We start from the raw sequence: 54,939 nt of genomic DNA on the forward strand, positions 1-54,939 counted from the left end.
TTTCAGCGACAACGTTATTTTAACAGCTTTTTTTCCTGTTGCATTGAACAATGTATGAAAGATGTAACCAATCCATCCCTGATTTCAACAAAAAATGTATTTTTTGGAAATTCCATACTTCTTCATCTTGTTCAAAACGGTGGTATGGCTCACCCCCAGATGGCGGGCGGTTTTCCGTATGCTTTTGAACCGCCGGATCCCGGCCTGCACCAGTTCCTTTTCATACTGTGCGAGATGTTCTTTCAAACTGCGCCGGGGAAAAGCGAAATCCGTATCCAACACATCGCTCAGATAAACTTCTTTTAATTCGGTTTCTTCTTCCGGGCAAAGATAAACGCTCCGCTCCATCACATTTTGCAGTTCCCGGACATTCCCGGGCCAGGAGTGTGCCTGCAGGCGAAGGAGAGACTGGGAGGAAAGGGAAAGAAGCGGACGGCGGGACCGGGCGCAAAATTTCCGGAGAAAATGAGTTGCCAGAAGCGGGATGTCTTCTCTGCGTTCCCTTAACGGGGGAATGGTGACCGGAATCACATGGAGGCGGTAATACAAGTCTTTGCGGAACCGGCCCCGGCGCACCAGATCCGCCAAATCCCGGTTGGTGGCGGCAATGATCCGCACGCGAAGAGGAATCCACCGGTTTCCGCCGACCCGCCTCAATTCCCTCTCTTCCAAAACCCTCAATAATTTGGCTTGCAGATTGAGCGGAAGCTCACCGATTTCATCCAAAAACAGCGTCCCGTCCTGCGCCAATTCCATCAATCCTTTTTTTCCGCCTTTCCCCGCTCCGGTGAACGCTCCCTCCTCATAGCCGAACCATTCGCTTTCCATTAACGACTCCGGAACGGCGGCACAATTGATGGAAATAAAAGGGCCGTTTGCCCGCCGGCTTTCAAAATGAATGGCCCGCGCAAACAATTCTTTTCCCGTTCCGCTTTCCCCCTGTAACAAAACGGTCGCTTCCATTTGCGCCACCTTTTTGGCCGTTTCCACGCATCTTTTCATCGTTTCGCTTTGATGGATAATGTCCTGAAACTGAACCATTCCCTTCCGGTTGACAGACCGCAGCAATTGGCGGACCTGATTCATGTCGCGAATGACGATCACCAAGCCGGACTGCCGTTTTCCGCCGGAACGGACCGGAATAAAACTGGCCAGTACTTGAATCATGTCCGGACCTCGGCAGATGGTCACCGGGACATTCATCTGCTCTTTCCCCGACTGCAAATATGTCCGTAAACATTCCGGGTCCGTTCCCCAAAGTCCGGGAAGATCCTCTTCTTCCCAATCTCCCGGAAAAAGGCGCAGAATTTCGGCCGTCGCCCGGTTCATCGCCTGAATTTTCAACCGGGCGTCCACTAGGATCATTCCTTCAGAAACCGTTTCCAAAATGGTGTTCATTTGTCCTTCACGCATCTCGGACGGAAGAATTTGAACCGGTTCCAATTCCTTCACCCCGGGGATTTGCCTGATCCGTTCCGTCAACTTTTTAAACACCCCGGAAGGAACCGACCGGATTTTCAGATGAATGCTTCCCGATTCCACCTCCATCCGCTCAATGTCGACATGATCGGCCAACAGACAGGAAATCACCTCATGCGTCATGCCCACCCGGTCAATGGTTTTAATGCAGAGGGCGATCGTTTTCATTCGTTTCCTCCTTCCCGTCCCTCTTACTTTTATCTTAGCGGAAGGAAAGAGGAAGATCGATCACACAAATGAAAGAGCTTCCTCGAGATCAGCCAAAATGTCCTCTGCGTTTTCAATCCCCGCGGACAGGCGGATCATGCCGTCGGAAATGCCCATTTTCAGCCGCTCCTCCCGCGGAACCACCGCATGGGTCATCGAAGCCGGATGCTGGATCAGTGTATCCGTTTCCCCCAGACTGACGGCTAATTGACAGAGCGAAACATGATTCAGCAACCGGACGGCGGCTTTATATCCGCCCTTCATCTCAAAGCTGATGACTCCGCCGGGCTTTCGCATTTGTTTTTTTGCCAATTCAACCTGAGGGAAAGAAGAAAGTCCCGGGTAAAATACCTGTTTCACTTTGGGGTGTTCCGCCAAAAAATGTGCGATCTTCCCCGCGTTTTCACAATGGCGGTCCATGCGCACCTCCAATGTTTTCAATCCCCAGATCAAAAGGTAGGCGTCCATCGGCGACAAAATCGCCCCCAAATCTTTCAAGGTGGTTTTTTTCACGTTTTCCAGCAGATGGCGGGGGCCCGCCGCAATCCCGGCAATCACATCCCCGTGACCGCCGATATATTTGGTGGCGCTGTGCAGCACAATGTCACAGCCCCATTCCAACGGACGCTGCAAATACGGAGACATCAGGGTATTGTCCACAATGGTCACAATTCCGTGCCTGCGGGCCACGGTTGAAACCAACTCCAGATTCACCAGCTCAAGGGTGGGATTCATGGGGGTTTCAATATAAAAACAACGGGTTTCGGGACGAATCGCCTTTTCCAATACGGCTTCTTCCATCATGGAACACATGGAAAAACGGATTTGAAACCGCTCCTGCAACCAATGAAACAGACTGTACGTGCATCCGTACAAGCCTTTGGAACAAACCACATGATCCCCGGCCTTCAAAATCCCCAACAAAACCGAGGCAACCGCTCCCATCCCGGATGAAAAAGCCAACGCCGTTTCCGCTTTTTCCAACACAGCCACTTTCTCTTCCAACAGGCGGACCGTCGGGTTGCCCAGCCGGGTATAAATAAATCCGTCCTCCCGTCCGGCAAAACGGTTCCCGCCGGTTTCCGCCGAGGGAAACACAAACGTCGAAGTTTGAAAAATGGGCGGTGCCAACGATCCTTCCATTTCCCCGTGACGTATCCCGGCATGAATCGCTTGGGTGGAAAAACCCCATTTGTTCTTTTCCATCCTGGTTCCTCCCTTATCCGTCATTCATTGCAAAACAATTGCAAAATCCGTGCCAAACGGTGCGATGGAGTTTTTCCGCCCGGTTCCATAAGAAAATGGCAACCTGTCTTTCAACAATGGAAAGATGGGTTGCCACTTACCGGCACTCCAAATTAAAAGATTGCATCCAATTGCTTGATGTCTTCCTCTGTCAAGGTCACGTCCAGGGTTTTCAAATTCGAAAGCATCTGTTCCGGGTTTCTTGCCCCCGGGATGATCGCATCCACTTCTTTCCGGTGCAAACACCAGGCTAACGCCAAATTGGCTGTATTGACCCCTTTGGATTTGGCCATCGCTTTTAATTTCTCCACTTTTTCCAGACTCTCGCGGTAGGCTTCTCCTTGAAAATAGGGCAGATTGGCCCGGTATCCCTGAATGGCTGACGTTTCATCATATTTTCCGGTCAAAAGTCCGGAAGCCAGCGGAAAATACGGAACAAAGGAAATCTGATGCTCACGGAGATAAGGGAACAGGGTACGTTCTGCTTGCCGGTTCAACAGATTGTATTCTCCCTGATACACATCCACATATCTGTCCTGATTGGCCTCTTTCAGCTGTTCAAGAGAAAAATTGGATACGCCGATGGCGCGGATCTTCCCTTCTTCCTTCAGTTCCTGCAACGCCCCGACCGCCTCTTCTTTGGGCGTATCCTGATCCGGCATATGAATATAGAGAATGTCGATGTAATCGGTTTTTAAACGCTTCAAGCTTTTTTCGGCTTCCTGTTTCAAAAAAGACGGGGTGTTGTCTGCCACCACCTGATTGTTCACAAATTTGGGGCCGATTTTGGTGGCAATCACCACATTTGTCCGTTTGCCGCTTTCTTTCACCACTTCCCCGATCAGCTCTTCCGACCTTTCGGGGCCGTACAGATAAGCGGTGTCCAAAAAATTGATCCCGTTTTCAATGGCTGCTTGGACCACTTCTTTTCCCGCCTGGCTGCCGACCTTATTGGTCCCCAAACCAATGGGATGGACGGTGAGACCGGTTTTCCCGATGGTCACTTTTCTTTCCATCTTATATCCCCTTTCTGTCCACAAGATTGAAACAGTTGGTTGGCATCTCCATCCTCTGCCCTCTGCGAAACCCGAATGAGGAAAATCACCAGTCCACCGGGCGATAATCTTTGAAAAACTGTCCATTGGGCGGTTTTTTAGCATCCATCCCCAGATAAACCGGGTCACAAATCCGGGCCGCGGCATCTTCGCAGTCCAACGGAGGTGGAATGGGTTCCCGGATTTTGGCCGGGAGTTGATTGGACACCCATCCCGGATCAACACTGTTGACAAAAATGCGATCCCGCTTGTAATCTTTGGCCATCGTCAATGTCATCATATTCAGCGAAGCCTTGGCCATATTGGTATGGACATGGTAGCGCCCTTTGCGTTTGGTCCGAAAGATCCCTTCCTTGGAAGAAACATTGATGATAAAGCGGTTCAGATGGGGACTTCTCAGCATGGCCGGTTTCAACCGGGTGCTGATCAAAAAGGGCGCCGTGACATTCACCAGTTGAACTTCCAGCATTTCCGTCAATGAGATCTGATCCGGTTTGGCAATCCAGGCATTGCTGACAAATGGAGAAAGATTCGCCGGATGCCGGGACGGGCTGGCCACGGGCAGGAGAAGATTTTTCTCATCATCCGGTTCCGTCCCTTGCGCAAATGCATAAACCGGCAACTCCCTTCCCCGCTCTTCGCCGGAACCCAACCATTTCGTTTTCCATTCCCTTTCTTTTTGCAACAGGGCCTGGTACGCTTCATCCGGAAGCCGGACCGTCTGGGCTGCGTTATTGACAATGATGTCAATATAGGGAAATTGCTTGTTCAAAGAAAAAGCAAATGCCTCCACGAGGTCAATCCGCCGAAAATCCAACCCGTATACGTGAATCCGGTCTTTCCAGTCTTCCCAATCCGGCTCCTGAAAGTATCGCCGGATGGCATCATAAGGAAACCGTGTGGTGACAATCACCCGGGCGCCTTCGCGCAACAGGCGCAATGCCGTATGATACCCGATTTTCACCCTGCCGCCTGTCACCAACGCGACATAAGAAGTCAAATCATGGCGGGCAAGGCGTTTCTGTTCGTTCAAATTTCCGCATTCCACACACAATTTGGGATAACGGGGATGGGAGGAATCCATCCGTTGTTTGCATATGTAACACTTTGGTTTCTTTTCTCTCTGAGCCGGTTGATGCGGATTCGTCATTCAACTCTCACCATTTAAATATTTTATATTTACAAAAAATCATATCACATGATAAAATTTTTTCACACAGTCGCTTAATGAAAGCGCCTGCCCCACGCAGGAGATGAAGGTAACCAATCCTTCCTGTGCCCTGCGATAGTTTAAATGAAAACGCCAGCCTTTCCCGCTGGAATTGCAGGTTCCATCCTGCTCGCAGGGATCCCCCCTTCGGGGGATTTTCTTTTCATACCGGTCTGAAGGTGCCGGCCAGGGATTACCGTTTAAAAACATGAATCTGCAACAATCAAAACATTGTCATCGTTGCATGAATGGCACACGATCATTTTTAATCATCCGGTCATCAGATGACCTTATGAGGTGAAAAATGGAAAAGAAAATGAAGATGAGATCTGCTTTGAAAGTGCGTAAATCCTATGAAGAAGTGGCAGACTTGTTAAAAGAACACATTTTAAACGGCACCTACCAACCGGGCGAGCGCTTGCCTTCCTTCCGGGAATTGAGCGAACAAATCGGAGTGGGCCAATCGACCATCCGGGAAGCGGTCAGCTCGCTCAAAACCATGGGACTGGTGACGATTCGCCATGGAGAAGGGACTTTCGTCACCCGGCTGGACCCCAAAAAAGTTTTGTCTGAATTTAAACCCTTTCAACCGGTGACCCGCCAAGATCTCCTTTCCCTTCTGGAAGCACGCAAAGTCGTTGAAACCGGCATGGCCCGGTACGCTGCCGAAAGGAGATCCGGGGAGGATTTAAAAGCCATGGAAAAGTCGCTTTCCGACATGAAAAACGCGGCGGCTGAAGGCGAACTCGGGGATGAGGCGGACCTGGCTTTTCATTATGCCATTGCCCGTGCCAGCCACAATCCGGTGTTGGAATGGATGATGGAATCCATTTACGGCATCTTGTCCAGATCATTGAAAGAAAGCCGCCAACAATTGTTTTTGATTCCCGGTTACCCGGATCAATTGCTTCAGGAACATCAGAAGATTTATGAAGCCATTGCCGCCCAACATGCCGGGGAAGCGGAAAAATCCATGTTCACGCATTTGGCGAATGTGGAGCAAAAATTGTTTGCCAACCGCAAAAAACAAAAAAACATGCGATGAACCGGGCAGGTGATGATGGTGAAAGTATCATTGTTTGTTACTTGTTTGGTGGATATGTTTTATCCGAATGTCGGAAAGGCCACTGTTGAATTGCTGAACCACCTGGGTTGTGATGTGGAATTTCCGGAAAAACAAGTATGCTGCGGACAGCCGGCTTATAACAGCGGTTATGTCCGGGAAGCGAAAAGTGCAGCCAAAAACATGATTCAAGCCTTTGAACATGCGGAATACATCGTGACTCCTTCCGGCTCCTGCGCCACCATGTTCAAAGAATATCCGCGTCTTTTTCAAGACGATCCCAAGTGGAAAGAGGGCGCTGAACAGTTGGCCTCCAAAACGTACGAGCTGACCCGCTTTCTTGTGGATGTTCTCGGGATCACGGACACGGGAGCCCGGCTGGACGGAAGAGCCACATATCATTCGTCTTGCCACATGACCCGTCTGCTGGGTGTGAAAGACGCACCTTTCACGCTTCTTTCCAATGTCAGGGGATTGCAGCTTGAACCGCTCCCCCAAGCGCGAAATTGCTGCGGCTTCGGAGGCACGTTTTCCGTGAAAATGAGCCCCGTCTCCACGGAAATGGTCGATGAGAAAGTCAACAACATCCTGCAAACCAAAGCCGACTACCTGATCGGGGCGGATTGCGGATGCCTGATGAATATCAAGGGGCGGCTCGAACGCCTGGGGCATCCCGTTCAAGTGATGCATATCGCGGAAGTTTTAAACAGCCGTTAAGGAGAGATCACAATGGCAATTAAAATCAGTGAAGATCCATTTGACCACCGGGTACAACAAGGATTGGAAAATGCCACGATGCGGCAGGCGGTTGCCTCGGCCCAAGAACGATTGCAAGACCGGCGCCTTTCTGCCGCCAATGAATTGGGAAACTGGGAAGAATGGCGGCTTTTGGGCGAGCAAATCCGCAAGCACACGCTGGAAAACCTCGATCATTATCTGATGCAACTCAGCGAAAACGTCGCCAAGCTGGGCGGCCATGTCTTTTTCGCCCAAACCGCGGAAGAAGCCGTGCAATACATCCAAAACGTGGCCAGGCAAAAAAAGGCCAAAACAATCGTCAAATCCAAATCCATGGTGACCGAGGAAATCCATTTGAACCCGGCGCTTGAACAAGCGGGTTGTGAAGTGGTGGAAAGCGATCTCGGGGAATACATTTTGCAAATCAACGACGATGTTCCTTCTCATATCGTCGCTCCCGCGCTTCACAAAAACAAAACACAAATTCGCGAAACCTTTCAAAACAAACTCGGCTATGACCAATCGGACGACCCGTATGAAATGACCAAATTTGTCCGGCAGATTTTGCGCGAAAAATTTATGGAAGCGGACATCGGCATCACCGGGTGCAATTTTGCGGTGGCCAACACCGGCTCCATCTGTCTTGTCACCAATGAGGGAAATGCCGACCTGGCCATTTCCATCCCGGACACCCACATCGCCGTAATGGGAATGGAACGGATTGTCCCGACCATGGAAGAGCTGGATATTCTGGTCAGCCTGCTTTGCCGGAGCAGTGTGGGGCAAAAGTTAACCAGCTATATCACCGTGGCCGGCCCCAAACCGCCAGGGGAAAGCGAAGGGCCGGAAGAATTTCACCTGGTGATCGTCGACAACGGCCGGTCAAAGATTTTAGGCTCCGAGTTCCGCTCCATCCTCCAATGTATCCGCTGCGGGGCGTGCATCAATGTTTGCCCGGTCTATCGCCACATCGGCGGCCTTTCATACGGATCGGTCTATCCCGGGCCGGTCGGGGCGGTTTTAACCCCTCTGTTGGCCGGGTACGAAGACTTTCAGGAATTGCCTTACGCTTCCAGTTTGTGCGGGGCATGCACCGAAGCATGTCCGGTAAAAATCCCCCTGCATGAACTGTTGATCAAACACCGGCAAGTGATTGTGGAACAAGAAGGGCGTGCCCCGCTGGCCGAGAAATTGGCCATGAAAATGTTTGAAATGGGCGCTTCTTCCGGCACTTTGTATCAGTGGGGATCCAAAATGGCCTCTGCGGCAACCCGTCCACTTACAGCCGGTGCAAAATTCAAAAAAGGCGTCGGCCCGTTGAAGCAGTGGATGGCATCCCGCGAATTTCCGGCCCCCGCCAAAGAGCGCTTTCGTGATTGGTATCAACAGGAACAGAAAAGAGGGAAAGCGGATGCAAGGAACGATTCATAACCGGGACCCTTTTTTAAAAAACATTGCCCGAAAGCTGGGACGGAAACAAAGGACGGATCCGGTCCCCCGTCCGGAATGGAAAACAGAAGTTCACCGGGAAACTTTAAAAGGCGCAAGCAGAGAGCAACTGCTGGAAATATTTAAAAAACAATGCCGGAACATCCACACAACCGTCATGGAAACCACAAGGGAACAACTGCCGGTAACGCTGAAAAAGCTGGTATCGGAAAACGGCGGCGGCCCGGTGGTCATCTCCGGGGATCCGCGCTTTCAAGAATACGGGCTCCATGAGCTGCTTCATGAAACCTGGCCCGGTCAGGGGATTTCCGTTTACCGATGGCAAGAAGGGAAAAAGGAAGAAAACATCCGGCAGGCCGCGTCAGCCAAATTCGGCGTGGTCTTCTGCGACCATGCCTTGGCAGAATCCGGGACCGTGGTTCTTCAAACCCGGGATGATCAAGGCCGGGCTTTAAATTATCTGCCGGAGAATTACATCGCCATCATTCCGAAAGACACCATCGTCCCGCGGATGACCCAAGCCGTCCACGCCATCAACCAAGCCATTGAAAACGGCCAAACCCCGCCCTCCAGCATCCATTTCATATCCGGTCCCAGCAACTCGGCAGATATTGAGATGAACCTGGTCGTCGGGGTCCACGGCCCCTTAAAAGCGTTTTATATCATCGTTTAAGGGCATCCATCGATGCCCTTTTGTAATTTCCTGATCCGGAAGGTTTTCAAGCCGGATTGGAGAACGTTTCATGTGACCCTCAAAAGGAAAGGAGAGAATCCCGGTGACCATTTTGCATTCAGAAATCACCCGGTCCATTGCTGCTTATGCCAACCGGTTTTCCGTCTCCGGCATGCAATCCCTCCACCCGCTCATGGATTTGCTTCATCATTCCCGGGACATCACTTCCCGCGCCACTTTTCCCGGTCACGTCACAACAAGTGCCGTCATCATGGATGAACAAAAAAGAGTTCTGCATATCAGGCATAAAACCTTGAACGCCTGGCTTCTTCCGGGTGGACATTGTGAAAAGAAAGATCGTTCACTGATTGAAGCCAGCTTGCGGGAAGCCTGTGAAGAAACCGGCATCTCTCCGGAACAACTTCAACCCGTCCTGCCCCCAAATGTTCCCGTTGACATTGATTTGCACGAGATCCCCGAAAATCCCGAAAAAGGCGAACCTCCGCACTGGCACGCCGATTTCCGGTTTGCCTTCCGTTTGCAACCTTCCGCAAAGGTCATCATTCAGGAAGAAGAAGTCACCGGTCACGCTTGGCTGACGTTAAAACAAATGCCCATGCGCCGGCTGGCGGACCGTCTGCATGAACTGGTTGAAACCTTGGATTAAAAATAAATAATTTTTTATTTTGTACAATCATTTCGTCTTTATTGTGGCTTTTGTATAATCTATTCTGATTTATCCCCGATTCATCAGGATTTCATTTTTTATATGCTTATAGCGTAAGAAGAGAGGTGACCAACTACGGAGAACATAACTTGAGTAGATGGTTTTCCGTAATGATTAGCATGAGCAGGAAAAAGTATTATATTGTCATTCTTTTACTGCTGTTATCCATCATGATCTTTGGTTACCATGAAGCTTTTGCAGATCCGAATGGCGGCACGTTTGATGTTCCGCACATCGAAGACGAATTTACAAAATTCATCGTTTATGACCGGGACAAAGCCATCCAATATGCCAAAAAATGGAGTGACCCGGATAACCAAGGGAAATTCAATCCGGATTTCGAAAGAATGGATAGTCACGGAAGTAACCGTGGAGGAGATTGCGCCAACTTTGTCTCCCAACTTCTGCATGCAGGCGGACTCCCTATGAACGACGAATGGTATTATAAAAAAGGCAGTTTTATCCGCAAAATACCCATTTTAAATCGCGTTGTTGATTACTTCTCACCCAAATGGGCCGTTGCCGATGATCAATACCGTTACTTTTCCAATAAAAAGAACGGTTTTTCTGAGGAAACAATTGAAATCTCCACAATGGAAGATTTGATCCAGGCTGAAAAAAGCGGTGGTATCAAACCAGGAGACTTACTTTACTGGGATTTTGAAGGTGATGGTAAAATTGACCACGCAACTATGATTACAGGCGTGAATCAACAAGGACATTTGCTCTATTCAGGGCACACATATGATCAATTCAATGCTGAGGTTGGCGCTAACATAGCCCCCAATTATAAGTTACATATTGTAAAAATGAAAGATCAGATTGAAGTCAAATAATTTCTCGAAAAAACAGGAGGTTTTTTATGCATTTTTTCAGGAGAAGACCTATGGTGATTACCATCCTTTCAATCATATTCTTCATCGTCGCTTTTATTGTCTTTTATCAGTATGCCGTAAGCCATGTGATGGAAGTGGAATTAAAACAAGTAGAAGTGGATCCTTTAAAAAAATCCGTGCGAAGCAAAGATTCTCTTAACATGTATGGATTAAATCAAACAGAGAAAGAAAAAATCATCAACCATATCGATGATTACAAAAAAGTCACCTATACTTTTGAGATCAAAAACACTTCCCCGCTCGCTGACAGTGTCTACCACAGAGTTCAACCACTTTTCTCCGAAGATACAAAGAAACTGCTTGTGGTCAGTGAAAAGCAATTATGGTTTCCTCGGAACATCCCATCAGGAGAATCGTACACCACTTATCTGACGGCTATTATCAAAACAGCCCCTTCCCTTTCGGATCAGGAAATCTTAAATATGGTAAGCAAGGATCGATTTACCATCACCGGCGGTCGGGAAGTATGGTCCATCCCGTTTGGGGATGAATCGGTTACGGTCGGTCCATTAAAGAAAAATTAAAAAGAACAAAAAAACGGATGGCCTGAAACCATCCGTTTTTTGCTTTTGGGATTTCAACGCAACATTTCGGGCTTGATTTCCGGAACAATTCCTTCTTTGGCAGCCCGGCTGAGCAATGCATAAATCGCGCTATACCCTTCTTCGCCGAGGTCGGCGGTAAAGTCGTTGACATAAAGGTCAATATGTTTCTTGGCCACTTCCGGATCCATTTCCTGGGCATGCTGCATCACATATTCCCGGGATGCTTCCGGATGGTTCCATGCATATTCGACCGAAGCGCGTGTCCATTCGGCAATGGACTTCACATCAAGGGTGCGGCGGGCAATGATGGAACCGAGCGGAATCGGCAAGCCGGTGTCCTCTTCCCACCATTCCCCGAGATCCGCCAACAAATGAAGTCCATAAGACGGATAGGTGAAACGGGCTTCATGGATCACCAATCCGGCATCAAAGGTACCTTCCCGGACAGCCGGCATGATTTTGTCAAAAGGAACCACCTGGATATCCAAGTCTCCTGATACATGCCGGGCGGTCCAGAGACGGAACAACAGATAAGCGGTGGAGCGTTCACTGGGCACGGCAACGCGTTTGCCGCTCAAGTCCGTTTCTTTGGAAGCATCCTTGGTCAGGATGAGCGGCCCGCATCCCCTTCCCATCGCTCCGCCACAGGGAAGAAGCGCATAGTCGGACAAAACCCACGGCAAAGCGGCGGATGAGATTTTTAAAACATCCGGCCCATCCGGCCGTGTCGCCAGATGGTTGGTGATATCAATATCGGCATAAGTCACATCCAGCTTGGGCGCTCCGGGCACCAATCCATGCACCCAGGCATGGAACACAAATGTATCATTGGGACAAGGGGAAAAAGCGATTTTCATCGTACCACCTCCGTCAAAACACTGCTTGCTTTTTCCAAAGTTTGCAAGGCTTCATTAATCCGCCAGGCTGCCCGGTTTCGCGGGCCGACAAAATTGGACACGGCCCGCATTTCAAGCACCGGCACGCCTTGCAACCGGGCCGCGGTGGCCACGCCGAAACCTTCCATCCCTTCCGCCGCCGCTTCCGGAACACGCCGGATCAGCTCCTCTGCCGTTTCTTGTGTCCCGGTGACGGTGGACACTGTCAAGATACGTCCGGTCGTAACGGATATCCCTTGATGTTGCAAAGCTTGTTCCATCCAACGGACAAATTCCGCATCTGCCGCAATCCGGGAGATACCCAGTTCCAACTGATCCAAAGGGCAAAAACCTTCCGCGGTTTCCGCCCCCAAGTCGGCGGCAATGATTTCACTGGAAAGCACCAGCGAACCAATGTCCGTCTTTCCCGGAAACCCTCCGGCAATGCCGGCATTGATCACCAAATCATAAGAAGCGGAGGACAAGACCATGGCTGTGGAGGCAGCTGCTTGGGCCAGTCCCACTCCGACCACCAAGACATCGATCCCTCCGGTCTGCTTGAGCCCCCGTAAAACAGCTTCCCGTTCGGCTTGTACCGAGGTCACCACCAGCACCCGGCGCTTGGAACCGTCCTCCTTGTATGTTCTCGGCTTTGGCTTCATTTTCAATCTCCTTCTTCAACACTTGTCTGTTTTTCCATCATACCATATCCTTGATAGACGGACGTTCTTTAAAGATTTTATAAATGATTCACAAATAAATGATTATGGATTCATTTAAATTATTGATATGATGAATAGTATTGGTGACTTGAGATTATGCAACCCACAGCTAGGAGAGAGTGATATGGGCTTTTTCAACCGATTTTCCGCGAATAACACAGGCGAAGCTTTGCAAGAGATTTACGAAGAACTCGGAAACATGTATCACCAAATTGAAAGAATCAAGCGGGAAATATCCTCGTTTCGCCAGATCGACCAGAAGCTGAAACAAGCCACGACGATCAACCAATCGGCTGTCATGATCTCACAAAAACTGAATGAAACGTACCGGGATGTACAGCTGATCCAAAAATCCATCCAGAAGGATGATCAGGAAACCTGCGCTTATATCCGCCAACAGCGGAAAAACATAGAAGATTTAATCGGACAGCTGCACCAAAAAACCGGGGAAATCCAAGAGGAAATCGAAAAACAGATGGCCGCGGCACTGGATCAGCATAAAGAAAAATTCACCGATTGGGCAAATGAAAAACAAGAAGAAAAGCAGAAACAGTTGGATGAACATGCCAAAAAAATATTGGAATCCCTGGACCAACGGCAAAAAGAATACGAAGAGAAAAAAGAAGACCTGGATCACAAATTGAAGAACTTAAAAGAAACCATTGAGGCTGAACAAAAGAAATGGTCCGAAAACCTGGCCCAATTGAACAAAGTCATCTTGGAAAAAGAAGAAATGTGGCAACAAAAATCGAAGCAGCAAACAATTCTTTTTTCCATTCTGTTTTTGCTGTCTCTGGCACTTTCCGCAGGGGCCTTGTGGTTTTAAGTCCGTCAGGCTGTTGACAACAGCGTCAACAGCCCCGGGTTCATTGTGACTTCAGAGCCTTCCGGCATCAACATTCAACATATGGGAACATTTCATTGATCACTTCCTGAAGCAGAATCTTTCAGATCCCATCCATCCTTGGCTCCTGGCCGGGACTTACTGAAACGAAACCATCATCCACCGGCCGATCGGGACAAATCCCAAACGTTCATATATTCTCCCGGCATCCGGGTTATCATAAAACAAACAAAGTTCCTTTCCCTCTTGAAGCAGATCTTGGCACAGCCGGACCAGACAGGCGGAAGCCATCCCCTTCTTTTGATGCTCTTTTACAGTGCAAACCCCGACCACCATGGCAGAAAGCGTATTTTCCGCCGTACTGGAAGCTGAAGAAACCATCTGTCCGTCCACTTCGATGTAATAAGTCCGGGCTACACCTTTTTCCATGTTTCTTTTGATGGATTCCGGATTGTTACTGAATGAAAAGTGCCGGTATAACTCCATGATTCTCCCGACATCCTCAACGCCTGCTTTTTTCACCGGCCAATTTACTTGAGACTCCTTTAACGCGCGGCACTTGGCGTAATAAAGTTTCCGGATTTGAGACGGCTTGGAAGCGATCCACGGAATAAGAAAAGAAACCACATCCTCCAAGCCATTGAGGTTTTGAAATTCCGGATCTGAAACCATCACCTTGGCCAACCCTTCGTGGTCAAAATCATCACCGGGCGCATAAGGGATGTAATTTTGGTAATATTTCAAAAGAACCGCACGCAAGTTTCCATGATCATCAAAATCGCCCCACACCTTTTGGAACGCCTGATCATAACCGTATGCCTCAATATCGCCGAGAATAAACAAGTTTTCCGCCGCTTTCGGCATCAAAAGCTTCATGCATGCTTCATGATCCTTTTCCGTCAACCTGCGAATCATGTTCCTCCCGCCTTTTTCACCCCGTCGGGGTATTTTTTCTCTTGTTGTTTTTCAGATATGGCAGAGTATATCATAAAATGAACAGAATTTTCACAAACAATCCCACGAAAAAAATTTAATTTTCTTCTTGCAAAAATGCTATCCGGTGATTATAATACAATATGTAACTGAAAAACACGGGGCATTAGCTCAGCTGGGAGAGCGCTACACTGGCAGTGTAGAGGTCAGCGGTTCGAGCCCGCTATGCTCCACCAAAGGAAAACCCTCGGATGTTCCGGGGGTTTTTTATATATTTATCTACGCCATCAAAAAATATCTCCCTTTGCCCGGAAATAGAACAATCGAAGGATTCTTTTGATTGGAACCAAACAAATTTCAGGTCTTTCAGGGTTTGCATTCGGATGCGATTCCGGCCATATTTATTCATTCATTAATTTCCTTGAAGGACAAACAGAAAAAATCAGGACCAAAAATCTTTTTTCTGATTCAACGCTGAGAGTTTGATTCCTGTTCTTTCAAGAGATAAAGAGGGAATGACTTGCTTTTCCCCTTTCTTTTTTCATACTTTCGGAAAGTGAGACATTGATTGCAAGAGGAGCTGACCGATGGATCAAAAAACTTTCCTGGCTTATACCGGTTGGGGAAGATATCTGGTGGATGGATATTGGAACACGGCAATCAAAATATGTGAAAAACTATTAAAGCATTGGGAAGGAATCAAAGCCATCACCAATTACAAGGTGGGGGATATTGCAAGAGATATTAAATATTCATCTGAATTCATCCATCTCGCCGGGACCCGGTTAAAGAACTTTGACGCTTTTAACGTCGTTTTTTTTAATCCAATGGTACAGGAGGAGCCATATGTTCACCGCATGTTTATCAGTGATTCGGTCCTGTCAATTTCCGAGTATGATGGCGGGAAATATTTCAAGGAGAATCCAGCGTTAACCGGTCATTTTATCCAGGTGATGAAAGACATTTCCCGGATCAGGGAGATTCAAGAACTGTGGTTAGGCGACTTGCGGGCTGGTTTTATGGGAAATATCTATTTTCTTTACCGTCCGGAAAAAATCTATGACTATCGGGCCTCTTTGGAACCTCATCCAGAGTGGCAAGAGTTATTGGATCTTTTGGAAACTCACTTACCCAGGGAAGTCATTGTGGAAACGATTGTCCGGGAAATCGGAGAAAATCACGTGGAGGATTTGAATGACGGTAAGATTTTTGTGCGTTTTTACGGGGAGAACTTGTTTGATATAAAGGTGGATAAGACTGATTTATTGCATCAGATCCGGTATAAAGTGGAGAGTTATTTGGACGACAAGAACATAAAATTTAAACACCTCGTTTATTAGAAAACAAAAACAGCCTGCTGAAACGTTTCATTCCATGATCCAGTCCCCCAAATGTTTCAATTTTTTTCGGGGGACTTTATCTTTTTATATTTTAACCATCAAAGATTCGGCATAATTTTATTATGATGAAATATTTCATCAAAAGAGGAAAGTGGGGTGCGATCCGTTGTTTGAAATTAAAATCACCTCTCTCACGCTGATCGGACTGGGAATCGGGATTTTGGCAATCTCCTTGTTAACCCTTGCCATCAGGGTTTTGCTGATCTGTGTCAACAAAAATAAATCCTGAACGGCCCCCCCTGAAAGCTGGTTAAACCGTCGATTTCCTCTCTCAGTTCCATAACCGGAAGATAAATGAAAATCAGAGATTACATTGTGGACAACCCTGATTATCCTTCAGAAGTTTGCTTTGGATACACATGGGATAACCTAGAGGATAAATTGCGAAATTCCCGAAAGAAGAAGGAGCATCCGTATGGATACAAGTCGTCCGTTATCCCGTGAATCCATGGATTCGGTTTTTTGGAAGCGCAATTTCTGGTCCGGGTTGTTGTTTGGCATCGGATTGATTGCTTTTCTCGATGAGGCAGTCTTTCACCAACTTTTGCACTGGCATCATTTTTATGACCGGGCCACCCGCAGCATCGGGCTTGTCTCCGACGGGCTGTTTCATGCCTTCAGCTGGTTTGCGACGGTCTGGTCATTGTTCTTGCTGGCCGATCTTCGCCGGCGCCATGCCTGGCGGAAAAAGAGATGGTGGGGAAGCGTTGTGCTGGGAGCCGGTCTGTTTCAATTGTACGACGGAATCATTCAGCACAAGTGGATGCGGATTCATCAGATTCGTTATGTGGAAAATGTGTTGATCTATGATCTGGTTTGGAATTTGCTTGCCGTGATCATGATCATCGCCGGCTTTCTGGTCATCCGCTCACAAAAGAAACGGAAGGAGCGGGAAGCATGAATCCTGTTTATACCCTGCTGTTCATCCTTCCGTTCGGGACGGGATTATTTGTCTATCTGTATGGTGCCTTCGTCCATTCCCGCCGCCGGGGGAAGGCATGCCCCCGATCCCGTTCCTTTTTTGGAATTCTGGGGGTTGTTTTGGCTGTCGTTTCGGTGACCGGACCCTTGGCCCATCTGGCGCATGCCGATTTTCGGTTTCATATGGGAACCCATTTAATCCTGGGCATGCTGTCCCCGCTTTTGATTCACTTGTCCCGCCCGCTCACCCTCATTCTTTGCACCCTGAGTGTCCAAAACGCCCGGAGGCTTGTCCGTTTCTTAAAAACCCGGTATGTCCGGACCATCCACCATCCGGTCACTGCTTCCCTCCTCAATGTCGGCGGGATGTGGGTGTTATACACCACCCGCCTCTGGGAAATGATGCATCAACATGCGTTTTTGCATCTTTTGATCCACCTTCACATTTTTTTGGCCGGCTATGTATACACCGCCTCCCTCTTGCAGTTGGAGCCTTCCCCTGACCGGTACCGTTTTTCGTTCCGGGCTGCTGTCCTGGTTCTCTCCCTTGCCGCGCATCAAATTCTGGCCAAATTCATCTATGCCCGTCCGCCTGGCGAAATTCCGACGGGTCAAGCAGAAGCCGGAGGCATGATGATGTACTACGGGGGCGATGTGATTGACTTGGTGATCATCATCGTCCTCTGCCGGAAGGGGTATCAAACCCTGCAACCACGAAAACCGCTTCCCGCCCGTCAGGCTTTGAAACCATAAATAAAACCCTAATCCACCCTTAAACAAAGCAAAGCCTGCTTTTTTTGAAGCAGGCTTCTTCCGTTTATTCGGAACCGATTCCGGTGTTGGACCGGACATAGAGCTCCGTAAATTTCTGTTCCGCTTCCGGTTCACGGGAAAACACCGTTCCCAACCAAGCACCGATAAAACCCAGCGGAACGGATACAATGGCAGGGTTCCCCAGCGGAAAAAGCGCATCTTCCGGGTTCATCAGGTTCGGGCTGATCAACACGAGAATGATGGAGCTGAACAGTCCGGTTAAAATCCCGGTGACCGCACCTGTTGTATTAAAGCGTTTCCAAAACAAACTGAAGAGGATCACCGGCAAGTTGGCGCTGGCAGCCACGGCAAAGGCGAGGGAAACCAAAAAAGCGACATTTTGGTTCTTGGCAAGAATGGCCAGGATAATGGACACCATCCCGACTCCCACCGAAGCCCATTTGGCCACCCGCATTTGCTCTTTTTCCGTGGCTTTTCCCCCACGCAAAACATTGGAATAAAAATCATGGGCAAAGGCACCGGCTGCCGAAATCACGAGCCCGGCCACCACCGCCAGAATGGTTGCAAAGGCCACGGCAGAAATAAAGGCGAGAAAGAAATTTCCTCCCAATGCTTCGGCAAGCAGGGGCGCCGCCATGTTTCCGGCTTTATCCGCGGCGATGATTTTTTCCTGGCCGACCAGAATGGCCGAACCAAAACCGAGGAACGTGGTCATGATATAAAACGCCCCGATGATAAACATGGCCCAGACGACGGAAGTTCGTGCTTCTTTGGCGGTCGGCACCGTATAAAAACGGATCAAAATGTGGGGAAGGCCTGCCGTCCCGGCCAAAAGGGCCAGTCCCAATGAAATGTTGTCCAACGGATTGGTGTACAACAGTCCCGGCTCAAGAAACCTTTGCCCGAGCTTGTCCGAAACTTGATTAAACATCTCCACCATGCTGAAATCAAACCGGGCAAGCACCCAGAAGCTGAGCAAAACCGTTCCCGCCATCAACAAGACCGCTTTGATGATCTGCACCCAAGTGGTGGCCAGCATCCCGCCAAATGCCACGTACAAAATCATCAAAACCCCGATAATGATAATCGACACCTCAAAATCGATCCCGAGCAATAACTTGATGATCCCGCCTGCCCCGACCAGTTGGGCAATCATATAAAAGGTGGAGATCGCCAAAGTGCTCAGCGCTGCTGCGGAACGGACCGGCTTTGCCCTCATGCGGTAGGCCAGCATGTCCGCCAAGGTGTACCGGCCGGAGTTCCGGAGGGGTTCGGCAACGATGATCAACACAACCAGATAGGCGACCAACCAGCCGACCGAATAAAGAAACCCGTCAAAACCTCCCAAAGCAATCAACCCGGCAATTCCGAGGAAAGAGGCAGCACTCATGTAATCCCCGGCAATGGCAATCCCGTTTTGCCATCCCTTGATCGACCGGCCCGCCGCATAAAAATCCGTGGTGGTCTGTGTCCTTTTGGCGGCCCAATAGGTGACCAAAAGCGTCAACAACACAATCACCAAAAACAGCGAAAATGCGGTTGTGTTCACGAAACTTCCCTCCTCTTCTTCTCGATCAGGCGCTGTATCAATTGATCAGTTTGGTTGGAATGACGAACATATAATATAGCCAGGATCCAAGCCATAAAGAATTGGGAGATGGCAAACAGATAGGCTCCATTGATGGAACCGATCAACGGAGTGTTGAGAAACTCAAAATAACCGGTGAAAAAAGGCAGGGCAAAATAATAGAGAGCAAAAAAGAGCGTGGCTGAAATGATAAACCGCCGTTTCTTTTGCATCAGCTCGCGAAACTCCGGTGAGCGGGAAATTTCCTCCCAATCCGGATGCGTTGAGGCCATTCTGTCAACCTTCTTGTTTTCTGACAATGAATAAACCTCCTTCAAAATTATTTGTCTGATTATTGAATAAATAATATATATTCAAAAATATAACATATTTATTTATGTAAAAGTTAACTTTTTTGAAAATTATTTATTTAAAAATTCCATCATCCATTTGGCATAAAAAAGCCCCTCTGTTCCTTACCGGATCAAGGGGCCTGACATGGGATTTTCATTTGGAAGCAAGTGCTTCTTGCCGGGGTTTCTCTTTTTTGGAAGGCGTCATTTTCTGGAAGGTGATTTTCAACAACGGCGGTGTGATGATGGTGGTCAAAATCACAACCAAAATCGTGGATGTATACCATTCGGCGGGCAACAGATGCTGACTCAATCCGAGGGACGCAATGATCAAAGCCACTTCCCCGCGTGAAATCATGCCGGAACCAATGCTGATGGAAGAAGCGGTGTTAAATCCGGTCAAACGGGCTCCCAGTCCGCAACCGATCCATTTGGACAAAACAGCCATGATGGAAAGCGTCACAATCAGTCCGATTTGATTGCCGAGCCCGTCAAACGTCACCGGCAAGCCGATGCTCACAAAGAAGATCGGAACAAACACGGAATAAGCAATCGGATTCAATTTTTCCTCAATTTCATGGCGTACTTTGGTTTGCGACAGAGAAAGGCCGGCCGCAAAAGAGCCAATGATTCCGGCAACACCCATTTCTTCCGCCATAAAGGCAAAGGCGAAGCAAATAATCAATGCGGAACTGACCACAATTTCGGATGCGCGAATGCGGGTCATCCATTTCATGGCCCACGGAACGACTTTCCATCCCAGCAAGATAATCAGGGCAAAGAACAAGATTTTTTGACCGATCACCAATCCGAGACTGACATCCTGCAATCCGGAAAAACTCATCAAAAAGGCCAGCAGCACCACCACAATGACATCATCGGCAATGGCCGCGCCCAATATGGTAACACTTTCTTTGGTTTGCAACTTTCCAAGATCCCGCAACGTCTGAACCGTGATGCTGACCGAAGTTGCCGAAAACAGCGCACCTAAAAACCAAGAGGTAAACGGTTCCATCCCGAACCAGGTTCCAATCAGATATCCTCCGACCAACGGGAGAATCACTCCCCCCACCGCCACGGCAAGAGAAGAGGTGCGGCTTTTGTTCAACTCATGAATATCGGTTTCCAGACCGGCCAAGAACATTAACAAGAGCACACCGATTTCGCTCATTTGATGGATCATTTCGCTCTCTTCAATCCATCCCAGCACCGCCGGTCCCAAAATCACACCGATGATCAATTTCCCCAAAACGGCCGGCTGTCCGATCCGGGTGCTCAAATCGCCTGCCAATTTTGTTGCAACCAAAATAAGCAGCAATTGGACAAAAAACATGGTTTCTCCACCTCACCCCTCAAGTTTTTTAAAAATTAAGTCAAAAAGAATAAAGGGAGCCTGCCGGTGACAGACTCCCCCTGAAAAACGAGATATCGTTTTTTTCAGGATAACATAAATACTTTATTTTATCAACAATTAAAATAAAATCATTCATTGCGAAATTAAATCACCCTGAACGATCAAACTTTTTCCGAAACCAACACATCCTTCCCGATTATCCGGATGAACGGGCCGGGCCGTGTCATTTTCGCACAATGTCTTACAAGCGGTTTTCCCCTTTGTCTTGATCGAGCATGAAGTATAAAATGAGTCCGGCAATGGTCATGAAAAAGCCCAGCCATTCGGTTTTTACAAAAAACAGCCCGGGATCCGGGTAAAACACCGGAAAGGAACCAGCGAACAAAACCAATCCGGAAAAAGCCAAAAAATCAGCAAACACTTCTCCCGTTCCCATTTTTCTCTGCCCCTGCCTCCAAAGCCAGTACAAAATCATGCTGTGCAGGACCGCCGCCGGCAAATGAATCCACTGAAGGCTCCAATCCCCATCCCAAAAGACGCGGATCCATTGATTCACCGCCAGTACGACTCCCATCAAAATACCGGACAGGTCCAAACATCCACGGCGCATCCGTTTTTTCAACCGGAAAAAATAAATTCCCAAATAGACAAGTGCAATCAATACCCCCAACCAATCCCCGTTTCCGGAAGGAGGCAAGTAAACAATGGTCCAATGATATTTTAAAAACAATGAAGGTTCCAAGATCACCGCACTTAATTTCCAAACCAACATTCCCATGGCAATCGCCTGGAGGATAATATCCAAATAATATCCAAATCCCAAGCCGGCTCCAATTTCTTCTTGATCGCCAACCATCTTGACAATGCCATTCCCAAACCTCCGCCCACAAAAAACACAAGCCACTCCAAGCGAAGCAACATGGGCCCGATTTGTATCCACTCCATCATCATCCCTGCCAATCCAGCGATTTCTTCATGTTCCATGTCCGGGAAATTCTCTTCATGATAAAAAAGCCCGCGAAAATCAACGGGCAGTCCATGCGTTTTGATTTTTTAACCATGCTTGTATGATTTCTTCCCCTTGCCTGAGAAGAACTTCTTCAGCGCGTCCGATCACGGCCAGACAAGCGGCATATTGCGGATCCACTTCCAGCGGGTGACAACGGATATGACCGACCCGGTCTTCACGGCCTTCCCACCGGGTTAACTGCGGGGAACCATCCCGGTTGGTCACCGTCAAGCGGGTCATCGGAACCGCCAACCCTTCTCCGGTCGCTTTCAAGATCGCTTCTTTCCATGTCCAGTACCGGTAAAATGCCTCTTTTCTTTCCCCCGGGGGTAATTTCTCCCATTCGCTCATTTCCTCTGCGGAAAGCACCCTTTTCACCATCTCACTTTCAACCAGTTCGGGATGGATTTGTTCAATGTCGATGCCGACCGGAGTGTGAAAGGCAATGGCGGTCAGCACCCATTTGCCTGAATGTGAAATATTCACTTCAACGGGTCCTTCATCTGTCACCCGCGGCTTACCGTGGGGCTTTCCGCAAGAAGGACAATCCCGGGAAATCTTTATCTTTCGCGGATCTTTCCCGGTGATCCGGGACAACAACAAACGCAGCAAAGCAAAAGACAAAAGCGACCGTTTTTGATCTTCTTCCTTTTGGTATGAACGAAACCGTTTTAATTCGGTATGATTCAACAGAACGGCAAGCTCCGGGACCGCCGCTGATACCGGCGTTTGATAAACCCAGACCCTCCCGGGGATCCATGAGTCCTGCTTTTGCAACGACAACCGCTCCTTTATCCTTTTACTTTCTCCTTGATGACGCGATTCAGTTCCCGGCTCAACGTCTTGAAAAAGTCATCTTTGTTTCCATGGATAAAAAAATGGTCTCCCGGATAGATGTAATGGCGGAACGAACCGTTCGAATGCCGTTCCCACTCAAGCAGTGCTTCTTCGGAAACATCCGGGTCCCGCTCGCCTCCAAAAGCAATGACCGGACACGAAAGGGGAGCTGCCGGTTTATGAACATAGCGGCTGACCACCGAAAAATCAGCGCGCAAAATCGGTAACACAATCTCCAGTAACTCCGGATTTTGCCAGACTTCTTCCGGTGTCCCGTTTAATTCGCGCAGTTTTTTGATCAATGCTTCATCATCAGACAAATCGCCGGGGTTCTGCTCCCGGCGCGGCAAATGCGGCGCACGGCAGGCCGCTGCATAAAGCGCAACCGGGGGTTTTCCTTCTTTTTGAAACCGGACGGCCAACTCATAAGCGAGCAATGCCCCCATGCTATATCCAAAAAATGCAAAAGGGAGATTGGGTTGTCCCTTGATTTGCCGGCAAACATCTTCCACCAGGCAAGCCATATCCTCACAAAGCGGTTCGGTCAACCGGCGTCCGCGTCCCGGCAATTCCACCGGGCAAAAGTCGACTTCCGCCGGCAAATATGATTTCAAGTCATGATAAATATTTGCCGAGCCGCCTGCATAAGGAAAAGCAAAAAGCCGGAGCTGTTTCAGTTGAGAATCCTTCACGTGTGTCATCCTTTCCGGAAAAATCCTGCTGTGTTCTTAAAAAAGATATTCTTCGTTAAAATGATGCATCCCTTTTTCTTCCTGCACAAAGGTACACGCCCTGTCTGTCTCTCCTTTTTTCCATATGATGATAAAGAAAAGAAAGGAGAGAGATTCTATGCCCGCCAAAAAACATTGGTTAAAGAAAAGCCGTTTGTACAAGGGGAAAATCGTGCGGATCAAACTGATCAGCGGACACACCATCACCGGTATGATCACCGGGGTAAGCAAGGGCGGCATCTACTTCAAACCACTCAGAAAAAGCAGAGACTCACAACTGAAGGCATCTTTTTTCTTCCCCTTTTTTATTCCGTTTGCCGCGATTTTGTTTATTAAACTCCTTATTTTCTAAAAAGAAACCAACCTCAGCCAAAAAGAGAAACCCGATGCAAGGACATAACAGGTGGCATACAGTGCCTGTGTGTTATGTCCTTTTTTGTTTCTTCACTCAGCAAGAATCCTTTCAACGTTTTGGGAAGGCCTCAGTGAATTCCTTTCCGTTCATGATTCAAATAATTTATCACATACAGAGTATCATGAATGTGAAAAACGGGAGGACAATATTCCCTGAAACGGGACATACCATCCTCCCGAAAATCGGATTGATTGATTTAAAAAATTGTCTAACAAACGGTTTCTTTCAGGCTTAGCGGTAAGTCACCCCGTCATATTGAACATATCCGACCGGGTCATGGGTGAAATGAATGACGGCATCACAGCAGTTATCCGGCGTTTTATACGCTTCATCCTCCGGAATGAATTCCCCTTTGATCACGATCGAAGCCCCGACGCGAAGATTGGGGATTTCACTGCCGATTCCCGATTCATCGATGCGAATCGCGACAAACGCCCGGCTGGGAATGTCACTTGCATTTCCATTTTCAATATCCAACACATTGATATTATTCACCAGAATTTGTTGATGTTCATAATCCGAATCATATCCGCGAAGCTCCGCAATCTTTGCAGAAACCGTCACGACAGTGTCCGCCGCTTCAGCTTCATACGTTACGGAAGGTTGGACTGACAAATCCGGCGCGGAAAAAACCGGTTGGGACAAAGAAATGGAGAAAATGAAGACAAAAGCCATCACGACAGACCAATAACGTTTCATGATCATTCCCCCTTTTCGTATCAGTAGGACAATATATAATATACCGAAAAAATGTTTCATTTTTGTCAAAATACATTAAAAAAATGATTTTTTATCCGGTTGATTGCGTCAGGGACCATCCGATGCGTTGCTTTTTTGCCGGCTGTTGCATACATATAAATGAACATCCTGAGGCAAAGGGGATCTCTATGTATCCAAAGCATTCAACCACCTCCACCACCCGAGATGGAAACCGGTTTACCGAAGTCCATCATGAAGTTCATCATGAAGTGCACTATGAGAATCAGCCGTTTTTCAGGACGGGCAGGCCTAAGCCGGTAAACCGGAACGGTTTCAACCGGCAAACCGAAATGCCGGATCCGAAAAACAGCCTGGTGATCTTAAACGACTATCTTGAGCCTTTGGTTCCGGAAAACACACAGATCCGGGACAACCTGAAAACCTTGATCCAAGTGATCAACCTGTTCCATCTGCCTGTCATCATGACCTATGGCAGCTTGGGGTTATCGGATGCCTCGCTCATCCCCGAATGGAGAAAACTGCATTCCAAACCCGTCATCATTTCCCGTACCACCGTCAACCCCTGGGATGACTCCTGTTTTACCGGCACCATCCGGCAAGCCGGAAAAAGAAACCTTTTCTGGGCCGGAGCCATTGCAGAGATCAGTTTAACCCTGCCGGCCGCCACTGCCGTCCAACACGGTTACACCTCTTACGCCCTGATGGACGTTTCCTGCTCCCATACCGCCGGCGGCATATGGATGGTCAGCCAGCAATTGCAATCCGCGGGCGTGTTGCTGACCAACGTTTTGGAAGCCGCCGCCCGGATGCAAAAAGACTGGCGGATGCCGGCAGGAAGACAGCTGGAAATCATTCTGCAGGAATATTTAAACCGGCAAATTGAATAATGCGATCCCTCCACATGTCGGCAAGACATGTTTTTTTGTGCAGAATCCAAAGACAGCAGGAGTTTTCCGGATCAAAACGCCGTTTTTACCGGATTTCCCACTCCTTTTCGTTCTTCTTCCGGTTTTACAAGTGCTCCATTGTATGAAAAATGGAGTATATACTCTTTTTATTAATTTATATGGAGTAAATATTTCTGAGCGAGGTGCACGTGATGTTCACTTCTTCCTTTGTAAAACAAACTTCCGGCTCCGCCCGGGCTTATCAAGAAGCTTGCGAATGGTTGCCCGGGGGTGTGACCGCCAATATCAAATATTTTTCACCTTATCCGATCATGATGGAAAAAGCTGACGGGGCTTATGTATGGGATATAGACAAAAACCGTTATATTGACTACAACTTATGTTACGGAGCCCTTGTTTTGGGACACGGTCATCCGGCCGTCAACCGTGCGATCCAAACGGTTTTGAACCAATGGGGAACCACTTCGTTTGGAACCCCCCACGCTTTGGAACAAAAAATGGCCAAACACCTGGCTGACCTGTATCCCGGAATTGAGAAAGTCCGCTATACCCATTCCGGGATGGAAGCAACCCTTTTGGCCATCCGGCTGGCAACCGCATGGACCGGCAAAAAGAAAATCGTCAAGTTTGACGGGCATTATCACGGCAGTTTCGACCAAGTTTTGATCAATGTCCATCCCTCGAACTCCGTTTCCGATGCCATGCCCGTCACCACCTCCGATTCTTACGGATTGTCTGAAGACATTGTGGCGAACACACTGGTTCTCCCTTTTAATGATCTGGATCGGACCGCCGAATTTCTCCGGAAGCATCACGCGGAGATCGGTGCCGTGATCCTGGAACCGGTTCAAGCCGGATACATCCCGCCGGATCCGGAATTTTTAAAAGGTCTCCGGGAAGTGACCCGGGAGTGGAACATGGTGCTCATCTTTGATGAGATCAAAACCGGTTTTCGCGTCAGCTTGGCGGGAGCGCAAGGCTATTACGGGGTCTCCCCCGATCTGACCACACTGGGCAAAGTGTTGGGCGGCGGTTTTCCGGTCGGCGTGGTCGGGGGACGAAAAGACATCCTGGATTTATGCTCCCCCACCCGTGGAACGGACATCTTGTCCATGGAATCGGGTAATGCCGGTGAAAAACCTTTGTTTCACAGCGGGACACACAACGGTCATCCCTTAACCCTTGCAGCCGGATGGGCCACGCTGCAACTTTTGGAAAACCAGAGTGTTTATTCAGCTTTGGAAGAGAATACTTTGCGTTTGCGGAGCGGAATGGAGGAAATCTTGAACCGCCACGGTCTCAACGGCAAAACGGTGGGGATGGGCAGCATCTTTAATCTGGTGTTTACCGACCGTCCTGTCCGACAAGTTTACGATGTGTTAAACTCCAATCGTGACTTACGCAAAAAATTGGATGGTTTCTTATTGGAACAGGGGATTTATGTAAAACCCCTGAACCGCTTTTCCACCTCCGTGGCACACACCCCGGAAATCATGGATGAAACCCTGGAACAATTTGAAAAGGGGGTTTTGAAACTGATCAAACAGGAGATGATGGTTTGACAAAACAATCGGACATTTTTCAAAGAATTCGCCAGAAGAGCAGTCAGATGAGCAAAGCCCAGCGCAAAATCGCCCGCTATATCGAAAACAATCCGGATACTGCCGCTTTTTTGACCACGGCCAAACTGGCAGAACGGGCGGGAGTGGGGGAAGCCACAATTATCCGCTTCTCCACTTTCCTCGGCTATTCCGGATTCACCGATATGCAGCACAGTTTGCAAGAGCAACTGCGAAAACGGATCACCACCGTGGAGAGATTGGATCTGGCCGGTGACATTTATCCCGAGGAGCAGCGGATCGCTTATGAAATCCTGAACGACGACATCGCTAATCTCAACCAAACAATTCAAATGCTGGATGCCAAAGTCTTCGGTGAGGCGGCCAAACAAATCCATCAAGCTGATACCATCACGGTGGTCGCTCTCCGCAGTTCCCACTCATTGGGCTTTTTTCTCACCTTCTACTTGCAACTGTTAAAAAAGCATGCAGAGTTGATCACCGAATCGGACACCATGTTTGAAAAATTGTCCACCCTGACGGAAAAAGACCTGGTGATTGGCATCAGTTTTCCCCGTTACACCTCGCGAACGATCCAAGCCATGCAATTCGTCAGGAAAAGAAACGTGCCGACCTTGGCCATTACGGACGCACACAGCTCCCCATTGGCCGGCGTTTCGGATTTGTGTTTGGTGGCCGCGAGCAACCTGCCGTCGTTTCTGGACTCCTTTGTTGCCCCGTTAAGCTTGATCAACGCACTTCTGACGGCGGCCGCACGGATGAACAAAGCCGAAGTCACCCGCCACCTGAAAAACATGGAATCCTTATGGGAGATGGAAGGCATCTATCACCAGCCGGATTCTCCCAAGAAAGAATGAAAGCCTCCGGTATTGCCGGAGGTTTTTTAATTGCATAAAAAAAGCAGATCCGATGGAAATCGGATCTGCCTGTCCCAAATCCCATTAAGCTTGGTCGGTTTGACGGAATTTGGTGGCGATTTGGGTCAATGCGGTTGAAATGTTTTCCAAGAGCAAGGTGAAGTTTTTCATGTTTTGTTCAGCTTCTTGGAAATCGGAGAAGAAACGTTCTTTGGTCATACCTTTCCATTGACCTTCAAGGCCGGTGATTTGGCTTTTCAAGTGTTGGATGATTTGTTCGCTTTCTTGACGTTTTGCTTGGAATTGTTTTGCAACTTGTTCCACGTGATCCGGATCAATTTGAATTTGAGCCATTCCGTAAAACTCCTTTCATGAATGCCAAAATATATACATTGAAATTATATACAAAAATTATTGTTATAGCAATATTCTTCCTTTTGTTTTTTATATGAAAAGTAGTTAATTATGTTCATCAACACTTTCAGACGGGCTTTTTTCAACGGACGGCCAACGCTGTTTTATCCGTTCCGTCCAAGTAACCGGCGTCCATTCCCCTGAATAAGGAAGCGCTCCTTTCACTTTGGTGTAACGCCGTTTTGCAAAATACCCTTCACCGGCCCGCAAGCTTTGCTGAACCGGCCCCATGGAATAAGCCCTCGACTCCGATGTCGGAATCTTGAAGAACGACAAATCGTTCGGTTCCAGACTTGCAAACAAAAACCCGGTTTCCATGGATTTCACTTCCGCCAGCCAGTTATCACTGCTGTACGGGAAGTTTGAAGGAGTTCCGGAGATGATGATGTAGAAGTTTTTGCTCCGTCCCTGCGTTGCAATTTGGTTCAGCTGATTTTGAAGATCAAAGTTATTCATCCGTTTGCTGAAGTAATCGGCATCGTCGATCACCAGTACAATCGCCGGGCCTTCCTCTTTCTTTTCATTGGCGGCAGCCAAAACGGCTTCAAACCCTTTCGGTTTCACGCGCTTGCTCAATTTCTCATCAATTTGCTTTAAGACTTCCTTCAGTTCCTCTTCATCAGTGGCATATCCCTTCACATGCGGAAGTCCGGTCACCATGGCCAGCCCTTGATCCCCGAGGCGGAAGTCCACTAAATAAAATTCGATTTCATCCGGTGAATAAAAATAGGAAAGGGACAACATCCATGTTTGCAAGAAAGACGTTTTCCCGCCTTCCACCGGGCTTCCGACCACAAAGTAAGGACCGTCCTTCAAACTGACATAAAATGGGGTCAAATCATCCATGGAGATGGCCACCGGCGCTTCCAACGGATTCAAGGAAGTCTTGTTCTCTTCATGTTTGACAATCAGCTCTTGCAGTTCCACCACTTCCGGCAGAGAACCAATTTCTTTCGGACGTTTTCCGGTCCAAGCATCCGAAAGGAGCTGTGCTTTCTCCCGCAATGTCCGGGACCGCTCGATTTCATCCGCACCTTCGGACGGAAGTGCGCTTTGGAATTCCAGCGGAGGCACTTGTCCTTTGACAAACCCGCGTCCTTCCGGCAAACTGACCGGCGGTGTTCTTAAACGGCCCACCGCATAGTAATAATCGCTCGGGTCCGCCAGTTCAAAGGAAACCCCCAGGGAGAAGTTGTTTCTCACCCGGTCAAACATGTCGGTCAATTGGTTCATGGTGACAATGAAGTGGATCCCGAAGCCCACACCGGTACGGAGCAATTTCTCCAATTGATGATGTTCTTCCTCATACGTCGACTTGAAGCTGACATACCCGTCCAGCACCACGATGATGGCCGGAATTTTTTCCGATGCCGACTTGCGGTAAGCTTGGAAGGTTTTCGCACCGGATTCAACGATTTTTTCCCGCCGGCGCTCCATTTCCTGCGTCAGGTAACGGAACAAGCGTTTCACCCGGTCCGGTTCGTCATCCTGAATGATGGCTCCCATATGCGGGAGGTTTGCCAAATCACGGAACATGCGCCCGAAATCCAAGACGTACATATGCACATCATCCGGCGAATGTTCCAGAGCCAGTGACATCAGCAGGTTTTGCACAAACGTGGTTTTACCGGTTCCCGGCATGCCGTATACCGGCAAATGTCCTTCGTTCAGCGGAATGCGCAACGTATCCTGATTTTGGTTTTCCGGGTCGTCAAACAAACCGACTGCCGGTTCCAGCCAGTTTTCTGTCGGCTGCCAGGTTTTCCCGTCCCAACCGGGCGCATTTTCCCCGCGCAACTCTTCCAAGAAGAGCTGTTTGGGCAAAGGCGGGAGCCATGGGCCGCCAACCGGTTCGATCCCCATCTCTTTGGCTTGTTCGGCCAAATAATCCACCAGCACATCCAATTGTTTTTGTGTTCTTCCTTCTTTTTTCTTCTTCTTCACGGACAATGTCCGTTTGGTGCGGTCCACTCTTCTTCCAGTCAAGAGCACTTCCTTGATGGATGCTTCTTGATTTTGCGAAGAACCCGGGCGATAAGGAGCACCGCTCCATGCAAATTGAACCAATTCCAACAACTCATTGCTTCCCACTTGGAAATAACCGCGTCCCGGGTTGGTGATCCAGGCAGCATCCGGGATTTTCAACATTTCACGGCTGTCTGCTTCATCTTGCACCCGCAAACAAATGCGGAAACGGGCGTTACTCCAAATCTTGTCATCCACAACCCCTGCCGGTTTTTGCGTGGCCAAAATCAAGTGAACCCCCAAGGTTCTTCCTTTAGCCGCAATCGAGATCAATTCATTCATGAATTCGGGTTGCTCTTTTTTCAACTCCGCAAATTCGTCGATAATAATCACCAAATGCGGAAGCGGATTTTCTTCGGCATAGCCCGATCTTAAATACTCATCGATATGCTGAATGTTGCCTGCCTCTTTAAAAATCCGTTCGCGCCTCATCAATTCCGCTTTTAACGAAATCTTGGCCCTTTCAATGAGATTTCCGTCCAAGTTGGTAATCACGCCGGCCAAGTGCGGGAGATTTTCAAAAATATTGGACATCCCGCCCCCTTTATAGTCAATCAACAGATAAGCGATATCATGCGGATGATATTTCAACGCTTGTGCCGCGATCAAAGCCTGAATCACTTCACTTTTTCCCGAACCGGTCGTACCGGCGATCAGCCCGTGCGGACCGTGTCCTTGCCGCTCGATCTTATCGTGAATGTTCAAGCGGACTTTCTTCCCGCCGGCGCTCATTCCCACCGCAACCGGCAACGTGTTGGGGAAACGGTTCCGCTCCCAGAGGCGCTTGACATCCATTTCCTCCATCTTCTCAACTTCCAACAAGTCGAACAAAGTCAGCAATTGTGGGATTTGATTGGAACGGTTGGCTTTCAGACGGACCGGAGCCAATGCCCGCGCGGACAAATCCGCAATTTCCAACGAAACATGATCCGGATAAAACTTGTATTCCCATTTGTCCTCTTCTTTTTCGACCTTGGTATAGTTCGTCTCTTTCAGGATGCCGCCTCCCTCATGCACTTCAAGCACGGCCTGACATTGCATGGGCAAAACTTCTTTGGAGTCGGCAAGCAACAAGGTACGCGCACCGACCAAATCCGGCTCTTTCAAAATCAAAGGCAGGATTGCTTCATCTTCCAACAAACCGGGGTCGGAAATGAGAAAAACATAATAAGGGAGTTCCATCCCCATCATTTCCCGGTTTTTGTTCCGTTTCCGGCGGCGCAAAACTTCATACAAGTGATCCACCAGTTCCCGCGCTTCTTCATAATTGGATGCCAAGTACCGCACTTGGCGCTGGTCATCCCAAACATGAGGAAACCACCGGATCCAATCCCAGCGATCGGCCTCTTCCTCGTTATAAAAAGAGACGATTTTCACTTCATCCGGAGAATGGTGCGTCACGATTTGAATGATCAGGTTGCGGAAGGTGCTTAAAATCGAATCCCGGTCTCCGACAACCCCCACCACTTGCCGTTTGTTCAACGGGAGCAACACCGGGACGTCCTCCAAGAGACCGTATTCTTTTTCCAGTTCTTTGGCCTCATCGATGAGCGGTTCCCGCTCGTATTCATCCTGTTTCGGCGCCACGATCGTCAGCGTGGACGGCACATCGCCATTTCCCAACCGCAAAGACAAAAAATCGCTGTCATGCGGCGAACGTTCCCACAAGGAACTGTCTCTCCGCTGCATTCTTCTCAGGCATTCATGCGGCGAAGGATTCCATTTCCGGAGCAGTTCCGCTTGCCGGTTTTCCTTTTGTTCCAGATCCTCTTGGTATTTTTTCAAGAGATTCCGGTATTTCCTCTCCCGTTCGACCAAGTCTTGTTTGTACTTCCTTTTGTTGGACAAATAAGTGAAAAACGGAATGATATACGAAAAAGCCATCATAACGGAAGAGATGATCGAAAACATATACCAACTGGAATTGCCCAATTTCCCCGATGAAATCATGTAAATATACAACCCGATGGTGGTACAGGTCATGAGAATGGGGAAGATTAATTGCACGTAAGAAAAAGTCGGGGCCGTCGGCTTTTTGGGCGGTTCGCTGATCTCAATGACTTCCCGGGGCATCTCTTCCTTGATCCTCGGCGATCTCTGAAAAATAATGCTCATCACTTTCTCTCCTTTACCGGTTTAACCATCGGTCTTCCAAGTTTCAAGAATCCCCTTGATCTCTTCTTTTTCAATCAAGCCCAGCTGTTCGACCAGATCGTCATGTTTTTCTTCTTCCAACGGCTTTCTTTGAATCCGGAGATAAAACCCGTCCATGACTCCATAGTTTTGAAGCGCCTTTGTTTCATCCATTTTTTCCCAAACGCTGTTTTTGTTTTTGATTTCCAAAACAAACCGGTCCTGTATGTTTTGCAGATGTTCTTCAAGCGCTTCAACCATGATTGGAATCAACTCTCCGACCGGGACATCGGTGGGAAGTTCCAGATCCACCCAGTCCTTTTTTTCGTCGGAACCGTAAATCACAGTGACAATCACACTCAACCGCCGTTCCCTCCTTTCTTTTCAAGAAACCGAAAGGGGGGAATGAAATGATTCCCCCTCATAAAACGATCGACTCATTTTTGCAGCAATTTCCACATTTTGAAATACTTCACGCCTTTTGACTCCATCATGTGAATTATGTATGTTCCTGCATCCAAAGACAAGGAATGAACATCCTGCTATGACAATTTTTATTTTTTAAAGGAAAAATCTCCGGATTCCATTAATATAAATTTTAATCATTAAATGTATAATAATCAATACGAAAAACTCGTGTATATTTTGTGAATAAGCAATTTTCCCCACGTTGCTTCTTTTTTGCGCAATAAAGGGATGCCGGCCCAAAACCACCGGCATCCCTTTAAAATATTTCCTTTATGAAAAGAAATCTGCCAAGAAACTCAAAATGAGTCCGACGACGCCAAAGTCGGCATCCCCAAATGTGGTTTCACGGAATCCCAAGTCCCCCAACGCCGGCAACAACAGAGCCGGCAAAAAGCTGATGATGAGTCCATTGGCAAACGCGCCCAAGATTGCCCCGCGGCGCCCGCCGGTCGCATTTCCAAACACCCCTGCGGTCGCTCCGGTAAAGAAATGGGGGACAAGTCCCGGAACAATCACCCGCAGGCCGAACAGCGGCAACACAAACATGCTGACCAATCCCGCAACAAAGCTGGATAAAAAGCCGATAATCACGGCATTGGGTGCAAACGGGAACACCGTCGGACAATCCAGAGCCGGCTTGGCATCCGGCACCAGTTTTTCAGCAAATCCTTTGAAAGCGGGGACAATTTCGCCGATCAACATCCGCACCCCGGCCAACACCACATAGACCCCGGCCGCAAAGGTGACAGCCTGAATCAGGGAATACACCAAATAGTTTTGTCCGTCAGAAAGCTGCGACTCTATATACCCCGATCCGGTGAAGAGCGCCACCACAATAAACAGGATCGCCATGGTCAGGGAAACGGCCACTGACGTGTCCCTTAAAAAGCCCAGCTGCTTTGGCACTTTGATCGATTCGGTTGATTTTGACGGGTCCCCGGTCCATTTTCCGACGGCGCCTGCCACCAAATAGCCCACGGAACCAAAATGCCCCACGGCAAAATCGTCGGAACCCGTGATTTTACGGACATACGGGAACAAAATCGCAGGCGAAACCACCATCAAAATCCCCAGAATCACAGAACCGACAATCACCAACAGGGCCCCTTTCAATCCGGCCGTGGACAGAATCACCGCAATCAGACAAGCCATAAACAAGGTATGGTGTCCGGTGAGAAAGACAAATTTAAGCGGGGTAAACCGGGCCAAAACCAGGTTCATGACCATTCCGAAAACCATGATCAAAGCCGTTTGCGTCCCAAATGTGCTTTGAGCAACGGCCACAATGGCTTCATTGTTCGGAATGACCCCCGAAATGGAGAAGGCACGGTTGAACATTTTACCGAACACATCCAGCGAACTGATGATGACATTGCCGCCGGCGGTAATCAGAATAAAGCCGAGCACCGTTTTCAGCGTTCCCGAAATGACTTGAGAAACCTCTTTTTTCTGAAGCAGCAAACCGATCAAGGCAAACACGCCGACAAGGATTGCAGGCGTTGCCAAAATATCGAGAAAAACATTTAAAAATTCCATTTCCATCGCCAACTTCCTGTCCAAAATGTCAATCGAGATAAGGAGCGATTTTGGTTTTGATTTCCTCGAGATTCATTACGTTTTCCAGCGCGACAATGTTGCGGGTGCCATCATCCAGTTGCGTAATGATATCCTGCGCTCCGATATAAAGATCGGCCTCTTCCGAGCGGGCCGTCGCCAGATCAGTATGCCCCACTTCCGCTTCTTTACCCAATTCATTCAATGCTTTTTTGACGTTCAGTTCCATGATAAAACTGCTGCCCAGTCCGTTTCCGCATACCACCAGGATTTTCATGATACGCCATCTCCTTTCGAATATTGGTGAATCATCTGCAAAACTTCTTCCGGGGTTTGTGCTTGGATGAGCTTCTCGATCTCCGCTTCATCGGATAACATTTCCGACAGTTGTGCAAGCGCCAGCAAATGGGATTCACTGTCCACCGCCGCCAGCACAAAGAGCAAATGCACCTTTTTCTGTTGCGGAAAAAGCACCCCTTCTTCCAATCGCAAAAAACTCATCGACAGTTGATGAACTCCGTCATCCGGCCGTGCATGAGGAATGGCCACTTTCGGTGCCAACACGACATAAGGTCCCAATTCATGAATCGAATCAATCATGGCTTGGACATATTGTTCTTTTACACAGCCTTTTTGGACCAGAGGCTTTGCAGCCAGCCGGATGGCGTCTTCCCATGAATCGGCCTTCTTGGCCAGTTGAATCGTCTGTTCGGTGATTAATTCGTTCAACATCGGTTTCTGACTCTCCTTTATTGATGAAGGAGCGAAATGGTTTTGCGCGAACAGCGAAGCCAATGCTTTGGACAAACCAGCCCGGTCATGAATGTCCGCGTACTGCTCAATGATGTTCAAGATCTGCTCCTCATTCGTGGAAAAACCGTAAATTTCCCTTGAAACTTCACTTCTTAAACGCATCTTTTCTTCCTGGGTCAGAATCGGCGGAATCAAAAACAATTTGGCCTGAGTCCGCAAGTACACCGTGGAAAAAACCAAGTCACACGGATAACGTTTGGAAAAGAACTCCCTCACTGTCACCGCATCCAAAAACAGGATATCCGGGAACAAATCCCTGAGACCGTGGGTCAGCAAATTGGAGATGGCAATGCCGTTAGGGCAAACCACCACCGCCTTAGGCCGGTTGGTCAATTCCAACCCCTGCCGCCGGAGCCAGCCCCCAAAATGCATGGTGAGGTAAGCCAATTCATCTTCCGGAACGGGTTTCCCCACTTTTTCTTCAAACGGAACAGCACATTTTTTCACTAGGAAATGGAGTGCTTCATGCTCTTCTAAAATAATGTTCTTTAAAGGGTTGGGCAGTGTCAGCCCGTATTTAATCCGGTAATAAGCCGGATCCAGATGCATGGCGATCATCGAAGCCAATTGTTCCTTTTCCGAGAAATAAAGGCATCCGATTTGCTCAAAACGCCTGATCATCTTTTCCGCCAATTCATGCATCGGCTGGTCCGCCTGAGAAAAAATGTTTCCCGACAGCAAAAGCAAAGCGATATAAGCTTGTTCCTGCCTGAAAACCGGATCGGAAAGCGGGATACGGAGCAACTTTTTCAGCAGATTTCCGGCTGCGGCAAATGCTTTTGTATTCGCGATTTCATCCCACTTTTCCGGCCATCGGACCCGGTGTCCCTCTTCGATCCTCCGGATTAAAAACATCAGCAAATACTTCAGCTGGTTCAAATGTTCATCCATATAACGGATATCCAGCCGCTGTTCCGTCTCTTCCAACTGATTTAACACCTGGTCACCGGAAACCCCCGTGTCCTGATCCAACACGGCGTTTAAAAGCATTTCGCCGTTGTCCCAGCGAATGCACTCGATCACAAGCCACCTTAACAAGTTCCTTTTTTTCCATTCCGGGCCGGCAAAACGATACCCGTCTGCCCGTGAATAGATTAAATTCACACCGGCTTTGCGGGCCTTTTTCCTCGCTTCTTTCAGATCGGCCAATGCCGTGTTCCGGCTCACGTCCAGTAAACCGGAGACATGGACGAGCGACCACGGTTCTCTTGCAATCAAAAGCGAGAGCAAGAGCATATTCACTCTTTCATTGCCGGTCCAAACATAATTTTTGTGTTCGACGGCATCCCATCTTTGCAAGTATTCCTCCAATGAAGAAGGGATGACAAATCCATGCTGCCGGACATACCGGATCGCCGGGAGGTTTTCTTCTTTCAACCAGGAATTGATCTTCTCCAAATCATAAGTGATCTGGCGCCGGGACAACCCCAGCCTTTCCTGCAATTGTCTCCATGAACTGCCCGGGCGGGATGCAATTTCACGAAGCAATCGAATACAGCGTTCATCGAGTTGCATGGATCATCCCTTTCTTTCTTCAGTATAAGGAAAAAACGCGGGAAAGAGAAAACGTTTTCATCCCAATTTTTGTCCAACCTCTTTGTACAAATTTGGGTTATGGGTTGTCCAAATATTGCTGTTTCACCCATTCCCGCAGAACTGCGGCATGGTTGTGGATCGGATCTTTGGCTGCGTAAAGGAGGGTGACATGATCTTCTTGCAAATACCGGCAAATCCGCTCCACCCATTGTCTGCGTCCGGGATCGGCCGCCAACTCCTTCCGGTAAAGCACACGAAACTGCTCAAACCGATCCGACCGGTGGCCAAACCATCGGCGCAACTCCGAACTCGGTGCAATCTCTTTCATCCATTCATCCAAACGGGCTTGCTCTTTTTTGACTCCGCGGGGCCACAAGCGATCAACCAAAATCCGTTTCCCATCTTCGCGGGCAGGCGGTTCATAGATCCGTTTCATTTTCAATTGATAAACCATTTCCGGCCCTCCTCCTGTTTTCAAATTATTATACCAATCCGTCAAGATCCGATTCCGGCTAAAATGTTCGTCGATTTGACGTGGAATCGCTTTGGCTGTACATTGAAAGGGAAAACAATAAATATCCATCCAAATACACGGATTTAGAGAAAGGGGCATCGCCATGGATGTACTGTCTGCCATCAAAAAGCGACGCGAAATCACAAAATTCAGACCGGATCCCATTCCCGGAGAAGCCATGAACACTTTGCTTCAATCGCTGTATTTGGCCCCGAGCGGCAATAATTTGCCTTCCCGTGAATTTATTGTGATCCAAAACAAAGAAACATTGGCGGCATTGGCTGAAACCACTCCTTATATGAAATGGCTTCAACAAGCATCAGCCGGAATCGCCATCATTTCCAATCCGAAGATCAGCAAATATTGGTTGCAAGACGCCTCCATCGCCGGGGGATACTTATGGCTTACTGCCGCGTCCCTGGGGCTCGGAGCGGCTTGGGGAGCGGTTTATCATTCCGAGGATGAAGCGGAATCGAAAAAAAGAGAGGATTATGCCCGCAAACATTTGAAAATCCCCGGCGATTACCGTGTTGTTGCCATTTTGGGACTGGGTTATCCCGCCCATGAACCGCCGGCCAAAGAAATGATTCCCATGGAACAGGTACTCCATCATGAAACATTTTAACAGGAACATGAAAAAGCCCGGTGGCGGGCTTTTTATTTTGGTTCCCTTTCTGACTTCTTCGGGTAAGTTAATGTTCATTATTTCACAAAAAATCATTGTTCAATCACACTACAAACATTGTAATTACAAGGTTTTTGAAGGAGAAAATCTAAGCCCCTCGCTTCTTAATGCGAAAGTTTTCACATTATGTCCATTTCTTTTCCCATCTTCCGGAAGTATACTGTAGGTGATGGATCCATCATCCCATGAAACAGTCACCAGCAGGCCGTTGGAATAAAATTGATTTTCTTTGGAAACCATTCATTATTGTATGGAAAACCAGGCCACTTTGACTGGAACGAGGTGTTCCCCATGAATCTGTGGACCCAAACTTATCATCCATTTGATAGCCCTTGGCTGTCGGCGCTGATTGCCGCCGTTCCTATCGCCTTCTTTGTGATATCTCTCACAATGTTACGCTTAAAAGGCCACATTGCGGCTGTATATACCACCTTGATTGCGTTGATGATTGCAATCCTTTTCTATCACATGCCTGTCCAGATGGCTGCCGGCGCCGCCGGTTTTGGCTTTGCATACGGGTTGTGGCCGATTGCCTGGATTGTCATCACCGCCGTCTTGCTGTACAAAATCACGGTCAAGACCGGCCAATTCGATGTCATCCGGTCCAGCATCATCGCCATTTCCCAAGACCAGCGTCTGCAACTGTTGCTGATCGGTTTTTCCTTCAACGCGTTTTTGGAAGGAGCCGCCGGGTTCGGGGTTCCGATTGCCATCTCCGCTGCACTGTTGGTGCAACTCGGTTTCAAACCTTTGCAGGCCGCTTCTCTCTGCCTGATTGCCAATGCGGCCTCCGGGGCTTATGGAGCCATCGGAATTCCGGTGATTGTCGCCGGTCAGGTATCCGGCATCGACAAAATGACGCTCTCCAAAATTCTCGGCATCCAATTGCCTGTCATCTCTTTCCTTGTCCCGTTTCTGATGGTGTGGATGATCGATCGCTTCCGGGGGATCAAAGAAACCTTTCCGGCACTGATGGCCGTGGCCGGCTCCTACACACTTACACAATATCTGACCGTGACGTGGATCGGCCCGGAACTGGCCAATATCACTTCATCGCTCATCAGCATGGGGGCGTTAGTTCTCTTGTCGAGACATTGGAAACCGAAAAAAACATTTCAACTCCAACATGGGGTGCCATCCGCACCGCCGAAGCAGGTCACCCTTTTGGAAGTGGTCAAAGCATGGTCGCCGTTTTACATCTTAACAGGAATCATCGGACTGTGGAGCAGCCATGGTTTTAAGCAATTATTTGATCCCGGCGGGCCGCTGGCTTTTCTGACCACGTATCTGAACATTCCCGGATTGCATCAAAAGATTCTCATCGCACCGCCCATTGCAGAAAAATTGACTCCTTATGATGCCATCTTAAAACTGGATTGGATCTCTTCCACCGGAACCGCCATTTTCTTCTCCGTCCTTTTGACCCTTTGGTTGTTCAGGGTGGATCTGAAAACGACGATTCAACTGGTCAAGGAAACATGGTCGGAACTGTGGAAACCGGTGATCACGATTGGTTTTGTGCTTTCCTTTGCATATGTCGCCAATTATTCAGGCATCTCCTCCACCTTGGGGTTAACCCTTGCCAAAACCGGCGGGCTCTTCCCGTTTTTCTCACCGGTTTTGGGATGGCTCGGCGTTTTCCTGACCGGGTCGGTCGTTGCAAACAACGCCCTGTTTGCCAACTTGCAACTGGTGACCGCACAACAAATCGGGGCATCCCCGGCGTGGTTGGTCGCCGCAAACACCAGCGGGGGGGTGATCGGAAAACTGTTGAGTCCGCAATCCGTGGCCATTGCCACAGCAGCTGTCGGCAAAGCGGGACAGGAATCCGATTTGTTCCGCAAGTCGTTAAAAGTCAGCCTTTCCTTCCTGCTGCTGACTTGTATCTTTATCTACCTTTTGAGCTTTCTGTTCCACTAAGCTGAAACAGAAGTGGGGAGTGTTGTACGATGAAAAGAAAAATCGCTTTGATCGGGACCGGATTTGTCGGATCCAGCTATGCTTTTGCGGTGTTGAATCAAGGATTGGCCAATGAACTGGTCCTGATTGACATCAACAAGAAAAAGGCGGAAGGGGATGCGATGGATTTAAACCACGCTTCTCCCTTCGGATCACGCATTTGTGTCCGGGCCGGAGATTATGAGGACTGTCACGATGCCGATCTGGTCGTCATAACCGCCGGGGCTAACCAAAAGCCGGGAGAAACCCGTCTAGATTTGGTCTCTAAGAATGCAAAGATCTTTCAAACCATCGTTGCAGAAGTGATGAAAAGCGGTTTTGACGGCCTGTTTCTGGTCGCCACCAATCCCGTTGACATCCTGTCCTTTCTCACCATGAAATATTCCGGGTTCCCGGCTCACCGCGTCATCGGATCGGGAACTATTCTGGATACGGCACGCTTCCGCTATTTGCTCGGCGAAGCTTACCAAGTCAACCCGCAAAACGTGCACGCCTATATCATTGGCGAACACGGCGACACGGAACTTCCGGTTTGGAGCCATGCCTATATCGGCACCCGTCCGGTCTCCGATTATTTGAAAGAAGGAAAAGGCCCGGACAAAGAGCAGTTGGATCAACTGTTCACCCAAGTGCGGGATGCCGCATACCAGATCATTGATCTGAAAGGGGCCACCTACTACGCGATCGCCATGGGGCTGGTGCGTTTGACGCAAGCCATCTTCCGAGATGAAAATGCAATCCTGACCGTCTCCACGCTTCTGAAAGGAGAATACGGGCTGAAAGACATCTGTTTGGGAGTCCCGGCTGTCATTAACCGCTCCGGGGTTCGCGAAGTCATCGAACTCAATCTCACGGAAGAAGAACGAAAAAAATTGCATCATTCCGCTCATACCCTGACCCGACAACTGCAATCCCTGAAGTAATTCCCACCTTTGACCTGACCACCTCCAAATCCTGATGAAAAGCCTGTGTCCCTTTTTGGGGCACAGGCTTTCCCCTCACTCATGACCTTGGTCAAGACATGCTGAACACGGTGATCAAAGAAAAAGCGACGGCAGTGAATTTTCTCATCCAATCCCTCCAGACGGAATTTTTAAAATTCACAAACAAAAATTTTATCAAAACCCCAAACTACAAGAAACCTTTTTATCGGATGATTTTAAATTTTCCATTGTTTTGAAATGATGACTGCTCATGTCTTTTGGTATAATAACCATGACAAAACACCGGGAAAACAACACGAATGGCAGACGAGAAACCCTTTTGATTTCATTCACTGCGGTTTGCACAGAAGGTGAAAGCACCATGAAAAAAATCTTGCATCTGGATTTGGATGCCTTTTTTGCCAGCGTGGAACAACTGGATTACCCTGAACTGCGGGGAAAACCCGTCATTGTCGGCGGACTGAAGAGCCGCGGTGTGGTTTCCACCTGCAGCTATGAAGCCAGGAAATACGGCATCCACTCGGCCATGCCGACCGCCAAAGCCCGGAAACTGTGTCCAAAAGGCATTTTCTTGCCGGTAAGGTATGAACGCTACCGGGAAAAATCCCGTCAAGTACGGAACATCTACACCGAATACAGCGACCGCTTCGAAACCGTCGGATTGGATGAAGCCTATCTGGATGTCTCCCATTATGACAATGCCGTTCCCGTCGCACGCGAAATCAAGCGGCGTATCCGGGAGGAAACCGGGCTTACATGCAGCATCGGCCTTTCCTACAACAAATCCATGGCCAAAATTGCCAGTGACTTAAAAAAGCCGGATGCCTTTGTCATCATACGGCCCGGACAAGCCATGGCGGTGTTAAAAGATTTGCCGATCGGCGCTTTGCACGGGATCGGAAAAAAATCACAAAAGCGTTTGCGCGCCATGGGAGTGGAAACGGTCCGTGATTTCTGGCGCTTGTCTTTGGAAGAAGTGACGGCGATGTTTGGCAAGTTTGGGCATGATTTATATTACCGCGCCCGCGGACAGGATGACCGCGATATAGTCACCGATCGTTCCCCGAAATCCCACGGCCGGGAAATCACCTTGCCTTCAGACTTGTATGACAGGGAGGAAATCTCCCGGATCGCCCACGGCCTTCTCGCGGAGACCGAGCAAAAACTGAAAAAGAAAAAAATCCGGCCGCAAACCCTCACCCTGAAAATCAAATACGCTGATTTTACAATGCATTCCAAGCAACGAACAACAAAACCGGGCGCCGACTGGTCCAAAGTTTTGGAGGAGTTGCTGGATGCCTTTGATTATACAGCCGGCGTCCGGTTGGTCGGGGTGTCGCTGTCCAATTTTGTTGAGCCGTCTTCCGATATGTATGAACAACTAGTATTGCCTTTGGGGGAGGAATGGGTTTAAGTCCGGTTTTATTTTGAATGATTTTTCTCTGACACGAGGGCGGCGATTTTATCGAAGGTTTTGGACTCATTGGAACTGGAAACCATTTGGATCCCCATTTCCTGAATGCGCTTATAGGCTTCATCCAGCTTGTTCTGCAGTTCGGAAATCGTTTCGTGGGATGCTTGCAGTTGCTTTTTGAGGTTTTCGCATTCGGTTTCAAGGATCTTTTTGTCCGCTTCCACTTCTTTTTTGAAGGCGGCTTCGCGGATGGCCAATACTTTTTTCATCTCTGCGTCCGCTTTTTCCTTCGCTTCTTTTTTCACTTCCGCGATTTTGTCCGGGATGGAAGCCACTTCCTCTTCCAACTCTTTCATTTTCTCTTCCCGTTTCACGAGCTTTTCTTCACGTTCATCCAATTGGGCTTTATAAGCGTCCAGTTCTTTCGTCGTTTTTTCGACTTCCGCTTCAAACTCTTTCCGCTTGCTCGCCAGTTCATCTTCCAACTGGTCATATGATTGTTTTTTCTGGCGGGCAAATTCGTATTTGAATTCTTCTTCGCCTCTTTTTTTCTGCAATTCCAATGCTTCTTTTTGCTCTTTCAGCATAGTTTGGTACTCTTTGCGTGCAATCTCGATTTGCTTTTTGATCTCTTCCAGTTCGTTGGTCGCCTTTTCCTTCTCTTCGGCCAATTCTTTCTCTTGGGATAATTTCAGTTCCTGATGAGCATTGACCAATCCCGCAAGGGTGTGCGCCTGTTTCTCGATATCAAACAGTTCTTTGAGTTCGGCTTCTTTGATGGCAATGGCTTCTTTGACCGTCTGCAGGTTCTTGGTCTGTTCTTTTAAATCACTGTCGATTTTCGTCAGCAGCTGAACAACGGATTTGGATAAATCAGTGATTTTTCCCTCGATGTTTCCTTCCATCAATCGATCGGCTTTGTTGGTGATTTCGGCTTCTTTCTTCTTTTTCGCCTCTTTGGCTGCATCCAATTTTCCTTTTTCCAGTTCCGCAATTTTCTTTTCTGCTTCACGAAGCGCTTTTAAAATGGTCGCTTTTGTATCTCTTTCAGTGATTTTCTTGCTCATGATTGCTCCCCTTTTTTCCAGTGATGATAATTCTATTTTAAAGTACGAACATATGTTTGTAAAGTCTTTTCTTTAAAATTTATTTCCTAAAAAATAGATCTATTATTTTGAATATTCCTCCCTTGCAGGACACTTCTCCTGAAAAACATTCAAGGACGGTTAACCCGATCAGATAACCGTCCTTGGAGGTTAATTGGCACGGGAAGCATACTCACGCAATACATATTTTAAAACTTTCCCCATGCTGTTTTTGGGAAGCTCCTCGATAAACTCCACATCGATCAACTTGTAATCCGCCAGGTTTTCACGCGCATGACGAATCACTTCGTCCTTGGTGATATCATGGCCTTCCGCTTTCACAATGTATGCCCGGGGCAATTCTCCCCAAACCGGATGCTTGACCCCCACGACGGCCACCTCCGCGATTCCTTCCATTTGCAGAAGCACGGCTTCCACTTGGGCCGGGAACACTTTTTCCCCGCCACAAACGATCATGTCGCGGAGACGGTCGATCACATACAAATACCCTTCTTCATCCATCCGTCCCAAATCTTGCGTGTGGTACCATCCGTTCTTCAATACCTTTGCCGTTTCCTCCGGATTATTCCAATAGCCGGCAAACACCTGATCCCCGCGCACCAAGATTTCCCCGATTTCTCCGGGAGCACACTCCACCCCTGTCAACGGATCGATGATTTTGATTTCCGTCAGGTATAATCCTTTCCCGACAGAATGACAGCGGTTGATGTCCATCTCCGGCAAGAAATAGGTGGCGGCACCAGTGAATTCGGTGGCTCCGTAAACCTGGATCACGGCAAATCCCAAATCGTGAAAAGCCTTGATGTAATTTTCCGGCACCAAGGAACCGCCGCAAACAATTCCTCGCAAAGAAAAAATGTCCCTATCGATAGTCTTCAACATTTCCAACATAAAGGGCAACATCGACGGCACCGACATCATCCCGGTGATCTTCTCTTCATCAATCAGGTTCCACAGTTGGGAAGGAGTAAAATTGGATGCGATCACCAAGGCCATTCCCCGGATCAGTGAATTGATGATAAACATCATGCCGCTGATATGAAAAAGCGGTGTCACAAACAAAAAACGGTCGGCCTTGCGAAGATCCAACGTGTTCACATTGGCCAATCCCGCCGCATACACATTGGCGTGTGTACTGATCACCCCTTTGGGGTTTCCGGTGGTTCCGGAAGTGTAAATAATGGTGGCAATATCGTTTTTATGGACTTCCACGTTGGGTTCTTCATCCGATTCAGTATAAAAAATGCTGTTGAATTGCTCCGACGCCCGTTCACCTTGAAAAACGCAGATCACTTTCTCCACACAATCCGGAAGCATCTCCAGGCTGTCTTTGAAATCCTCATCATATAATAAAACCTTGGCTTGACAGTCTTTTAAAATATACTGAACCTCAACCGGTTTTAACCGGCAATTCACAGGAACCGTAACCGCGCCGATTTTGGCTGCCGCTAAGTATATGATCGGAAATGCGTATGTATTTTTACAAAGCATGGCAACACGGTCTCCATGTTTCACGTTGAGACTCAGCAAATAATTGGCCAGCTGGTTCACTTTCTGCTTGTATTCGCGGAAAGTAAGGCGCTCGCCGTTATAAATGAGTGCTTCCAAGTGCGGGGACAGTTCCGCCCGGCTGTTCAGCAAATCACCAATCACCATGTCTTTTCGCCTCCTTTATTAACATTTAAAACAAATAATATATTCTTTTATTTTGCTATACAATTATAATATAAAAATAATGGCGTTTTTGAAGCAGGAACTTGCCGCTTTCCGAGAAGAAAAGCTGACCGGCAAGTCCGAACGGAACCTGCCGGTCAGCCAAACTCCACCGGAATCATGCATTTCCCAATCCGATCGGCAAAATGTATATCACCATCATTGCAAAATGAACAACGGTGCCGGCCATAATAAACAAGTGAAATATTTCATGAAAACCCAATTTGCCCGGAAAGAAATCCGGCCATTTGGTCGCATAGATGACAGCTCCGACGGTATAAAACACCCCTCCCAAAATCATCAACAAGATCGCACCGGTTGGCAGGGCATGAACCAATTTAACAAACGGAACCACGGCGATCCATCCCAAAGTCAGGTAAAATGTAGTCGAAACATAACGCGGAACGTGCATGAAAAACAGCTTCAGTACGATGCCGAGAACCGACAATCCCCATACACAGCTAAGCATCACCCATTGAAAAGTTCCGTCCAGGCCATAATAAAAGACCGGAGTGTACGAACCGGCGATCAACAAATAAATGGCGCAATGGTCCATTTTCCTGAAGATCAATTCTTTTTCGGGAGTCGTCACAACCCAATGGTACAAAGAACTGGCGCCATACAGCAAAATCACACTTACACCGTAAATCGTCATCGTCACCAGCGTCGAGGGATCGGGCCAACTGATACCGATCAGGAAAAAAAGCCCGATGACAGCCGCCAAAAACGTAATGAAATGCGTCCAGGTATTGACGGGTTCCCTCATTTTAAAAAATTTCATTCAAAAACCTCCGGTCTTTTCGTAAGGATAAACATGTTTCTCTTCATTTTACCATGAATGAACCCGGCTTTGGGAAAAAATAAAAAAGCCCGGCCTTCTTCCTCCAGGCTTCAGCTTCGGTCTTTTCCCGTTTCAATCCCCTGCCAGCGTCTGACTTTTCTCACCTCGATCCCGAATTGATCCAACGTGCGCACGACCACATGATCCACAATATCATCGATCGTTTGCGGATGGTTGTAAAATGCCGGTACCGGCGGCAAAATCGTTGCACCCATGCGCGACAGGGCCAGCATGTTTTCCAAGTGAATGTCATTCAGTGGCATTTCCCGGGTTAATAAGACCAATTTCTTCCGTTCCTTTAAAACCACGTCCGCCGCCCGGGTCACCAGATTGTCCGCAAGCCCGGCCCGGATCGAGGCCAATGTTTTCATACTGCAAGGTGCAATCACCATCCCATCGACACGAAAAGAACCGCTGGAAACCGATGCGGCCAGATTTTGTGATGAATGGCAGACTGTCGCCAACGCTTCCACTTGCGGAACCGTGTAATCCGTTTCCAATTCAATGTTCGCTCTTCCCCATTTGGATAAAATCAAATGGGTTTCCGTACCCGTTTCCCGCAAAAATTCCAACAATCGGATCCCGAAGATGGCTCCGGTCGCACCTGTGATTCCAACGACTAAACGCAAACAAAGTTCCCCCTCTGATGCATCCTGCAATTTGACTTCATCCATATGTATTGTAACAAATAAACGGCCCCGCTTCACCGCCGTGACAAAAGCCCTGCATACATCCGGTGCAGGGCTTTTTTGTCCGGTCATTTTTTTTGCGGTAACAAAAAGCCGAATTCTTCATCATACAAGCCATCTTTAAAAAGCCACACATAATCGATTTTGCCTTCTTCATCGAAGAACAGTTGAATTTTGTTCCCGTTGATTTGATAAGTTAAACTCTCAATCTCAACCCCGAAGTCGACGGCCGGTTTTTTCTTCGGAACCGGCTTGCCAAAAACCAGAATAATGTCATCTTTTGTCACCGGTATGGAATTTTCAAATTCCCGGACAGATATGGATGTTAAAACGTCATTATAAAATTTAAGCTGTATTTCCCTGTCTTTAAATTGATAGCTCAATAACTTTTCCTTATTTTGTTGGTTCACCTTTTTATGAAATAAATTATTCATATAAGTCCCGCATTTTCCGGTTAAAACATCATGATAAGCGGTCCCCAGCGGTCCGCAATCATAATTACCCAAATCGCCCCGGCTGATCCAATCATGCAATTGTTTGGCCGTCTTCACGCCACCGTCAGCGGAAATTTTCTTTGCTTGCTCAACCGGATGAACTTCCGTTTTCAACTGTGTACGCGGAGAACCGGTATAGCCGTACTTTTCTGTGGTCTCCAGATTGATATTTTCCAGTTTCCCTGTTTGTTTGTTAAAATTTAACATCAAGTCATAGACGGATAAATGATATTTATAATAAACCGTATCCGATCTCAAATTCGATTGATTCTCCGTCGTTTCAACGGGCGTCCCAAAGACCCGTTTCATTTCATCCACAGACAATGATTCCTTCGCATCATACATCACCTTGATCGCCTTCAACCGGTCATTTTCAAAGTCGAGGGTAACCAACCTGTGCCCATACTGATAGTACAAACTTGTCACAGTCGAGCTGACATCGTAAGAGTCTGACCGCGCAACCGGTTCTCCGCAGCGATTGAGTACATCGGTGATGCCGGAACCCAACGCGCCGCATTCGTACTCCGGCATGTTCCCTTCGGAAGCTAATCGCTTCAAGCTTTCCATGTAGGTTTCTTTCTTTTCGCCTTCAAACAAACTGCGCACCCACTCATTGGTCTCATCTTCATAAGCGGCGAGAACAACCGTGAGGATCACCGGAATCAAAACCACGCTGAGAAAAGAAGACACCAGGCGTATAATCTTTCTCTTTCGTCTTCGTCTGACTACATTTAAATCCTCAACAGTCACAGGATCAATTTCATTCCCCATATGCTCTCTTTCTCTCTTATCCATTCCTTTCCCACGCACTCCTCAATTTTTTTAAATAACAGATTTATTAAAACAAATTCATTTTAACATGCTTCCATCACATGATGTTAACAATCTTGTGTCATCTGCTTCGTACAAAAAAAACTCCTTCCATCGAGGAGACATCCTTGGTTCTGATGCTTTTTCATCACCCGGAGCAGGTGTCACAACCGGTTCCATGATCAAAACTTTTTCCACGATCTCTTGCGGGGAAAGTTCCGGACCATTCCAATAAATCAACCTCTCACTGACATCATCTTGCCGGACAGAAGACCGTCATTTGACCGGCTTTTACTCCAGAAGAGACCACCAATTCCCAATGCACTCACCAGGCAGGAATGCATTTAATTTTTCTTTCATTTCTTGCAAGATCTTTGGGGATATCTCCCCGTTTTCGTCCACAAACCGCCCATGATACGTTAAATAACAAATCTCACACAGCACAACCAACGCCTTGATCCACCCTTTCAAATCAGGGGATAGTCTTTTTAATGTAATATCTCTTTGGTCATGTCGCGCATAATACACACCTTTGGATTTCATGTCGTAGATCAAAGGATCGAGACCTTTGTCTGCAATCACAATCCAATCGATTTTCCACTCCGGATCCCTTTTCATATTTTGCAGATCGTGGCTGAAATTCATCTGCAAATCCATCAGTTCCTCCGGACCGTACAATTGAACCGGATTTCCGCCAAAATCCAGCTCTCCCATCCGCGGGGCACATTCCCTGTACCAACCCGCCAGTTCTTCATCCAACCCCAACGCCTCTCGAAGCTCCCGGACAACCGTTTCATCCGTGGAGCCGACAAGCCAATCCGCACGTTTCCATGGTGGTTTTCCATTGCTCAAAAACCGGTTGCATACCACAATCTCCCATCTTTTTTTGATGATCAGGTATATGTCGTAATCCGTTTCATAACAAACGCGTCAAAGTTTTTCCCGATGAAAAGAGAATCCACCAACCACCAACTTGTTTAATTCAAGTGACCTTAAGAAAAGGATAAAATAAAATACGTATCTTTTTTCTCAAGGAGGCATGGAACATGGAAGTTTTTAGTGAATTTACAGCGGGAATAGCGGATCCGTCACACCGGGCCAGAGTGGAAGAAGTTCTCTCTTGGGTAAAAAAGAAATACCCAAACTTACAACCGGTAATCAAATGGAACCAACCGATGTTTACGGATCACGGAACTTTTATTATCGGTTTCAGCGTCGCGAAAAAACATCTTGCCGTTGCACCGGAAAAGGTTGCGATCGAACATGCCAAAGAAGAAATTGACAAAGCCGGCTATGACTATACCAAAAAGTTGATCCGCATCCCGTGGGATCGTCCGGTGGATTACGCTCTGCTTGAGAAGATCATCGAATTTAATCTTTCGGACAAAGCGGACTGCACCACTTTTTGGCGAAAATAAACAAAAATGGCGGGTGTGTCATGACAGGTTGGTCACTCAGCGCTTCTTCCACTTTCCATTCTCCCCACCCCACCACTTTAAAATCAAAAAACCCCTGCATTCCGCAGAGGTTTGATCTGGTGCTGGAGACAGGATTCGAACCTGCGACCCCTTCATTACGAGTGAAGTGCTCTGCCAGCTGAGCTACTCCAGCATGGTATTTCATTTTTGGTGGAGGCGAGCGGAGTCGAACCGCTGTCCGAAGACATCGCCACGCCAGCTTCTCCGAGCGCAGTCACTGTATTGAAGTTTCGCCTTCCATACTGCCCAGTGACAGGCGTTATGAAAGACTAGCCACTCAAGTTTCGCTTTCCGATCAGTGGCCGATCGGTCAGCTAGCCTGCTTGGTTATGAGACCCGGCAACTCCACACAGGCGATGGAGAAGCGGATCCTGGCTGGTTTAATTAAGCAGCCAGAGCGTAGTTTTCTTGTTTGCCAGTTACATTTGGCATTTGCGTTTTTAACGAGTTCGCAACCCCTCGGCTCGCTACTGACGCTCGATCTGTCCCCGTCGAATCCCAAGAACGCCCCCGAGATTCTGAGGAAATATCGAGCAATCTTTTCGCTACAGTTATAGATTATAACATCATATAGAAAATCATGCAAGCATTTTTTAACGATAATTTTGTTCCTTGAGTTTGCGTTCGATCATGCGCTCTGCATCCCGTTTGGCGGCGGTTGCCCGTTTATCGTACAGCTTTTTCCCGCGGGCGAGTCCCAACTGCAATTTGGCAAAACCGTTTCGCAAATGAATGTCAAGCGGAACCAACGTTAACCCCTTCGTCTTGATCAAGCCGTACAATTTGTCAATCTCTTTTTTGTGCATCAGTAATTTCCGGGTCCGGGTGGGATCCACATTAAACCGGTTTCCCTGTTCAAACGGGCTGATGTGCATGCCAATCACAAAGGCTTCGCCGTTTTCTATCCGCGCATAGGCATCGCGCAAATTGACACTGCCTTTGCGGACCGACTTGATTTCTGTTCCGGTGAGAACGATGCCGGCTTCATATTGTTCTTTGATTTCATAATCATGAAATGCTTTTTTGTTTTTGGCAATCACCTTGACGCCTTTGTTTTTCATCGTTTTCACCTCGCCCCGGTTCTCCTGATAAATGAATAGCAGATTTTATTCTAACAATAAATGTTTTGTCAAGTCAATCATTTTTTCCGGTCCGTTCCAAAAGCGAAGGAAAACTCCTTCGCTTTTGGGCGGAGGGCATTTTCTTATTTTTTCTTTGCTTTATTGCGGTATTTTTTCTTTTTCTTCTTCTTTTTCTTGTGCTGCTTTTGTTCTTTGGCTTTTGCTTGGAAGGCACCGCGGTCCACTTCATAATACTTGCCTTTTTTTCCGCGCTTGTTCTCTTTTTCCCCGGATGCTTTTTTGGCTTTGATTTTCTTCCCTTTCTTTTTCAAAACCACGCCGTCGCCAGGGAAATGTTCCAACAGTTCAAAGTCGATTTTACGCTCATCAATGTTGACCCCGCTCACTTTGATCCGCACTTTGTCCCCGATGCGCATGATCCGGCCGGTCCGTTCGCCGATCAAGGAATAAGAACTTTCATCATAATGGTAATAATCATCTGTCAGGTAACTGACGTGCACCAGCCCTTCCACGGTGTTGGGCAGTTCCACAAAGATCCCGAACGAGGTCACACTGCTGATGATTCCTTCATACTCATCCCCGATCTTATCCATCATAAACTCGGCGATTTTCAAATCCTGGCTTTCTCTTTCGGCATCCACGGCGATGCGTTCGCGGATGGAAGATTGTTGGGCTGCGTCCGGGAGGATTTCGTTTAATTCGTCAATCCGCTCCACCGACAAGCTTCCTTGGGTCAACACTTCGCGGATGATCCGGTGAATCAAAAGATCCGGGTACCGGCGTATCGGCGACGTGAAATGACTGTAGAAAGGAGCCGCCAGACCAAAGTGGCCGATGCATTCCGCGGCATACTTGGCCTGTTTCATCGAACGCAACATGACGGTACTGATGACATGCTCTTCCCGTTTTCCCCGGATCTTCTCCAGCAAGGATTGGAGCGCATGCGGTTTGACCTGATCGGGGCGCCCTTTGACCGAGTAACCAAAGCTGGTGATAAATTCATAAAAAGCTTTCAGTTTCTCGGCATCCGGGTTTTCATGAATCCGGTACACGAACGGAACTTCCAAGCGGTAAAAATGCTCGGCCACGGTTTCATTGGCCTTCAGCATGAATTCTTCGATCAGTTGCTCGGCGATGGTCCGGGGACGCTTGACAATGTCCACCGGTTCTCCTTTTTCATTGATGATTACTTTTGCTTCCGCAAAGTTAAAATCGATGGCTCCCCGTTGCAACCGTTTTTGGCGAAGGGTTTTCGCAAGATCAGCCATCAGGCGGAAATCATCCACCAAAGGCCGGTACCGCTCGATCAGTTCCGTGTCTTCATCCACGACAATTTTTTTGACATCGCTGTAGGTCATGCGCTCATTGGTCCGGATCACGCTGGGATAGATGTCATAATCCACCACATTGCCTTCGGGGTCAATCTCCATGTCACACGTCATGGTCAGACGGTCCACTTTGGGATTCAAACTGCAGATGCCATTGGACAAACGTTTGGGAAGCATGGGAATCACCCGGTCCACCAAGTAAACACTGCATCCCCGTTCATAAGCTTCCCGGTCCAAAGCAGAACCCTCTTTGACGTAGTAACTCACGTCGGCAATATGAACACCCAGACGGACATTGCCGTTTTCCAGACGTTCCACTGAAACGGCATCATCCAAATCCTTGGCATCTTCCCCGTCAATGGTCACCATGGTGCGCCCGCGCAAGTCGCGCCTTCCCTTGATTTCTTCTTCGCTGATTTCCCCGGGAATTTGCTCTGCTTCGGCCAGCACTTCTTCGGGGAATTTTTCCGGCAAACCATGTTTTCGGATGATTGACAGAATGTCGACTCCCGGATCATCCTTATGCCCGAGAATCTCGATGATTTCCCCTTCCGCGCTGTGGCGCCCGGTAATCTGGTGCAGTTTGACGACCACCTTCTGCCCGTCCCTGGCGTTCATCTGCAACTCGTGAGCGATGAAAATATCGGCCGGAATCCGTTTATCATCCGGAATCACAAAGCCGAAATGGGAGGACAAGCGGCGGAACGTTCCGACAATGCGGTCCCGTCCCCGTTTCAACACACGGACAATTTCCCCTTCCGGCCGCCGGTGGTCCGATTTTCTTTTATGAATGCGCACCAGCACCAGATCGCCATCCAACGCGCCGTTCATATCGTTGAGATGGACGTAAATATCATCCTGATGGGCCGCATCGGGAATGACAAAACCAAATCCTTTGGATGTTCCCTGCAAAGTGCCGCGCACCAGGTTGAACCGCTCCGGGACACCGTACCGTTTGGCCCGGGTTTGCACAATTTTTCCATCTTCTTCCATTTGCTGAAGCAGTTTGACAAACGCTTCCCGTTCTTCTTCCCCGATGCCGAACACTTCGATCAGTTCTTCCAGCATCAGCGGCTTATAAGCTTGTTCCAACATAAAACGCCGAATCTCTTGTTCTGTGATCATACTTCATCTGCGGTGGGGAATTCCCCGCGACAGATGCTTCACCTCACTTCTTATCGTTCATGGATGTTAAAGACACGTCCCTGATAAAGTCATCCACTTCATGAAATAGTTTTTTTCTCTCTTTGTCCAACGTGATGATGTGGGAAGATTTCTCATACCAGGACAAATGTTTGTGCCTGGATGAAATGGTCTCATAAATATATTTGGCACTTCGTGACCGGATGGTTTCATCTTGCCGCGATTGAATAATCAAAGCCGGAACTTCCACTTTGGGCAGATTTCGTTTTAACCGGCGAAGCAATTTCATCAGTTCCCCGACACTTTTGACGGGAGTCCGGTCAAACGGCACCAGATACGCATCCACTTCCGGATCGGGATGGTTTCCTTTGGGTTTAAACCGGTAAAAACGGTAAGCAAACCCGGCCAAAACCGCCCGCCGGTCCCGGACCCACACCGGAGCACACATGGGAATGACCCCGTCCATCGGCTTTTCGGCGGCAAGAAGCAGCGACAGGACGCCTCCCATCGATAAACCGGCCACAAACAAATGATCCAAGTCCGCTTTCGAGCGGATGGTATCATAAGCATCCAATGCACTTTGCCACCAGTCCCGCCACCCGGTTTTCTCCAAATCTTCAGGTGTTTTGCCATGTCCGGCCAACAAAGGCGCATAAACGGTGTAACCTTTCTCCTTGAAAAAGTCTCCCATGGGCCGCATTTCAGACGGCGTCCCGGTAAAACCATGTATCAATAGGATGCCCGTTTTTCCCCCGGAATAAAAAAAAGGTTCAGGTGAACGTTGTACCACTTTCATGACTGTGCATCCCCTTGGTTCGGATTTTATTTTTTAATATTCTAACCATAGCACACCCGGTGAAAAAATGGAAAGAAGACCGACTGCAATTTGCCATAAAAAAATCCATCCGAAGATGGACTTTTCCAAAGGATTATGGAGTCTGTTCCGTCACATAATACAGATAAACCTTTGACGTTTGCCCTTCCATGGGGACATTTAACACAAACGTGATTTCGTGGCCATTGTTGAGCGAATAGGTGACATAATAATCTCCTTCCGCTTCCACAAACCGGTCTGCTTTCCCCAACGTGTCGAGCAATTCTTCCAATGTGATCTTTTGCAGAGCGGGATCAAAGTCTTCAATCCATGTGACAGGGTTGCCCTTTTGATCGGGATCATAAATAAAGCGGATGTTCCGGTCCCAATAGTTGGCCGCCACACCGGAATCGTCATCCGGCTCGCCCCACCACTGCTGCACCTCGTCCAGCAAACTGCCCACCTGAAAAGGACCGCTGTTTAAGGTTTTCTTTTCTTGCGCCAGCCACATGATATGCTCCAAGTACACGTCTGCGTCATTGTCCGCGGACGCCGCCGCCCCGGCCGGCGACAAGGGAAGCGCAAAAACAGCAAGAAGCCCCGCGATGAATGCAAAAGTCAAAAGACGAAAATTTCTTTTCATGGAAATCCTCTCCTTCCGGCCGCAAATGACCTCTTCTGATTCCATTATACGAAGAAAAACCGGAACATCCTATAGAAAATTCATATAAATCCTTCATTTTTTCAACCCTTGTAAAAACAACAAAAAAACCACGACGTACAAACGTCGTGGTTTTTTTGCCTGGCAACGACCTACTCTCCCAGGGGTCATCCCCAAGTACCATCGGCGCTGGAGGGCTTAACTTCCGTGTTCGGGATGGGAACGGGTGGATCC

Annotated in this window: 52 protein-coding genes, 2 tRNA genes, 1 rRNA gene and 1 other RNA gene; 22 read left to right on the forward strand and 34 right to left on the reverse strand. The window is 48.2% G+C overall.

What is annotated here, in order from left to right:
- Positions 1 to 84 precede the first annotated feature (84 nt).
- The 4 genes from I8U21_RS11000 to I8U21_RS11015 form a co-directional block, all read right to left on the reverse strand.
- A complete protein-coding gene (locus I8U21_RS11000) occupies positions 85 to 1,647 on the reverse strand; it encodes a sigma 54-interacting transcriptional regulator (protein WP_198053909.1) in 1,563 nt (520 codons plus the stop codon).
- 60 nt (positions 1,648 to 1,707) lie between these two features.
- Complete coding sequence (gene megL, locus I8U21_RS11005) at positions 1,708 to 2,892, reverse strand: methionine gamma-lyase (protein WP_198053910.1); 1,185 nt, start codon at positions 2,890 to 2,892, stop codon at positions 1,708 to 1,710.
- Between the two features lie 152 nt (positions 2,893 to 3,044).
- On the reverse strand, positions 3,045 to 3,947 hold the full coding sequence (locus tag I8U21_RS11010; protein WP_198053911.1) for an aldo/keto reductase: 903 nt from the start codon (positions 3,945 to 3,947) through the stop codon (positions 3,045 to 3,047).
- Between the two features lie 85 nt (positions 3,948 to 4,032).
- Positions 4,033 to 5,136, reverse strand: coding sequence for an SDR family NAD(P)-dependent oxidoreductase (locus I8U21_RS11015; protein ID WP_181731467.1), 1,104 nt, complete (start codon positions 5,134 to 5,136; stop codon positions 4,033 to 4,035).
- Between the two features lie 364 nt (positions 5,137 to 5,500).
- Here I8U21_RS11015 and I8U21_RS11020 point away from each other — a divergent pair, with 364 nt between their 5' ends.
- The 7 genes from I8U21_RS11020 to I8U21_RS11050 all read left to right on the forward strand — a co-directional run bounded on the left by I8U21_RS11020 (position 5,501) and on the right by I8U21_RS11050 (position 11,266).
- Entirely contained in the window at positions 5,501 to 6,241 is a 741-nt protein-coding gene (locus tag I8U21_RS11020) for a FadR/GntR family transcriptional regulator (RefSeq protein WP_037993141.1), read from the forward strand.
- Positions 6,242 to 6,259: 18 nt separating this feature from the next.
- The gene (locus I8U21_RS11025; RefSeq protein ID WP_037993225.1) at positions 6,260 to 6,976 is read left to right on the forward strand and encodes a (Fe-S)-binding protein; all 717 of its coding nucleotides are present in this window, start codon (positions 6,260 to 6,262) and stop codon (positions 6,974 to 6,976) included.
- Between the two features lie 12 nt (positions 6,977 to 6,988).
- Positions 6,989 to 8,428, forward strand: a complete 1,440-nt coding sequence (locus I8U21_RS11030; RefSeq protein WP_198053912.1) for a LutB/LldF family L-lactate oxidation iron-sulfur protein — start codon at positions 6,989 to 6,991, stop codon at positions 8,426 to 8,428.
- Positions 8,409 to 9,119 carry a LutC/YkgG family protein gene (locus tag I8U21_RS11035; protein ID WP_062843253.1) on the forward strand — a complete coding sequence of 237 codons (711 nt, stop codon included), beginning with the start codon at positions 8,409 to 8,411 and terminating at the stop codon, positions 9,117 to 9,119. The genes I8U21_RS11030 and I8U21_RS11035 overlap by 20 nt, the downstream gene beginning before the upstream one ends.
- Positions 9,120 to 9,222: 103 nt before the next feature.
- A complete protein-coding gene (locus I8U21_RS11040; RefSeq protein WP_198053913.1) occupies positions 9,223 to 9,786 on the forward strand; it encodes an NUDIX hydrolase in 564 nt (187 codons plus the stop codon).
- 149 nt (positions 9,787 to 9,935) lie between these two features.
- Positions 9,936 to 10,682 (forward strand): amidase domain-containing protein, encoded by a 747-nt coding sequence (locus I8U21_RS11045; RefSeq protein WP_037993145.1) that lies wholly within the window; start codon positions 9,936 to 9,938, stop codon positions 10,680 to 10,682.
- A 50-nt stretch (positions 10,683 to 10,732) separates the two neighbouring features.
- Complete coding sequence (locus I8U21_RS11050; protein ID WP_198053914.1) at positions 10,733 to 11,266, forward strand: hypothetical protein; 534 nt, start codon at positions 10,733 to 10,735, stop codon at positions 11,264 to 11,266.
- A gap of 53 nt (positions 11,267 to 11,319) precedes the next feature.
- On the opposite strand, the gene I8U21_RS11055 is transcribed toward I8U21_RS11050, so the two are convergent.
- Positions 11,320 to 12,144: a 1,4-dihydroxy-6-naphtoate synthase gene (locus I8U21_RS11055; RefSeq protein WP_037993148.1), complete on the reverse strand. Its 825-nt coding sequence runs from the start codon at positions 12,142 to 12,144 to the stop codon at positions 11,320 to 11,322.
- The gene (locus I8U21_RS11060; protein ID WP_198053915.1) at positions 12,141 to 12,824 is read right to left on the reverse strand and encodes a futalosine hydrolase; all 684 of its coding nucleotides are present in this window, start codon (positions 12,822 to 12,824) and stop codon (positions 12,141 to 12,143) included. Before I8U21_RS11060 ends, I8U21_RS11055 begins: the two co-directional genes overlap by 4 nt.
- Before the next feature lie 184 nt (positions 12,825 to 13,008).
- On the opposite strand from I8U21_RS11060, the gene I8U21_RS11065 reads away from it, so the two are divergent.
- Positions 13,009 to 13,710 carry a hypothetical protein gene (locus I8U21_RS11065; protein ID WP_198053916.1) on the forward strand — a complete coding sequence of 234 codons (702 nt, stop codon included), beginning with the start codon at positions 13,009 to 13,011 and terminating at the stop codon, positions 13,708 to 13,710.
- Positions 13,711 to 13,866: 156 nt separating this feature from the next.
- On the opposite strand, the gene I8U21_RS11070 is transcribed toward I8U21_RS11065, so the two are convergent.
- Positions 13,867 to 14,643 (reverse strand): GNAT family N-acetyltransferase, encoded by a 777-nt coding sequence (locus I8U21_RS11070; protein WP_181731461.1) that lies wholly within the window; start codon positions 14,641 to 14,643, stop codon positions 13,867 to 13,869.
- Positions 14,644 to 14,821: 178 nt separating this feature from the next.
- Between I8U21_RS11070 and I8U21_RS11075 the strand changes: the two genes are divergently transcribed.
- The 5 genes from I8U21_RS11075 (at position 14,822) to I8U21_RS11090 (ending at position 17,735) form a co-directional block, all read left to right on the forward strand.
- Positions 14,822 to 14,897, forward strand: a tRNA-Ala gene (locus I8U21_RS11075).
- A gap of 351 nt (positions 14,898 to 15,248) precedes the next feature.
- Positions 15,249 to 16,001, forward strand: a complete 753-nt coding sequence (locus tag I8U21_RS11080) for a hypothetical protein (RefSeq protein WP_198053917.1) — start codon at positions 15,249 to 15,251, stop codon at positions 15,999 to 16,001.
- A 166-nt stretch (positions 16,002 to 16,167) separates the two neighbouring features.
- Entirely contained in the window at positions 16,168 to 16,290 is a 123-nt protein-coding gene (locus I8U21_RS15200; RefSeq protein WP_255516964.1) for a hypothetical protein, read from the forward strand.
- A gap of 186 nt (positions 16,291 to 16,476) precedes the next feature.
- Positions 16,477 to 16,962 (forward strand): DUF2243 domain-containing protein, encoded by a 486-nt coding sequence (locus tag I8U21_RS11085; RefSeq protein WP_232337629.1) that lies wholly within the window; start codon positions 16,477 to 16,479, stop codon positions 16,960 to 16,962.
- Entirely contained in the window at positions 16,959 to 17,735 is a 777-nt protein-coding gene (locus I8U21_RS11090; RefSeq protein WP_198053918.1) for a cytochrome c oxidase assembly protein, read from the forward strand. Before I8U21_RS11085 ends, I8U21_RS11090 begins: the two co-directional genes overlap by 4 nt.
- Before the next feature lie 64 nt (positions 17,736 to 17,799).
- Here I8U21_RS11090 and I8U21_RS11095 read toward each other — a convergent pair whose 3' ends face one another.
- The 6 genes from I8U21_RS11095 to I8U21_RS11120 all read right to left on the reverse strand — a co-directional run bounded on the left by I8U21_RS11095 (position 17,800) and on the right by I8U21_RS11120 (position 23,568).
- Positions 17,800 to 19,305, reverse strand: coding sequence for a solute symporter family protein (locus I8U21_RS11095; RefSeq protein WP_181731458.1), 1,506 nt, complete (start codon positions 19,303 to 19,305; stop codon positions 17,800 to 17,802).
- Positions 19,302 to 19,616, reverse strand: coding sequence for a DUF485 domain-containing protein (locus I8U21_RS11100; RefSeq protein ID WP_198053919.1), 315 nt, complete (start codon positions 19,614 to 19,616; stop codon positions 19,302 to 19,304). Before I8U21_RS11100 ends, I8U21_RS11095 begins: the two co-directional genes overlap by 4 nt.
- A 214-nt stretch (positions 19,617 to 19,830) precedes the next feature.
- Positions 19,831 to 21,009: a cation:proton antiporter gene (locus I8U21_RS11105; RefSeq protein WP_198053920.1), complete on the reverse strand. Its 1,179-nt coding sequence runs from the start codon at positions 21,007 to 21,009 to the stop codon at positions 19,831 to 19,833.
- Between the two features lie 262 nt (positions 21,010 to 21,271).
- Complete coding sequence (locus I8U21_RS11110; RefSeq protein ID WP_198053921.1) at positions 21,272 to 21,970, reverse strand: hypothetical protein; 699 nt, start codon at positions 21,968 to 21,970, stop codon at positions 21,272 to 21,274.
- A gap of 84 nt (positions 21,971 to 22,054) precedes the next feature.
- Positions 22,055 to 22,816 carry a 4'-phosphopantetheinyl transferase family protein gene (locus tag I8U21_RS11115; RefSeq protein ID WP_198053922.1) on the reverse strand — a complete coding sequence of 254 codons (762 nt, stop codon included), beginning with the start codon at positions 22,814 to 22,816 and terminating at the stop codon, positions 22,055 to 22,057.
- A 14-nt stretch (positions 22,817 to 22,830) separates the two neighbouring features.
- Positions 22,831 to 23,568, reverse strand: coding sequence for a thioesterase II family protein (locus tag I8U21_RS11120; RefSeq protein WP_198053923.1), 738 nt, complete (start codon positions 23,566 to 23,568; stop codon positions 22,831 to 22,833).
- A gap of 157 nt (positions 23,569 to 23,725) precedes the next feature.
- Between I8U21_RS11120 and I8U21_RS11125 the strand changes: the two genes are divergently transcribed.
- Positions 23,726 to 23,959 (forward strand): hypothetical protein, encoded by a 234-nt coding sequence (locus I8U21_RS11125; RefSeq protein WP_181731452.1) that lies wholly within the window; start codon positions 23,726 to 23,728, stop codon positions 23,957 to 23,959.
- A 294-nt stretch (positions 23,960 to 24,253) separates the two neighbouring features.
- Here the strand turns inward: I8U21_RS11125 and I8U21_RS11130 are convergent, their stop codons facing one another.
- The gene (locus I8U21_RS11130) at positions 24,254 to 24,721 is read right to left on the reverse strand and encodes a hypothetical protein (RefSeq protein WP_181731451.1); all 468 of its coding nucleotides are present in this window, start codon (positions 24,719 to 24,721) and stop codon (positions 24,254 to 24,256) included.
- Between the two features lie 188 nt (positions 24,722 to 24,909).
- Here I8U21_RS11130 and I8U21_RS11135 point away from each other — a divergent pair, with 188 nt between their 5' ends.
- The 3 genes from I8U21_RS11135 to I8U21_RS11145 all read left to right on the forward strand — a co-directional run bounded on the left by I8U21_RS11135 (position 24,910) and on the right by I8U21_RS11145 (position 28,087).
- The gene (locus I8U21_RS11135) at positions 24,910 to 25,629 is read left to right on the forward strand and encodes a cysteine hydrolase family protein (RefSeq protein WP_181731450.1); all 720 of its coding nucleotides are present in this window, start codon (positions 24,910 to 24,912) and stop codon (positions 25,627 to 25,629) included.
- A gap of 212 nt (positions 25,630 to 25,841) precedes the next feature.
- On the forward strand, positions 25,842 to 27,212 hold the full coding sequence (locus tag I8U21_RS11140; RefSeq protein ID WP_198053924.1) for an aspartate aminotransferase family protein: 1,371 nt from the start codon (positions 25,842 to 25,844) through the stop codon (positions 27,210 to 27,212).
- On the forward strand, positions 27,209 to 28,087 hold the full coding sequence (locus I8U21_RS11145; protein WP_181731448.1) for a MurR/RpiR family transcriptional regulator: 879 nt from the start codon (positions 27,209 to 27,211) through the stop codon (positions 28,085 to 28,087). The genes I8U21_RS11140 and I8U21_RS11145 overlap by 4 nt, the downstream gene beginning before the upstream one ends.
- Before the next feature lie 84 nt (positions 28,088 to 28,171).
- On the opposite strand, the gene I8U21_RS11150 is transcribed toward I8U21_RS11145, so the two are convergent.
- The 7 genes from I8U21_RS11150 to I8U21_RS11180 form a co-directional block, all read right to left on the reverse strand.
- A complete protein-coding gene (locus I8U21_RS11150; RefSeq protein WP_181731447.1) occupies positions 28,172 to 28,441 on the reverse strand; it encodes a WXG100 family type VII secretion target in 270 nt (89 codons plus the stop codon).
- Positions 28,442 to 28,546: 105 nt separating this feature from the next.
- Positions 28,547 to 32,641 carry a type VII secretion protein EssC gene (essC, locus tag I8U21_RS11155; RefSeq protein ID WP_181731446.1) on the reverse strand — a complete coding sequence of 1,365 codons (4,095 nt, stop codon included), beginning with the start codon at positions 32,639 to 32,641 and terminating at the stop codon, positions 28,547 to 28,549.
- Positions 32,642 to 32,662: 21 nt separating this feature from the next.
- Entirely contained in the window at positions 32,663 to 33,016 is a 354-nt protein-coding gene (locus I8U21_RS11160) for an EsaB/YukD family protein (RefSeq protein WP_370527077.1), read from the reverse strand.
- Between the two features lie 381 nt (positions 33,017 to 33,397).
- A complete protein-coding gene (locus tag I8U21_RS11165) occupies positions 33,398 to 34,663 on the reverse strand; it encodes a PTS ascorbate transporter subunit IIC (protein WP_181731622.1) in 1,266 nt (421 codons plus the stop codon).
- 28 nt (positions 34,664 to 34,691) lie between these two features.
- Positions 34,692 to 34,958: a PTS sugar transporter subunit IIB gene (locus I8U21_RS11170; RefSeq protein WP_198053926.1), complete on the reverse strand. Its 267-nt coding sequence runs from the start codon at positions 34,956 to 34,958 to the stop codon at positions 34,692 to 34,694.
- Positions 34,955 to 37,009 carry a BglG family transcription antiterminator gene (locus tag I8U21_RS11175; protein ID WP_181731443.1) on the reverse strand — a complete coding sequence of 685 codons (2,055 nt, stop codon included), beginning with the start codon at positions 37,007 to 37,009 and terminating at the stop codon, positions 34,955 to 34,957. Before I8U21_RS11175 ends, I8U21_RS11170 begins: the two co-directional genes overlap by 4 nt.
- A gap of 97 nt (positions 37,010 to 37,106) precedes the next feature.
- On the reverse strand, positions 37,107 to 37,484 hold the full coding sequence (locus I8U21_RS11180) for a DUF488 domain-containing protein (protein ID WP_198053927.1): 378 nt from the start codon (positions 37,482 to 37,484) through the stop codon (positions 37,107 to 37,109).
- A gap of 163 nt (positions 37,485 to 37,647) precedes the next feature.
- Here I8U21_RS11180 and I8U21_RS11185 point away from each other — a divergent pair, with 163 nt between their 5' ends.
- From I8U21_RS11185 to I8U21_RS11200, 4 genes are all read left to right on the forward strand, one after another.
- On the forward strand, positions 37,648 to 38,169 hold the full coding sequence (locus tag I8U21_RS11185) for a nitroreductase family protein (RefSeq protein WP_198053928.1): 522 nt from the start codon (positions 37,648 to 37,650) through the stop codon (positions 38,167 to 38,169).
- 351 nt (positions 38,170 to 38,520) lie between these two features.
- A complete protein-coding gene (locus tag I8U21_RS11190; RefSeq protein WP_198053929.1) occupies positions 38,521 to 40,149 on the forward strand; it encodes a lactate permease LctP family transporter in 1,629 nt (542 codons plus the stop codon).
- Positions 40,150 to 40,178: 29 nt separating this feature from the next.
- Positions 40,179 to 41,111, forward strand: a complete 933-nt coding sequence (locus I8U21_RS11195) for an L-lactate dehydrogenase (protein WP_181731439.1) — start codon at positions 40,179 to 40,181, stop codon at positions 41,109 to 41,111.
- A 382-nt stretch (positions 41,112 to 41,493) separates the two neighbouring features.
- The gene (locus I8U21_RS11200) at positions 41,494 to 42,546 is read left to right on the forward strand and encodes a DNA polymerase IV (protein ID WP_181731438.1); all 1,053 of its coding nucleotides are present in this window, start codon (positions 41,494 to 41,496) and stop codon (positions 42,544 to 42,546) included.
- A gap of 8 nt (positions 42,547 to 42,554) precedes the next feature.
- On the opposite strand, the gene I8U21_RS11205 is transcribed toward I8U21_RS11200, so the two are convergent.
- From I8U21_RS11205 to I8U21_RS11230, 6 genes are all read right to left on the reverse strand, one after another.
- Positions 42,555 to 43,613 carry a coiled-coil domain-containing protein gene (locus I8U21_RS11205; RefSeq protein WP_181731437.1) on the reverse strand — a complete coding sequence of 353 codons (1,059 nt, stop codon included), beginning with the start codon at positions 43,611 to 43,613 and terminating at the stop codon, positions 42,555 to 42,557.
- A gap of 189 nt (positions 43,614 to 43,802) precedes the next feature.
- Complete coding sequence (locus I8U21_RS11210; RefSeq protein ID WP_181731436.1) at positions 43,803 to 45,308, reverse strand: class I adenylate-forming enzyme family protein; 1,506 nt, start codon at positions 45,306 to 45,308, stop codon at positions 43,803 to 43,805.
- Positions 45,309 to 45,483: 175 nt separating this feature from the next.
- Positions 45,484 to 46,146, reverse strand: coding sequence for a PAQR family membrane homeostasis protein TrhA (gene trhA, locus I8U21_RS11215; RefSeq protein ID WP_198053930.1), 663 nt, complete (start codon positions 46,144 to 46,146; stop codon positions 45,484 to 45,486).
- A gap of 110 nt (positions 46,147 to 46,256) precedes the next feature.
- On the reverse strand, positions 46,257 to 46,835 hold the full coding sequence (locus tag I8U21_RS11220; RefSeq protein ID WP_269747554.1) for a non-oxidative hydroxyarylic acid decarboxylases subunit B: 579 nt from the start codon (positions 46,833 to 46,835) through the stop codon (positions 46,257 to 46,259).
- A 128-nt stretch (positions 46,836 to 46,963) separates the two neighbouring features.
- Positions 46,964 to 48,184, reverse strand: a complete 1,221-nt coding sequence (locus I8U21_RS11225) for a DUF4309 domain-containing protein (protein WP_198053931.1) — start codon at positions 48,182 to 48,184, stop codon at positions 46,964 to 46,966.
- A 306-nt stretch (positions 48,185 to 48,490) separates the two neighbouring features.
- The gene (locus I8U21_RS11230) at positions 48,491 to 49,069 is read right to left on the reverse strand and encodes a hypothetical protein (protein ID WP_198053932.1); all 579 of its coding nucleotides are present in this window, start codon (positions 49,067 to 49,069) and stop codon (positions 48,491 to 48,493) included.
- Positions 49,070 to 49,245: 176 nt separating this feature from the next.
- Here I8U21_RS11230 and I8U21_RS11235 point away from each other — a divergent pair, with 176 nt between their 5' ends.
- Entirely contained in the window at positions 49,246 to 49,617 is a 372-nt protein-coding gene (locus tag I8U21_RS11235; RefSeq protein ID WP_181731431.1) for an iron chaperone, read from the forward strand.
- Between the two features lie 117 nt (positions 49,618 to 49,734).
- Here the strand turns inward: I8U21_RS11235 and I8U21_RS11240 are convergent.
- From I8U21_RS11240 to rrf, 7 genes are all read right to left on the reverse strand, one after another.
- Positions 49,735 to 49,810, reverse strand: a tRNA-Thr gene (locus tag I8U21_RS11240).
- A 15-nt stretch (positions 49,811 to 49,825) separates the two neighbouring features.
- Positions 49,826 to 50,189, reverse strand: a transfer-messenger RNA (tmRNA) gene (gene ssrA, locus I8U21_RS11245).
- A gap of 81 nt (positions 50,190 to 50,270) precedes the next feature.
- A complete protein-coding gene (gene smpB, locus I8U21_RS11250) occupies positions 50,271 to 50,738 on the reverse strand; it encodes an SsrA-binding protein SmpB (protein ID WP_037996146.1) in 468 nt (155 codons plus the stop codon).
- 143 nt (positions 50,739 to 50,881) lie between these two features.
- Entirely contained in the window at positions 50,882 to 53,212 is a 2,331-nt protein-coding gene (gene rnr / locus I8U21_RS11255) for a ribonuclease R (RefSeq protein WP_181731430.1), read from the reverse strand.
- Between the two features lie 43 nt (positions 53,213 to 53,255).
- Positions 53,256 to 54,026, reverse strand: a complete 771-nt coding sequence (locus I8U21_RS11260) for an alpha/beta hydrolase (RefSeq protein ID WP_181731429.1) — start codon at positions 54,024 to 54,026, stop codon at positions 53,256 to 53,258.
- Positions 54,027 to 54,159: 133 nt separating this feature from the next.
- Complete coding sequence (locus tag I8U21_RS11265; RefSeq protein ID WP_181731428.1) at positions 54,160 to 54,687, reverse strand: DUF4309 domain-containing protein; 528 nt, start codon at positions 54,685 to 54,687, stop codon at positions 54,160 to 54,162.
- Positions 54,688 to 54,844: 157 nt separating this feature from the next.
- A 5S ribosomal RNA gene (gene rrf / locus I8U21_RS11270) occupies positions 54,845 to 54,939 on the reverse strand; the annotation flags it as partial.

The sequence above is a fragment of the Thermoactinomyces sp. CICC 23799 genome, assembly GCF_016055145.1.
GTDB classification, from domain to species: domain Bacteria; phylum Bacillota; class Bacilli; order Thermoactinomycetales; family Thermoactinomycetaceae; genus Thermoactinomyces; species Thermoactinomyces intermedius.

Bases quoted from the DNA above. Each gene is read 5' to 3' on its own strand.
- I8U21_RS11000 (WP_198053909.1), bottom strand. From the start codon at position 1,647: ATGAAAACGATCGCCCTCTGCATTAAAACCATTGACCGGGTGGGCATG.
- megL (WP_198053910.1), bottom strand. From the start codon at position 2,892: ATGGAAAAGAACAAATGGGGTTTTTCCACCCAAGCGATTCATGCCGGG.
- I8U21_RS11010 (WP_198053911.1), bottom strand. From the start codon at position 3,947: ATGGAAAGAAAAGTGACCATCGGGAAAACCGGTCTCACCGTCCATCCC.
- I8U21_RS11015 (WP_181731467.1), bottom strand. From the start codon at position 5,136: ATGACGAATCCGCATCAACCGGCTCAGAGAGAAAAGAAACCAAAGTGT.
- I8U21_RS11020 (WP_037993141.1), top strand. From the start codon at position 5,501: ATGGAAAAGAAAATGAAGATGAGATCTGCTTTGAAAGTGCGTAAATCC.
- I8U21_RS11030 (WP_198053912.1), top strand. From the start codon at position 6,989: ATGGCAATTAAAATCAGTGAAGATCCATTTGACCACCGGGTACAACAA.
- I8U21_RS11035 (WP_062843253.1), top strand. From the start codon at position 8,409: ATGCAAGGAACGATTCATAACCGGGACCCTTTTTTAAAAAACATTGCC.
- I8U21_RS11050 (WP_198053914.1), top strand. From the start codon at position 10,733: ATGGTGATTACCATCCTTTCAATCATATTCTTCATCGTCGCTTTTATT.
- I8U21_RS11055 (WP_037993148.1), bottom strand. From the start codon at position 12,144: ATGAAAATCGCTTTTTCCCCTTGTCCCAATGATACATTTGTGTTCCAT.
- I8U21_RS11060 (WP_198053915.1), bottom strand. From the start codon at position 12,824: ATGAAGCCAAAGCCGAGAACATACAAGGAGGACGGTTCCAAGCGCCGG.
- I8U21_RS11065 (WP_198053916.1), top strand. From the start codon at position 13,009: ATGGGCTTTTTCAACCGATTTTCCGCGAATAACACAGGCGAAGCTTTG.
- I8U21_RS11070 (WP_181731461.1), bottom strand. From the start codon at position 14,643: ATGATTCGCAGGTTGACGGAAAAGGATCATGAAGCATGCATGAAGCTT.
- I8U21_RS11080 (WP_198053917.1), top strand. From the start codon at position 15,249: ATGGATCAAAAAACTTTCCTGGCTTATACCGGTTGGGGAAGATATCTG.
- I8U21_RS11085 (WP_232337629.1), top strand. From the start codon at position 16,477: ATGGATACAAGTCGTCCGTTATCCCGTGAATCCATGGATTCGGTTTTT.
- I8U21_RS11090 (WP_198053918.1), top strand. From the start codon at position 16,959: ATGAATCCTGTTTATACCCTGCTGTTCATCCTTCCGTTCGGGACGGGA.
- I8U21_RS11100 (WP_198053919.1), bottom strand. From the start codon at position 19,616: ATGGCCTCAACGCATCCGGATTGGGAGGAAATTTCCCGCTCACCGGAG.
- I8U21_RS11105 (WP_198053920.1), bottom strand. From the start codon at position 21,009: ATGTTTTTTGTCCAATTGCTGCTTATTTTGGTTGCAACAAAATTGGCA.
- I8U21_RS11125 (WP_181731452.1), top strand. From the start codon at position 23,726: ATGCCCGCCAAAAAACATTGGTTAAAGAAAAGCCGTTTGTACAAGGGG.
- I8U21_RS11130 (WP_181731451.1), bottom strand. From the start codon at position 24,721: ATGAAACGTTATTGGTCTGTCGTGATGGCTTTTGTCTTCATTTTCTCC.
- I8U21_RS11135 (WP_181731450.1), top strand. From the start codon at position 24,910: ATGTATCCAAAGCATTCAACCACCTCCACCACCCGAGATGGAAACCGG.
- I8U21_RS11140 (WP_198053924.1), top strand. From the start codon at position 25,842: ATGTTCACTTCTTCCTTTGTAAAACAAACTTCCGGCTCCGCCCGGGCT.
- I8U21_RS11150 (WP_181731447.1), bottom strand. From the start codon at position 28,441: ATGGCTCAAATTCAAATTGATCCGGATCACGTGGAACAAGTTGCAAAA.
- essC (WP_181731446.1), bottom strand. From the start codon at position 32,641: ATGAGCATTATTTTTCAGAGATCGCCGAGGATCAAGGAAGAGATGCCC.
- I8U21_RS11165 (WP_181731622.1), bottom strand. From the start codon at position 34,663: ATGGAATTTTTAAATGTTTTTCTCGATATTTTGGCAACGCCTGCAATC.
- I8U21_RS11170 (WP_198053926.1), bottom strand. From the start codon at position 34,958: ATGAAAATCCTGGTGGTATGCGGAAACGGACTGGGCAGCAGTTTTATC.
- I8U21_RS11175 (WP_181731443.1), bottom strand. From the start codon at position 37,009: ATGCAACTCGATGAACGCTGTATTCGATTGCTTCGTGAAATTGCATCC.
- I8U21_RS11180 (WP_198053927.1), bottom strand. From the start codon at position 37,484: ATGGTTTATCAATTGAAAATGAAACGGATCTATGAACCGCCTGCCCGC.
- I8U21_RS11185 (WP_198053928.1), top strand. From the start codon at position 37,648: ATGGATGTACTGTCTGCCATCAAAAAGCGACGCGAAATCACAAAATTC.
- I8U21_RS11190 (WP_198053929.1), top strand. From the start codon at position 38,521: ATGAATCTGTGGACCCAAACTTATCATCCATTTGATAGCCCTTGGCTG.
- I8U21_RS11195 (WP_181731439.1), top strand. From the start codon at position 40,179: ATGAAAAGAAAAATCGCTTTGATCGGGACCGGATTTGTCGGATCCAGC.
- I8U21_RS11200 (WP_181731438.1), top strand. From the start codon at position 41,494: ATGAAAAAAATCTTGCATCTGGATTTGGATGCCTTTTTTGCCAGCGTG.
- I8U21_RS11205 (WP_181731437.1), bottom strand. From the start codon at position 43,613: ATGAGCAAGAAAATCACTGAAAGAGATACAAAAGCGACCATTTTAAAA.
- I8U21_RS11210 (WP_181731436.1), bottom strand. From the start codon at position 45,308: ATGGTGATTGGTGATTTGCTGAACAGCCGGGCGGAACTGTCCCCGCAC.
- trhA (WP_198053930.1), bottom strand. From the start codon at position 46,146: ATGAAATTTTTTAAAATGAGGGAACCCGTCAATACCTGGACGCATTTC.
- I8U21_RS11225 (WP_198053931.1), bottom strand. From the start codon at position 48,184: ATGGATAAGAGAGAAAGAGAGCATATGGGGAATGAAATTGATCCTGTG.
- I8U21_RS11235 (WP_181731431.1), top strand. From the start codon at position 49,246: ATGGAAGTTTTTAGTGAATTTACAGCGGGAATAGCGGATCCGTCACAC.
- smpB (WP_037996146.1), bottom strand. From the start codon at position 50,738: ATGAAAAACAAAGGCGTCAAGGTGATTGCCAAAAACAAAAAAGCATTT.
- rnr (WP_181731430.1), bottom strand. From the start codon at position 53,212: ATGATCACAGAACAAGAGATTCGGCGTTTTATGTTGGAACAAGCTTAT.
- I8U21_RS11260 (WP_181731429.1), bottom strand. From the start codon at position 54,026: ATGAAAGTGGTACAACGTTCACCTGAACCTTTTTTTTATTCCGGGGGA.
- I8U21_RS11265 (WP_181731428.1), bottom strand. From the start codon at position 54,687: ATGAAAAGAAATTTTCGTCTTTTGACTTTTGCATTCATCGCGGGGCTT.